Genomic DNA, 57,671 nt, shown 5'->3' with positions numbered 1-57,671 from the left:
CCGGCTTTGTTCACTTCCTTTTTTGCGTTCACTTTCACCCTGTCATTCGGCATGAAGAACACCAGTAAAAAGGCGGCCGCTGCTGGGGAAATCGCCCAAATGAACGTGTGAACAATCGAATTTGATAGCGCTTCGGTGATGTTATGTAAAACATCCGGCGGCAGTGATGCCCGTGCACTTGATAAAATCTGGTCGGCGTCATTCGTTGAGGCGAAATTTGAAGCGCCGCTGCTTTTAAACATATCTTCCAGCTGTTCTGAAAATTGGTTTTTTTGAATCATCCCGAACATACTGGCGCCGATCGTCATGCCGAGAGAGCGCATAAAGTTGCTCGTAGATGTCGCTGAGCCGCGCTGCTCCGGGCCGAAATGATGGATCGCTGCCATGCTTAATACAGAGAAAGAAAAACCGACTCCCAAGCCGACGACGATCATATACATGGTTAATAATAAACGCGGAGTGTCAATGTTAAGCGTGCTTAATAAAGAAAATCCGCTGACGAGAACCAATCCAGAGATGAGCATAATGTTCCGATAGCTCATTTTTGTTGTTAAGAATCCGCCAAGCTGTGCTGATACGACAGAGCCGAGCATCATCGGCAAAAGCACAAGTCCCGAGTTTGTCGCCGAATCTCCGTAAACACCCTGAACAAAGATTGGAATCTGGATGGTCGCTGAAATAAATGTCCCTCCATAAAATAAGGCGACAAGCGTACTGCCGGCAAACAGCCGGTTTTTAAACAGATGAAACGAAATGATCGGTTCACTGGCTTTGCGCTCGATCATGAGGAAGCAAACCAACAAGACGGCTGCACTTCCGAAAAGGGTAAGGATGACATTCGAATCCCAGGCGTATTTCCCGCCGCCGAGCTCCAACGCAAACATGAGGCATACGACCGCCCCTACGAGCGTAATCGCTCCGAGCCAATCAATACGATGCTTTTCATGCTGTTTCGTCTCTTTGTAAAATAGAAGAATGAAAATAAAAGAAACCATACCGAGCGGCAGATTCATATAAAAAATCCAGTGCCAGCTGATGTAGTCAGTGACATAGGCGCCGATGAGCGGTCCGAAAATGCTTGAAAGGCCAAAAACAGCACCGAAAAGTCCAGTGATCTTACCGCGCTTTTCCAGCGGAAAAATGTCAAAGATAATCGTAAAAGCAATCGGAATGAGCGCGCCTCCGCCAATTCCCTGGATCGCGCGGTATATGCTGAGCTGCTCAATGGTTGTAGCCGTTCCGCACAATGCTGATCCCGCCATGAAAACGATGCTGCCAAAAAGAAAAAAAACGTTTTCTGCCATACATATCCGACAGCTTGCCGAATATCGGCATACCGGCCATTTCAGCGACCATAAAGGCAGATACAACCCAGACAAAGCTGTCGAGTCCGCCAAGATCGCCGACAATTGTTCCCATTGCCGTAACAACGATGGTATTGTCCATCGAAGCCATCAGAATGGCAAGCAAAAGTCCTGCTACAACAAATCCTAATTTTTGATTTTGAGTTTGTGACAAATCAATCTATTCTCCTTTAAATAAATTCGTTCTAAAGCAGCGTTTGGCATCGACGCTTCATCCTGTTATGATGATTTATATCAGGAAATAAATATCTTAGCTGCTAAGACATAATGATTTTATAGAAGGGTGTTACAGATGTCAAGAACAAATCATATTGAAGGAAAAGGGCTGGTCAACGAGCTGATACAGCAGTTGAGGTTTCACAGCACAGCAACCGTTTTTCTGCACCAGGCGATCGGCGAGAAAATCGGACTGAACGGAACGGATCATAAATGCCTTGAGATCATCTCGCGGGAAGGTCAAGTAACAGCGGGGGAGCTCGCCGCAAAAAGCGGACTGACAACGGGAGCGATCACAGGAGTGATCGACCGTCTTGAGAAAGCGGGCTATGTCAGACGCATCAGGGATTCGTCCGACAGAAGGCGTCTTTTAGTCGAACTGATCCCGGAAAATCTGGAGACGATATCACATATATTTCATGACTTGGCGCAAGAGTCTGCCGAATTTCTAAGCCGATATTCAGAGGAAGAACTGCAAACCATTATCAAGTTTTTGAAAAACAGCACGGCGTTTGCCGCCGATTATGCCAAAACCTTAAAAAAGACGAAGTGATAAAAGACCGGTTTTGCTGCAACCGGTCTTTTTTGATGTTCATATTTTTTCAATTTGAACTCTTCCTGAAAAGAAAGTTGCACCACCGCCCATATCAGCTAAACGGTCGGGCGTCAGCGCATTGACGAGATAATGCTTCCCTTCTGCATCCGCCCACAATCCCTGGCTGACGGCCACGCCCGGAAGGACGTTTTCTCCGACGGCAGCGGGCAGGATGCATGAGCCGCGGTCATTCCAAACTTTCACCAAATCTCCATTTTCGATGCCCTTTTCTTCGGCATCTTTTATATTTAAGTGAAGTTTCGGCTCCTTTTCTAATTTGATATGTTTTTCATTGTTTGAAAAGGTCGAATTTAAAAAATTGTGATTCGGGCCGGGCACAAATAAAAATGGATACTTGTCCGTTTCAATGAGCGGTGTATGAGTCGGCAGGCCCGGATAGCCGTGCTGCTCCATCATTTTTGAATACAATTCAATTTTTCCGCTAGGCGTCGGCAGTTTATCAGGAAAAACCGTTTTTCGATTTGCTTTGACAAAATGCTTTTCAGTCAGGCTGTCATAGTCAATGCCATCGAGCCACGGATTATCAGGGTAGTCAAGCGCCTGTCTGATCATCTCTTCGTCGGAATCTTTCAGCGGCTCATCATCAAAGCCCATCGCCTCAGCCAAAAGCCTGAATACTTCTGTATTTGACTTGCTCTCGCCGTATTTCTCAATCACAGGCTTCTGAATCTGCGCATAATGGTGCCAATATGATGTATAGAAATCCGTATTTTCGAAAGCGGAAGAAGCCGGCAGGACGATATCGGCGTACCGTGCCGTTTCCGTCAGAAATAGATCGTGAACAACCGTGAATAAATCTTCGCGCTCAAGTCCTTTTCTGACTTTGTTCGCCTCAGGCGCGACAACGGCCGGATTGCTGCTGTACACAAACAGCGAACGGATCGGTGGTTCGGTTTCTAAGAGAGCTTTGCCGAGCTGATTCATGTTGATGACTCTCGGCGTTCTGCCTTTTAATAAATCGGGGCGCTGCAATGCTTTTGTATTATAGGCCAAAAATGCCGTGTTGCCTTTGATCGCTCCGCCTCCTTTTTTCGTCCATTGGCCCGTGATCGCGGGCAGGCACGAGATGGTGCGAACGATCATTCCTCCATTATCATGATGCTGAAGACCGTTGCCGATCCGAATCAATGAAGGGGAGGTGCGGCCGTACAGGCGGGCAAGCTCGATAATATCATTCCGGGATACGCCGGTGACCGCCTCTACTGCGGCGGGGTCGTATTGCCGCACGTGGCGGCGCAGCTCTTCGTGGCCGACTGTAAATTCTTTCAAAAATGATTCATCAGCCAAATGTTCCTTGAATAAAACATGCATGATGCCAAGCGCAAGCGCGCTGTCTGTGCCGGGGCGAATCGGAATAAACCAGTCGGCCATCCGGCCGGTCTGATTTTTATGAACATCGATTACGACGATTTTTGCGCCGTTTTTCCGGGCTTTTTGAGCAATGGTGATTTGATGCATGTTGGTTGAGACCGCGTTGATTCCCCAAAAAATAAACAGTTTTGTCTCCGTTGTATCTTCAGGATCGGTGCCGATGCTTCCGCCCATCGTGTATTTATAGCCGACAGAACCGGCAGGGGTGCAAATCGCCCGGTCAAGCTGGCTGGAACCGAGGCGGTGGAAAAAGCGCCTGTCCATTCCTTCAGCCGTCAAGTTTCCCATATTTCCGTAAAAGCTGTAGGGCAGAATGCTTTCGGGGCCTTCCTGTTCAATGAGCGACTGCCAGCGGGTGCGAATCGTTTCAATCGCTTCATCCCAGCTGATCGGTTCAAACATCCCGGCTCCTTTTGGACCCGTCCGTTTCAGCGGGGTTTTCAGCCGTTTGGGGTCATAAATACGCTCCGTCATATTGCGGACTTTATTGCAAATATTGCCCTGTGTGACCGGATGGTCCGGGTCGCCCTGTATTTTAACGATTTTTCCGTCTTTTTTATGAACGAGCAGCCCGCATTGATCCGGGCAGTCGAGCGAACATACGGATTTGAAAATCCCGTCTTTTTGATCAACATATGACTCCATGGAATCCGTTCCTTTCCGATAAAATGAATATGATTCTAGCATTATATCACAAAATGTCGTCAATTCTGAAAATAAGAGCGGAAGAATCCCGGCAGAAAAAATGATAAAAAAGGATGCCCCGAGGAAGGACATCCTTTAAGTTTTTGGTTATTCTTTATCAAAATCAGGCGCGACCGCTTTTTTAATAAATAAAGCGGTAAAGAAAGCGATACAGCTTAAAGCGAGCGCAAACCAGTAGGCATGGTGAACACCATGAGTCATCGCTTCATGCACGATTTGTTTGCTGGCTGCTTCTTGGCCGGCAAGATAGCTTTTCTGTCCCTGGCTCATGATGCTGACGAACACCGAAACACCGAGTGCGCCTGCAACAGGCTGAAGAGTATTGGAAATTGCCGTTCCATGAGGATATAAATGCTTCGGCAATTCGTTTAATGCATTCGTCTGTGCGGGCATCATGATGGCCGAGATGGACAGCATCAAGATGATGTATACAATAATGAACGCCCAAATCGGCACCGAAGGATTGATCCTGCTGAAGAAAAACATCACGCCGACGAGAACGATCGTACCTGGAATGATGAGTTTTCTCGGGCCGAACTTATCGAACAAAGCGCCCATAGCCGGCGACATGAGACCGTTTAGCAAGGCTCCGGGCAAAAGCAAAAGACCTGCTGCTTTTGCTGAAAAACCGAGCGGCCCTTGCAAATACATCGGCATCACAATTTCGGAAGCGAACATCGCCATAATGACAATCACAAAAAGGCAGACCCCGCGCGTGTAATTTTTATAGGCGAACACACGCACATCAAGCAACGGTTGTTCAAGTTTCAACTGCCGAAGCACGAACAACACGATGCTGATCAGGCTGATGATGATCACACCGATGATCAGAGGGGACTGAAACCCTTCCTGAGCCTCTCCGGCACTGCTGAATCCGTATACGATTCCGCCGATCCCGATGGTTGAGAGTATGATCGATAAAAAATCAGCCCGCGGGCGCGTCGGTTCTCCGACATTTTGCAAATACTTTACCGCAAACAGAATTGAAAATACTGCAAAAGGAATAACGATGATAAACAGCCAGCGCCAGCCGAGGATGTCAACAATAACGCCCGAAAAAGTGGGTCCGATCGCCGGAGCAAACATGATGACCAGTCCGAACGTCCCCATGATTTTCCCGCGGACTTCAGGCCGGTAAATCAGCAAGAGGGCGTTCATAATAATGGGGATCAAGAGTCCCGTACCGACTGCCTGAATCATGCGCCCCGTCAAGAGCATCGGGAAATTCACTGCACAAGCGGCAATGACGGTTCCTGCTAAAAAAATCGACATAACGCCGATAAACATCTGTCTTGTCGTGAACCATTGAATCAATAAAGCGGATATAGGCATTAACACACCCATGACAAGCATAAATCCGGTTGCCAGCCATTGAACGGTCGGGGCATCAACGTGAAAGACTTCCATCAGCTCTGTTAATGCTATGTTCAACAGCGTTTCGTTTAATATTGCAAAAAATGCACCAATCATGAAGGTGACTAATATTGCTTTGGAATTTAAATTTTTCTCCATATCAAACCTCCTGTAATACAATTTACCCAAAAACATGACAACAAATGATATGTAGGACTCCGAATCTCCGGGGTCCTAATTTGCTTTTTTCGTTTTTCATCTTATATAATAACGTGTCTCCACCGCCGTTCATCGTTTTTCTTCATGATTGGCAACTATATGAGTATACTCGGTTTCACCCATATTTACAATAAAATTGTCAGGTTCATCTTTTGAAGTTAACGTATGGATGATTATGAAATGGCAGGGAAGCGCCATGAGAAAAGGCGGGGGAGGAAGGGCATTGATGATCCTTTCGTCAAGCCATTCCGTTATTACAGGTATATTTCACCTGTTTCGCCGGCGGATGTTCTGACTGAAAAGAATCATGCCCGAATCCTTCCCCTGATGGATAAAAAGGTAAGAACTCTCCAAATCTGAAGAGTTCTTTTCATGCATTGCCGACTCCCGTTTTTTGGGCAGCAGCCAGCATTACAATAATTCGATATACCCTTCTGTGCCGTGCACGCGAATTCGCTGCCCATCTTTTATCAGTTGGGTAGCATTCTCCACTCCGACCACTGCCGGCAGGCCATATTCGCGTGCGATAACTGCTCCATGGGTCATCAGTCCGCCAACTTCAGTGACCAGGCCTTTTATGGATACAAATAATGGTGTCCAGCCAGGATCGGTAAAGGAGGTGACTAATATATCTCCGTCTTCCAGATCGGCATTTTCCATGTTTAAAATGACACGCGCTCTTCCTTCTATCACTCCGGAAGAAACAGGTAGACCTACAATCGCATTCGCCGGCAAACTTTCTCGTTTGTAATCACCTGTAATGATTTCACCATCAGACGTGATCACACGTGGCGGGGTTAGTTTTTCATATAATTTGTACTCGTCTTTTCGTATGCTGATGATCTTGTCATCTATTTTTTTTGTGCGAACGGCTTCGTGAAATTCTTCAAAAGTGAGGTAGTATATATCTTCCTTTTCATGAATAACGCCCGCTTGTACGAGTTGATCGGCTTCTTTCAGTAAAGCCTGCTTATAAATGAAGAAGCGGCTGACCATTCCGTATTTTGGATATTCCCGGTAGCCGATGAAATTCCGGATGAGGTCGATCATTCGTTTTGTTTCTTTGGCTTTTTGTTCACCATCCCGTAATGGCTTCAATCGCTCTATTAACTCTTGTTCTTTTTCCAAAGCAACACGCCGCCCTTGCTCAAACTTTCGATTGCCGGCATTAGGCTCAAAGTTCTTCATGTTATTCAGAATCATGGGAACAAGTGTCATTGGTTTTTCACTCCAACGAGCTCTTGTAATATCGATTTCTCCGGCACAGCGCATTCCGTATTTGTCAAGATAAGCATAGATGGCGCCCCTAGCTTCCTGTCCGCCATCAACCTTCACCAGCTCATCCAAAAAGTTATCATCTTTTGCATGCTGCAAATAATCAATCACTTCTGGATAAGGGCGAATCACATCCGCGACATCCATTAGCGCCAGACCCATTTCCGAAGTAATATTACCCGGTACAGATAGAGAAAGAGTATCTGCTGCGTTTTTTTCGCCTAACCACTCGTTCATGTTTTCATTGATCCATGATGTAGCATTTATAGCAGCCATAAACACTGCCGTACTTTGCGGGTCAAATAATATCTTCTTTAATTGCCGGATATCTTCCAGAATAAAATCAAACAAATCCGATCCCGATTTCGCTTGGATATTTTGTTTTAACTCTTCTATCGATGTTTCACTGCGCTTAATCAAATCAGAAACGATTGTCGGATCGTTCTCGAATTGCGCCAGCATATCCGTATTCCCTCTGTCAGGAATCGGTGCTGTTTGATCATTTGGTGACAATTTTATATAATCTCGCTCTATTACGGTCATGAGTGCGCCTTTTATGAGCGGATCGGATCCTACGGTATTTAATAAAGTTTCCCGGCCGATACGTGTAGTAAGCCTAGGCGCAACATCAACAAACAACCTCCCGCCGGCCTTGCGCATAGGTGCTGGAGTAATGAACAGGTAAAAAGACAATCCCAGTGGTTTTATGGGATCCGTCATCATTTGCTGATGACCGACAGATAGATAGACGTGATTTTCTTGATCATTCGCTTCAGGGATCGGGTATAAAGTAGTGATCGGCCGGCTCTGGACAATATAAAATGTATCGCGGTCCAAACACCATTCGATATCTTGCGGCTGGCCGAAATGTGCTTCGATCTGTCTTCCGATGTGTGCCAGTTGTAAAATTTGCCCGTCAGTAAGGGCTTGCGTCTTTTGCTGATCAGGCGTAATCCGCTTTGTCTCTGTTCCGCCTTGTTTTCGCCCATAAATCGCCAATTTCTTGGCTGCTATTCTCTTATCGACGATTTGCCCGTTTTGCACTTTATAACAATCGGCAGAGACCAAGCCGGAGACCAGTGCTTCCCCAAGACCAAAACCGGCATCGATGGATAGCAGTTTTCGGTTTGAAGTAATGGGATCAGCGGTAAATAATATCCCTGAAGCCTGCGGGAAAACCATTCTTTGAATGATAACGGATGAATAAACTTGACGATGGTCAAATCCATTTTGCATGCGGTAGATGACCGCTCGATCCGTAAATAGAGAAGCCCAACATTTGCTGATATGCTGCAAGATCGCATCTTTTCCGATGATATTTAAATAAGTGTCTTGTTGACCGGCAAAAGAGGCGTGCGGCAAATCTTCAGCTGTCGCGCTGGAACGCACAGCATAAGCATGTTCATCGCCAAGCAGGGAGAGATAGCGAGCCACTTCTTTCACAACATTGGAAGGAATTTCGATTTCCATAATGGTATGTCGAATCTTCCTGCTGATTTCACCGATTTGATCTCGATCCTCAACTTTAAGCATTGTCAGTTGATCCAACAAGGCTTGGAACGATTTGTTTTGTTTGATGGCTTTTTGAAATCCTGCTGTTGTGACACAAAATCCGTCTGGCACTTGTATCCCTTGAATTTTTGATAATTCCCCTAAATGCAATCCTTTTCCCCCAACGAGTGGAAGCTGTGTTTTTTCCATTTCGTGAAAACCGAGAACCAAATGACTCATTCTGCATCTCTCCTCCGAAAAAAATTTGACAAGAGCTTTTTAATATGGTAGACTTAAAATGTAAGATGGGATATTTATGTCGTTTAATTGAAAACATGCGTGATTTGATTATATCATCGCGTCTGTTTTTGTGCAATACCAAAAGAACCTGGATGTTATTACCAGGTTCTTTTTTCTTTTCCTCGTGCGAGCAGAAAAAACCTCGATGTCGGCCGGAAAAGTTTGCTATTCGACATAACTTAGGGGCAATTGAATTCATGCGTCCTGCGGATTAGTGCCAGCTGCACCGGCCATTCATTCTTCGCAAGTCGTAATATTTGCAAAAGCGTATTTTATTTTCCTATAATTTAAAACGTGCTATACATAATAGAAAGGAAGTTTTTCATATGCAATCCTTACAAAACAAAACCGCTCTGATTACAGGAGGGGGAAGAGGAATCGGCCGCGCCACAGCGATTGCCCTCGCAAAAGAAGGCGTACATATCGGCCTTATCGGCCGTACAGCTGCGAATCTTGAAAAAGCGGCAGAGGAATTGAAGGCGTTCGGTGTAAAAGTATCTGTAGCCGCAGCTGACGTAAAGGATTTAACAGCTGTAGAACGTGCAGTCCAATCCGTCAAAGAAGAGCTTGGACAAATCGATATTCTCATTAACAATGCCGGGATCGGCGGGTTTGCAGGATTTCTTGAGCAATCTCCCGAAGAATGGGAAAATATTATCCAGGTTAATCTGATGGGGGTTTACAATGTAACACGCGCCGTTCTGCCTGAAATGATTGAAAGAAAAGCCGGCGATATCATTAATATTTCTTCTACAGCCGGCCAAAGGGGAGCAGCCGGCACAAGCGCCTACAGTGCGTCTAAGTTCGCTGTGCTCGGGCTGACCGAATCGCTGATGCAGGAAGTCAGAAAGCACAATATCCGCGTGAGCGCCCTTACACCAAGCACGGTTGCGACGGATTTGGCAATCGACTCAAAATTGACAGACGGCAATCCGGAACGCGTCATGCAGCCTGAAGATCTGGCGGAATACATGGTTGCCCAGCTCAAACTGCATCCGCGCATTTTCATTAAATCAGCCGGCATGTGGTCTACAAATCCTTAAACAGCAGGGAAAGGACAGGTTTGTAACAGCCTGTCCTTTTTTTTCGCGCTATTTTTGTGAAAGTTGTACGGGGAGATGGCGGACGCCGAAAACAAACGGACTTTGAATCGCTTCAAGCTCCTTAGAGCTGTCCCTTTCCATGTATGCGCGCCGCAGCAAGTAATCGAGCGCGACTTTCGCTTCAAGCCGGGCGAGGGGAGCGCCGAGGCAAAAATGGATGCCGAAGCCGAAGCTCATATGAGGGTTTGATTTGCGATCAAGCTTGAAGCTGTCAGGATCGTCAAACTTAAGTTCGTCACGATTCGCTGAAGCGACCCAGCTGATCACTGTAGAACCCTTTGCAATCCTCACGCCTCCGATATCAACGTCTTCTGCCGCCGTGCGGCCGATCGCTTGCACGGGCGGATAATAACGCAGCATTTCTTCAACAAAGACAGGGACGAGGGACGGATCTTGTCTTACGGCTTCCTGTGTGATTTTATCTTCTGTGAGATAGCGGACGCTGTTTGCGATCAAGTTGGTTGTCGTCTCATTGCCTGCGACCAAAAGAATGATGCAAAAATGAAGCAGTTCTTCTTCTGTCAGCGATTTGCCGTCAACTTCCGCCCGCAGTAAAAGCGAAATCAGGTCGTCTTTTGGCTCTTTTTTGCGCTGCTTGATAATGTTTTTAAAATAATCCGCCAAAAACCGATTGCCTTCTTCACGTCGTTTGTACATCCGTTCGGCGGCTTCAGCCGAGCGGTCTTCCGCACCTGCGACAAGGATGTCTGAATAATGTTTAAACATGAGGCGGTCTTCAGCCGGAACGCCTAAAAGTTCAGCGATGATAATGACGGGAAGAGGAGCAGCCAAGTCATCCACCACATCAAACAATTCTTTCTGTTTCGCTTCGTTAAATAAAAAAGCCGTCACTTCTTCGATATGCGGTTCAAGCTCTTTCACCGCTTTCGGCGTAAAAGCTTTATTAACGATGGCTCTCATTTTTGTGTGTCTCGGCGGGTCCATTGTTAATATACTTTTTCCTTCCATATTACCGCCGCGTTTTGAAGAGAAGAGCTTCGGGTTTTTTAACACGAATTGAACGTCTTCATAAGAAAAGATATCAAAGCATTTTCGCTCATCATCGTAACGCACAGGAGACGTCTTTCTGATCCGGTTATAAATCGGAAACGGAAACAGCCGGTCATTACTCGAGCTGATTTCTTTCATCGGAATCCAATTGGCATAATGCTTGCTTGATTGAAGTGAATTTGAATTTGCCACAGTCAACTCTCTCCTTTAAATGAAACGTTTATACTTTATGAGCCGGTTCAATCTTAACGTTATCACTATTTTTATAACGGTTTCAACGGACATACAATGAAAAAATTGTCAATTGGCCGAAAGTATCGGATCTAAAAAAGGAAAAAAGGCGAGGTATGCTTAAAAAAGCGGGAATATCAGCTAAAGAGATGGATGAAAAAAGAGGCCGCACCTGATCAGGTGCGGCCTCAATGTTAGCTGACGGCTTCTTCCCGGGAGAACTGGCTGTTATACAAATCGGCATAAAATCCGTTCTTGCGGAGCAGCTCTTCGTGGCTGCCTTTTTCAATAATATCTCCGTTTTTCATCACAAGAATCATGTCGGCATCTTTAATGGTAGAAAGACGGTGGGCGATAACAAAGCTCGTACGGTTGGCCATCAGTTTGTTCATCGCTTTTTGAATATTCATTTCCGTCCGGGTGTCGACACTGCTTGTCGCTTCATCTAATATTAAAATCTTCGGATCAGCTAAAATGGCTCTCGCGATCGTTAAGAGCTGCCGTTGCCCTTGCGAGATGTTTTGGGCATCTTCGCCAAGTACCGTATCATAGCCGTCCGGCAAGGTGCGGATAAAATCGTCGGCATAGGCGCCTTTTGCCGCTCTGATGATGTCTTCTTCGGTCGCGCCTTCACGCCCGTAAGCGATGTTTTCCCGGATGGTGCCGTTGAACAGCCATGTGTCCTGTAACACCATCGCAAACATGCTTCTCGCCTGTTCGCGCGACAGCTCGCTGATATCTGTGCCGCCGACCTTGATGCTGCCTTTGTTTAGTTCATAAAAACGCATCAGCAAATTGATGATCGTCGTTTTTCCAGCGCCGGTCGGTCCGACGATCGCAATCGTCTGGCCTTCTTTGGCGTGAAGGCTTAAGTCGCGGATGACCGGAACGTTTTTATCATAACCGAAGGCGACATGTTCAAACGATACATCGCCTTTTAATTTGCCGGTATCGATGGAAGCCGGCGTCTCCCCGGTTTCTTCTTCTTCGTCCAAAAGACTGAACACCCTTTCGGCGGATGCGATTGCCGATTGGATTGTATTCGCGATTCCGGCAGCTTGAACGAGCGGCTGGGAAAATTGCTGCGTATATTGGATAAAAGCCTGCACGCCTCCGATCAAAAGGGTGCCGTTAAGAACGAAAATACCGCCGGTTATGCTGACAAACACATAGCCGAGGTTGCCGATGAATGTCATCATCGGCATCATCAGACCGGAAATAAACTGCGCTTTCCAGCCTGACTGGTAAAGACGCTCATTTACTTCATCGAATTGCTGAATCGCTTTTTCTTCATGCCCGAATGCCTTTACTTCCTGATGCCCCGTAAACATTTCTTCAACGTGTCCGTTGATGTCGCCGAGTTCTTTTTGCTGCGCGGCGAAGTGTTTCTGCGAAAATGAGGCAATGAATCGGACGGCCAGCATGCTGAGCGGGACCGTGATGAAGACGACGAGCGTCAGCACAGGGCTGATCAAAAGCATCATGACGATGATTCCGACTATTGTAATGACAGACGTAATCATTTGCGTCAGCGCCTGCTGCAATGACGTATTGATATTGTCGATATCATTGACGGCGCGGCTGAGCGTGTCGCCGTGCGAATGCTTGTCATAGTACTTTAAAGGGAGCCGCGTCAGCTTTTCATTCACTTCCTGGCGCATTTCGTATATCGTTTTCTGGGCTACCCCGGCCATCAGGTAATGCTGCAAGAACGTAAACAAAGCAGAAAGCAGATACAATCCTGCCAGGATCAGCGTGATCCGGCCGAGAAAGCCGAATTGAACACCGGTGCCTTCTTTAAAGCTTGCGAAAAGGGAAGAGGTCGCGTCCCCGAGAAGTTTTGGACTGATGACATTAAATAATGTCGCCAATATTGCAGCGAAGACAACGAGCACCAGCTGGAAGGTCCGCGGTTTTAAATAGCGGGCCAATCTCAAAAGGGTCTTTTTAAATTCTTTCGGTTTTGTCTTGTGCATTCCTTTGGGTATAGAGCCGTGATGCTTTGGTTGTTGGCTCATGCGCTTTCCTCCTCAGCCTGCTGTGATGCGACGATTTCCTGGTAAATGCCGTTTTCAGCAAGCAATTGTTGATGAGTGCCGATGCCGGCTATTTTTCCTTCATTTAAAACGATGATTTGATCCGCATCCGTAATCGTGCTTACCCTTTGGGCAACGATGATGACGGCGGCATCAGCGGTTGTTTTCTTCAGCGCTTTTCTCAGCTTTTGATCCGTTTTGTAATCAAGCGCCGAAAAGCTGTCGTCAAATAAATAAATTTCCGGTTTTCTGACTAATGCCCTGGCGATGGAAAGCCGCTGTTTCTGGCCGCCTGAAAGATTGGCTCCGGCCTGCTCGATTTCAGATTCAATTCCGTTTTCCTTGCCTTCTACAAACTCGGCAGCCTGTGCCGTTTCAAGTGCTTCCAGAATTTCTTCATCTGTTGCATCTTCTTTGCCAAAGCGGATATTGTCTTTAATCGTCCCGCTGAATATTGAAGCTTTTTGCGGGACATAGCCGATTTTCGCGCGAAGCTCCTTTTGCGCCATCTTTCTGACATCTGTTCCGTTGACTAGCACAGTTCCTTTTTCAATATCGAAAAATCTCGGGATCAATTGAAGAATCGTCGTTTTTCCCGCTCCTGTGCTGCCGATGATCGCAGTCGTCTCACCCGGCTTTGCCTTGAACGAGATATCTTCGAGAACGGGCTTTTCGGCCCCGGCATAACGAAAAGTCACATTCTGAAACTCAACATAACCGCGCAAGCCGCTGTCTTTCTGCGGCTCTTTCGGATCGGTAATCGAAGGCTCTGTTAACAGCACTTCATTAATGCGGCCGGCAGATGCCTGAGCCCTTGGGATCATCACGAATGTCATCGCAAGCATGATCAGCGCAATTAGAATCATCGATGCATATTGAAGGAAAGCCATTAAGTTCCCGACCTGCATGCTGCCTTGATCGATGCGGATGCCTCCGAACCAGATAATCGCGATGTTCGTGAAATTCATCATAATCATCATGACAGGGAATAGAAAAGCCATGATTCTGTTGACGGCGATGCCTGTATCGCGAAATTCTTCGTTCGCTTTTTGAAACCGGACTTTTTCTTGATCAACGCGGTTAAACGCGCGAATGACACGAACGCCCGTCAAACCTTCCCTGAGAACAAGGTTGAGACGATCCGTCTTTTTTTGCAGGACGCCGAATAAGGGGACAGCTTTTCTTGTAATGAGAAAAATCAGCCCTGCAAGTATCGGGAGAGCGGCCAGAAATATAATCGACAGCTTGGCATCTCTGGAAACCGCAAGCACAATACCGCCGACCAGCATTAACGGCGCTCTCGTCATCAATGAAAGCATCATGTTGAGCACATCTTGGACCTGCTTGACATCATTGGTGGTACGGGTAATGAGAGAAGCAGAACTGATTTTTCCGAATTCATCCATTGAATGGTGTTCAACTTTGACAAACAGTTTGCGCCTGATATCTCTTCCAAAGCCGAGGGCTGTTTTCGAAGCGAAAAACGCTTTTCCGACAGTCATCATGATGGCCAGAAGGGAGCAGGCGATCATCCAGCCGCCGGTTTTCAAAATAAATGGCATATCACTGTTTACGATTCCGACATCAACGACATCAGCCATCAACGTCGGCAAATAAAGCTCAAGCACACTGCTCAGCAAAGTAAAAACAGCGACGAGAATCACTTGCAGCTTATAGGGCTTTAAATATTTTAAGAGTGAGATCATTTTTCAACCTTCTTTTCACTTGTTTTTTCTCCTTGTTCGATAAACTCGGACAGCTTATGAATCAGATCGGCGAAGTGCCTGCTTTCAGCCTCGCCCAGAAACCGCGAGAGCTGCAAGAACCATCGGTTCAGGCCTTTAAGCGCATCGTCAGCCGCTTTTTTTCCTTCATCGGTTAGAAAAATCCGGACGATCCGCCTGTCATCCTCATCTATGCGCCGTAAAACGAGTCCTTTTTTTTCCATTCTGTTCAACAGCTGCGTGACGAAGGGGGAGGTGACATGCAAAGCGCGGCTGATTTCGGATGCCATTTTTCCTTCACCGTTTGCTTCATTTAAAAACATCAGCGCTTTCGCCTCAGTCTTTTTCCATTCAACTGAAGGAAATGACTGTTTCATTTCCGCATAACGCAGCCTGTTGAAAGCTTCGATCAACTGCTCAACGGTCTCGCGGCCGACTTTATCTTGTTTCATAAAAGCACCTGCTTCTCCATTTTAATTAATTAAGTAAATAAACTAAAACACGGTATTATCATACATAGAACAACAAAAGAATGTCAAAGAAGAAACCTAGAAAAAAAGAAAAAACCCGATCATTGATGACATGACCGGGTCATTGTACGAGCTTCATTAAAAAATCCTTCAGTTCAAGGTGGCGAAGGTGAGCCGGAACTTCTTCGGAACCGACGATGATCATCGGAGCCAAGCTATCCGTTTTATAAAGTGAGCCATGGCCGCCTCCGCCAAAATGGAGGGGAGACTTTTCTCCGGCAAATTGGAATCCGGGTTTCGCATCGGCAATTACAAACCGTCCGCGATGCGAATGCATGGCGCTGTACAGGCGGGCAAGAGCATCCGGGTAATCGCCATACATGATCGATGCACCGTCCGTTTTAATGTCCAATAAGGAAAAATCTCCGCTGATCGTCCATGACTGCCCGTAAGGATCTTGATAACCGCCTTGCGGACGAAACCGCAGCGGTTTTAAGGAACGCTTCGAATCGACGTATATCCAGCCGTCTTTTTTCCACGCTGTGAAAGCGATCCGTCCGTCTTTTTTCAATTCATTGACGGCATCTTGCAGCGGCGTGTTTTGATCCGTTACATAAATGTATGCCATTCTGTCGTTTACCGCAAAAAGAAGCTGGTCTTTTCGATCTGGGCCTTCGTTTATTTTAGCGATCCGATATCCTTTAAAAAGCGAATGGAGCCGGATGGCTGCCTTATCTTTATCGCGTCCGATCGATGTCTGTCCGCCGTCTCCCATGACGACCCACACCGCTTTTTCGGCCGCATCGCGCCAAGAATCATATGCATTCAATATACGCTGCAGCTGACGGTCCATTTTTTCGAGGCCTTCCATATCCTTCGGGCCTTTTTTGTGTGCATCGTGGTCGAAATCGGGCAAGTAGGCGACAGTCAGCGCAGGAAGCTTCCTCTTTTTAATCAAATAAGCCATTTCCTGCGCCGTGAACTTGTCGTTAACGCCATAACCCTGCCAAATATGGTGGTAGGAGTTGTCGGGATCAAGCTGGGCAAAGCGGCCGTACGAAAAAAGAGCCGGCCCGTTTACCGTCATATGTTCAGGCATCAGTCTAAGCTTCTTGAGCGGGGGCGGTATGTTTAATTCGCGGCGGTCAGGTCCCCTGTATATGAGCCCGTTGATGGATGCCGACTGTTTTCCTTGCTTTTGCAAATCTTCATGTACCGTTGTCACCTTTCGGTTTAAATGGCGGTGATTGAGAGAATATATCCCGTCTTCGATCGTTTGTTTGAGGCCGAGCGCGGCGATTTCTTTTTTATCGCTCCCGTAATTCACAATTCTCTGTCCAGCCTGATTATACCAGACAAGCCCGGGAACGCGGTGGATATTCGGATAAGTTCCGGTGAGCAGCGTGCTGTCAATCGCGACCGACATGGTCGGATACGCGCTCGCCACTTCAGGTTCATAATGACCGTTTTCAAGAAAGAATTTTAATGCCGGAGCGCGGCCTTCTTGAATCGCTTTTTTCAAAGGCTGATCCATCAAAGAGTCGATGATCAGGACAATGACCGGTTTTTTAGAGGGTTTGACGGCCTCTGCTTCTTCATCTGAGAGCCCCAATTTTTCATCCCCGGCATTCAGCCATATGATGAATGAAACCAGCGCACATATGAAAATGACAAGTACAATGCTTAGCTTTTTCAAAATGGCCTCATTCCTTTAATCCCATTGTATGCATATTCTGGCATGGGGCGCCGGAAGTTATAGCTGGTAATAGGTTCTAAATGAATTACGCCAGCTCTTGGGAAGCCTATTCAATTAGAAAGGAGGGAAAATGATGAATAAACATAAGTGGTTAGCCGCAATTGCTATCATCGCAATTTTAGCCGTTATTGGCTATTTCACGGTCAGACACCTTGAACCGGAATATGCCTATATGCCTCCTAAAGAAAAAGTCATCTCAAAAGAAAAACGATTGCACGGATACGATTTATGGGGGGCATTTACACCGGATAAGCCCGCGTCCGCAGGGGAGGGAGCTGTAAAGGTTGATGACCGCCTTCTTGACTTGGGACGTGAGACATTTTATAAGGAAACATTCGGAAACGAGGTGTTTTTGACGGATATCGTCGGACTGCTTGACGGTCCCATTACAGCTGCCAACATGACGAAAGCCATTGCTGGATTGAAAGGGAAAGGGACGACAAACTTGCGCATCGAATTGGCGGAAACGGTTAAGGTCGGCGGGAAAACCTTTAAAAAAGGCGAGAAGATCGACACCGGCATTGATGTTGCAAAAGGGGCATACGCGCCCCTTGGCATGCCTTTTAAATACGCTGACGGAAAAATCAAAGCCGGCATCAGCTGTGCGGCCTGCCACGCCACAGTTGATTCGAAAACGATGAAGGTGATGGAAGGCGTGACAAACTCAGATTTAAATACAGGGCTGATGCTGGCGCTGGCGACGAACTCAGCTGCATATTTTACACATGCCGAAATTCATAATATTAAACAATTTATGAATGATAAAAGCCCTGTGATCACCGCAAGAAACGGCAAAAAAGAACGCCTCCCCGATCCGGACCGCCTCGAAGATGCAGTCGATCGTATTTTCCTGAAGTGGCCGAGAGGTTTTTTCGATTCAACGATCGATATGAAAAGCAATCCCACGCAGATTCCAGATGCCTATACATTGGGCGACCATCCGTACAGCTGGAGCGGTGTGGCAATGGCCGGGCCGTTTAAAGGCTTGACTGTGTTCAGCAATAATGTTCATGCGCAAAATTCGGACAGCCTCTCACAATCTCCGGCAAGCCGGGCGCTTTTCGGAATGAGCGAAGATGTTTATATCGGGACGATCCTGCAAAGGGCTCCCGCCTCAACATTCAGGTATCAGCCGAAAAAAGGGGAAAGTCCGACCGCGTTTTTCAAAAAAGCAGACCCCACTCCCGGAGTACCGGGCGTCAACCAAATGGTCAAGCCGCCGAGCTTTCCTAAAATCACTCTGGCGGCGCCCGACGGCGTGCATGTGAGCTCGCCCGGACGAAATGTAAATGAAGAAAACAACGCTGTGTCTGCCTGGCAAAATACACTTAGACCGCCTGAACCGCGGCAAAAAACCGACGGCCAAACCATCAGGCGCGGCAGGCGCGTTTTTGAACAAGCAGGCTGCATATCCTGTCATGCCGGCCGGTATTTGACGAACAACAAGGTCATCTCGGCTGAAACGATCGGGACCGAGCCGACAAGGGCGCAGTCTTTTAAGAAAGCAGAAAGCATATTCGGGAAAAGCCTTGTCCATTCGCCTGACACACCGGTGCCTCTGCCGCGCAAGCCGGAGGTTCTGAAAGTCCCGACAGCCGGATTTGACCCCGAACAGATCAAGCTTTCGTGGGCGCAGGGTGATTCCAAAGGCGGGTATAAAGTGCCGAGTCTGATTGGCGTTTACTGGCGCGCTCCTTATTTGCACGACGGAGGGGTTGCAGTTGGGAGCTCATTGAAAGAAACAGGCATACCAAAGACGATTATCAAAGGTAAGCCGGCGAACCCTTATAACAGTTTATTGGCGATGATCGACAGAGACTTAAGACAGAAGGTCATCAAAAGCAATTCGGAATCGCCCGACTTAAAAGCAGTCAGAGTAACCGGCAAAGGGCATGAATTTTGGATCGACGCCAAAAGCGGCTTTTCCAAACAGGAGCAAAAAGCGTTGATCCATTATTTAATCCATGCCGATATGCCTGAAAAGCAAGAAATAAAATGAAAAGAAAAGCCGCCTGACTGGCGGCTTTTTTAAAACCTCGTCACCGCGGCGGCGCTTAAACCCGGAAGATGATCGCCTTTTCTGTCCTTGTAACGGAGCAGCGCGGATGCAACCCGCCTTTTGCTTCAGCTGTTTTGACAAGCCCAAGGCCGGCAACGGCTGCGGCCGGTGCGGCATGTCCGTTCCAAGAGAGGAGACCTTCATGAGCTGCGTTAAGCGCAATGTAAAGAAGGGCAAACCATTTGATAAAACAGGGATGAACATACATCTGTAAGACGCGCTCATTATAATAGAAGAGACACGGCCGCAAACAATAAAGGGCAGAAAATTCAGACATTTATCTTTATTTATGATAAAATAAAATCAGCCAAGCTTTTGCGCCCGGCTGATTTCGTTGCAAGACTGTTATTGATATTGCTGAAGGCGAGAAAAAAACTTCTTTACGAACTGATAAAAGACTTTTGCAGAAGGGGAAAGCTCCCTGTTTTTAGGGGTGATGATCCCGACCGTGCGCTTTACCTGCGGATAATCAATCGGAATCTTCTTTGTAAAACGGGGTGCCGTTTCATTAAAGGCGCTTTCCGGCAAAAGCGTCACCCCCATATCAGCAGAAACAAGCCCTTTGATCGCATCCAAATCTTCGCCCTCCGAGGAAATTTTAGGCGTATATCCGACTTGCTTGCATGCGTCAACAGCCATTTTTCGGAGAATGTACCCGTCAGGAAACAGCACATACTGATCATTTCTGAGATCGCCGAGATGAAGACTTTTCTGGCCTGACAACGGATGATTGACCGGCACGAGCGCCAGAAGGCTCTCCGAAAACAAAATGTCTCCTTTAATCTCGGCAATGTTTGACGGGACGGGACCGAGAAAAGCCAAATCGATATCCCTGTTTTTCACCGCTTCGATTAAAAATTTATAAGATCCCTGTCTTAAAAGAAAAGCGACATTAGGATGCTCCTCTTTAAAAGCGGAAATGACGGTCGGGAGGAACTGGCCCGCAAGGCTTGTCGGGAAACCGATTTTAACGGTCCCGCGATTCGGGTCCAAATACTCGTCGATTTGTTCCTTCGCAAAATCGATCGCTTTCATCGCCGTTTTAATATGGTCTAAAAACTGCCTCCCAATCGGAGTCAGCTTCACATTCCGGCCTTCGCGCTCAAACAAATCAACGCCGAGCTCTTCCTCTAGATTGGCGATCTGCCTGCTGATCGCCGACTGAGCGACATGAAGGTGCATGGCCGCTTCCGATACATGCTCTCTTTCCGCAACTTCCATAAAGTAATGCAATTGGCGTAATTCCATCGTTGTTTCACCTGCTAATCTCAAAATGAGATAGTTTTAATCTAAATTATATATTGTTTGTATAGATTTGAAAACCTACAATAGGATTAGAGTTTGTAAGATTTTATGACCGGGGACAAACGGGAAAAATGAACGGGGGAGAGGAACAATGACTTATAATCAACTACCAAAGGCACAAGGTCTCTACCGTCCTGAATTTGAACATGATGCATGCGGAATCGGCCTTTATGCTCATTTGAAGGGCCTTCCTACTCATGATATTGTCAAAAAAGGATTGCAAATGCTTTGCCAATTGGACCACCGGGGCGGTCAGGGCAGTGACCCGCATACCGGAGACGGGGCAGGCATCATGATGCAGATTCCGGATGCTTTTTTTAAAAAAGTCTGCGCCGATTTCAACTTGCCTGAAAAAGGACGCTACGGCGTCGGGATGATCTTCTTTTCGAAAGACGACAGCGGGCGCGAAAAATCCGAAGCGCGCATTAACGAGCTGATCGAACAGGAAGGGCAGACGGTACTCGGCTGGCGAACTGCACCTGTAAATGTCGGAAAAATCGGAACAGTCGCACAAGAAAGCGCGCCAGTCGTCCGCCAGGTATTTATCGGAGCAAATGAAGCGCTGAAAGACAATTTGGCATTTGAACGCAAGTTGTACATCATTCGCAAACAGGCCGAAAATTGGGCAAAAGAACACGAGAAAACGTTCTATTTCGTCAGCCTCTCGAGCAATACCATCGTATATAAAGGTCTTTTAACGCCCGAGCAGGTTGATGCCTTCTATGAAGATTTGCAAGACGAGGACTTCGTCTCGGCTTTTTCTTTGGTTCACTCCCGTTTCAGCACAAACACGTTTCCGAGCTGGGAAAGGGCGCACCCGAACCGTTATTTGATCCACAACGGGGAAATCAATACGCTGCGCGGCAATATGAACTGGATGAAAGCGAGGGAGCAGCAGTTTGTTTCTGAAGCGTTCGGTGAAGACTTGCCGAAGGTTTTGCCGATTCTCGATGAAAATGGAAGCGACTCCTCGATACTGGATAACGCTTTTGAATTCTTTGTACTGGCTGGAAGAAAGCCGGCCCATGCTGCAATGATGCTGATTCCGGAGCCGTGGAACGAGAACCCGTACATGTCAAAAGAAAAGAAGGCATTTTACGAATATCACAGCTCTTTAATGGAGCCTTGGGACGGCCCGACTGCGATTTCTTTTACAAACGGAAAACAGATCGGAGCCATTTTAGACCGGAACGGACTCAGACCCGCTCGCTATTATGTCACTAAAGACGACTACCTTATTTTTTCTTCCGAAGTCGGCGTAATTGATGTCGAACAGGAAAACATTTTATATAAAGACCGGCTGGATCCCGGAAAAATGCTGCTTGTTGATCTTGAAGAAGGACGTATTATCTCCGATGAAGAAGTCAAATCCGAAATCGCCGGAGAGTTTCCGTACCAGGAATGGCTCAGTAAAGAACTGGTTCATGTCTCAAACGACATTGAGGAAACCGAAGAAAAATCTGTGCCTGATCTGCTGACCCGCCAGAAAGCATTCGGTTTTACGTACGAAGATATTCACAAGTATTTAATTCCTGTCATTACAGAAGGCAAAGACCCGCTCGGTTCAATGGGTCACGATGTCCCGCTGGCGGTGTTGTCAGACCGTCCGCAATCGCTGTTCAACTATTTTAAACAGCTGTTTGCACAGGTTACCAATCCGCCGATTGATGCAATCCGCGAGCAGATCGTCACATCGACATTGACATGGCTCGGAGCGGAAGGCGATATTCTCCATCCGAACGAAAGCAGCTGCCGCCGGATTAAATTGTATACACCGGTCTTGACGAACGCGCAGTTCAATTCTTTAAAGGGGCTTGTACACAAAGATTTCAAAAGCAAGACGATTCACACGCTCTTTACAGACGACTTGAAGAGCGGACTCGAAGATATGTTTAAAGAAGCGGACAGAGCGATCGCCGAAGGCGTGACACTCCTTATCTTATCCGACCGCAAAATGGACGGTCAAAAAGCGCCGATTCCTGCGCTGCTAGCCGTCAGTGCCTTGCATCAATATTTGGTCCGTGCAGGAAAGCGCACAAAAGTCAGCATTATCGCCCAATCGGGTGAAGCGCGCGAAGTTCATCATTTTGCCGCCTTGATCGGCTACGGAGCGGATGCCATTCATCCGTACCTCACATATGCGACATACAAGCAGGCGATTGAAGACGGAGCGCTCTCCATCAGTTATGAAGAAGCTGTAACAAAATACAGCAAAAGCGTGACAGAAGGCGTCGTAAAAGTGATGTCAAAAATGGGTATTTCCACAGTCCAAAGCTACAGGGGCGCACAGATTTTTGAAGCGGTCGGAATCAGCAAGGACGTCATAGACAGCTATTTCACAGGAACGGCTTCACAGCTCGGCGGAATCGGTTTGGACACGATTGCCGAAGAAGCGAAGCGCCGCCACAGGGAAGCTTATGAAGATACATTCAGTGAAACGCTTGATTCTGGTAGCGATTTTCAATGGAGAAAAGGCGGGGAACACCACGCTTTTAATCCGAAAACGATTCACACGCTGCAATGGGCCTGCCGCAAAGGTGATTACAGCCTGTTTAAACAATATTCGAAAGCGGCTGATGAAGAAAGAATCGGTTTTCTCCGCAACCTCTTCTCGTTTGATGAAAACCGGAAGCCGCTGCCGCTTGAAGAAGTCGAATCCGCTGAATCAATTGTACGCCGCTTTAAAACAGGGGCGATGTCATTCGGCTCTTTAAGCAAGGAAGCCCATGAAGCGCTGGCGATTGCAATGAACCGTCTCGGAGGAAAAAGCAACAGCGGGGAAGGCGGAGAAGATCCGGCGCGCTTTACGCCTGACGCCAATGGTGATAACCGCCGCAGCGCGATCAAGCAAATCGCTTCAGGCCGTTTCGGTGTGAAAAGCCACTATCTCGTCAATGCCGACGAGCTGCAAATTAAGATGGCGCAGGGTGCAAAACCGGGGGAAGGCGGACAGCTCCCTGGCAACAAAGTGTATCCATGGGTTGCCAATGTACGCGGATCTACGCCTGGGGTCGGCTTGATTTCACCGCCGCCGCACCACGATATCTACTCGATTGAAGATTTGGCGCAGCTGATTCATGATTTGAAAAACGCCAACCGCGATGCACGGATCAGCGTAAAGCTTGTCGCTAAAGCCGGAGTAGGCACGATTGCAGCCGGAGTCGCCAAAGCGACGGCCGATGTCATCGTCATCAGCGGCTATGACGGGGGCACTGGAGCATCACCGAAAACAAGTATTAAGCATACCGGCCTCCCATGGGAGCTTGGACTCGCAGAAGCTCATCAAACACTGATGATGAACGGTTTGCGCGAACGCGTCGTATTGGAAACAGACGGAAAATTAATGACGGGCAGAGACGTTGTCATGGCTGCGCTTTTAGGAGCCGAAGAATTCGGTTTTGCAACGGCACCGCTCGTTGTTCTCGGCTGCGTCATGATGAGAGCCTGCCATTTGGATACGTGCCCTGTCGGGGTAGCGACGCAAAACCCTGAGCTTCGCAAAAAGTTCATGGGCGATCCAGATCACATCGTGAATTACATGCTCTTTGTCGCAGAAGAAGTTCGCGAATTGATGGCCCAGCTCGGTTTCAGAACGGTTGATGAAATGGTGGGCCGCACGGATGTCCTGCGTGTCAGCGAACGGGCCAAAGCGCATTGGAAAGCGGGTCAGCTCGATTTATCAAGCCTGCTTTACCAGCCGGAAGGCACACGTACATTCCGTACGCCGCAAAACCATAAAATCGATGAATCGCTCGATGTTACGCAAATCTTACCGGCCGTGCAGTCAGCTGTTGAAAACGGTACGCCTGTAGAAGCGTCTTTTGAAATCCGCAACATCAACCGTGTAACAGGAGCCATAACCGGAAGCGAAATTTCTAAGCGCTACGGCGAAGAAGGTCTCCCTGAAGATACGATTACGCTCCGATTCACAGGTTCAGCGGGGCAAAGCTTTGGAGCGTTCGTACCAAAAGGAATGACGATGTATTTGACAGGAGATGCCAATGATTACATCGGCAAAGGTCTTTCAGGCGGAAAAATCGCCGTCAAAGCGCCTGACGAATTCAACCCTGCATTCCGTGAAAATGTTATTGTCGGAAACGTCGCGTTTTACGGCGCTACAAGCGGAGAAGCTTATATTAACGGACTCGCGGGCGAACGGTTTGCCGTCAGAAACAGCGGAGTCAGCGTTGTCGTTGAAGGCATCGGCGACCATGGATGCGAATACATGACCGGCGGGCGCGTCGCCATTCTCGGAGACGTCGGCAAAAACTTTGCCGCAGGCATGTCAGGCGGAATCGCCTACGTATACGCCGAAGACAAAAAAGCCTTTAAACGGAAATGCAATCCTGAAATGATCGAGTTTGAAACACTTGAAGCACCTGAGGAAATCGCTGAACTGAAAACGATGATCGAAAACCATTACAAATATACCGAAAGCTCAAAAGCAGCTTCGATACTGGATCATTGGGAAGAGGCCGTCGGTCGGTTTGTGAAAGTGATTCCGAAAGACTTCAAGCAAATGATAGAGCGGATTAAAGAGCAGAAAGAAGCCGGCTTGTCTGATGAAGAAGCGTTGATGTACGCGTTTGAAGCCGGTACGAAACAAAAGATTGAACCATCTGCGGCTGCTTCATCAAAAGAAGCGGTGGCACAGTAAGAAAGGGGAGGGGAAAATGGGCAAAGCAACAGGATTTATGGAATTCAAGCGGGAAAAGCCTGCTGAACGCGATCCTCTCACACGGATAAACGACTGGAACGAATATTCGTCTCCATTTTCTGAGGAAGCATCAAAAAGACAGGGAGCGCGCTGCATGGACTGCGGCACCCCCTTTTGCCAAATCGGCATGGATATAGGCGGTTATACGTCAGGATGTCCGATTCACAATTTAATCCCTGAATGGAACGACCTCGTTTACAAGGGAAGGTGGAAAGAAGCGCTTGACCGCCTTCTAAAGACAAACAATTTCCCTGAATTCACTGGGCGGGTCTGTCCGGCGCCTTGTGAGGGCTCTTGTACGGTGGCGATTTCCGATCCGGCCGTATCCATCAAAGGGATCGAACGGACGATTATTGACAAAGGATTTGAAAACGGATGGATTCAGCCGCGAATTCCGAAAAAACGGAGCGGCAAGAAAATCGCGATAGTCGGCTCAGGGCCTGCCGGTCTTGCAAGCGCCGATCAATTGAACCAGGCGGGGCATTCGGTCACTGTTTATGAGCGCAGCGACCGCCCGGGAGGCCTGTTAATGTACGGCATCCCGAGCATGAAGCTCGAAAAAAGCGTTGTCGAACGCCGCATCAAACTGTTGACACAGGAAGGCGTCGACTTTGTCACCAATACGGAAATCGGCAAAGATATTACAGCCGACGAACTAAAAGAACAGTACGATGCGATTATCCTTTGCACAGGGGCCCAAAAACAGCGCGATCTCTTGATTGAAGGCCGTGAAGCAAAAGGTGTCCACTTTGCCATGGACTATTTAACAGGCACCATTAAAAGCATGCTCGATTCGAATTTTAAAGATAAGCAGTTTATCAATACGAAAAATAAAGACGTCATCGTCATCGGCGGCGGTGACACGGGGGCAGACTGCGTTGCAACGGCCCTGCGCCAAAAAGCGCGAAGCGTCGTCCAATTCGGCAAGCATCCGAAGCTGCCCGATACAAGGACCGCCGAAAATATGTGGCCGGAACAGCCGCATGTCCATACGCTGGACTATGCCTATGAAGAGGCGCAAGCAGTATTCGGAAACGATCCGAGACAATATTCGATCCAAACAAAAAAGCTTGTCGCAGATAAAAACGGCCATTTGAAAGAACTGCATACGATTCAAATGAAAAAAGTAAAGAATGATCAAGGGAAATTTGAGTTCCACGAAATTCCGGGAACGGAAAAAGTATGGCCTGCTCAATACGTCTTTATCGCCATCGGCTTTGAAGGAACGGAACAGCCGCTGCTTGAGCAGTTCGGGGTAAATACGGTGAGAAATAAAGTTGACGCAGCATACGGGGAATTTAAAACAAATGTCGATGGAGTCTTCGCAGCAGGGGATGCGAGAAGAGGACAAAGCCTGATCGTTTGGGCGATTCACGAGGGACGCGAAGTCGCCCGTGAAGTTGACAAATATTTAATGGGGAGCTCTGTACTGCCTTAAAAACAAAGGGGTATTCACATCATATAAATGAAAGCCTGTCCCGCGACCTTATTTTTAGGTTGACGGGGCAGGCTGTTTTGTTTTTTTGATTCAGTGCTTTCGCCTTCTGGCTGATCTTCGGACTGCCGCCCAAAGTTATCTGTGAAAAATTGTGTACTTACTCCATTTTATGGGATATAGCATAACCTAAAGTATGAAAAGCAACTAAAGGAGGCTATAACAGTGGAAGAAACTTATCAAAATCAAGATAACTGGGCGGATCCGGATAGACAGCAGCCTTTTACTTATGGGGGCTACCCTTATCCGCGGCCAAGACCGCGCCCTAGACCGAGGCCGCCGTTTTATCCGTATCCATTCTTCTATCCGTTCTTTTATCCTTTTTATCCTTTCTACCCTTACCCTTGGTAATTTGTAAAACGAAGCTGTCTGGTGAAGCAGGCAGCTTTTTTCATTTTGATGAATTTTTCAAAACGCTTCCACGAATAATAACAGCGATATGATAAAAGCTCTCTATATTTCCAAAAGAGAACAAAATGGATGTGGTATTCGTGTCGTTATTCGTCAAAAAGTTGAGCAGAGAAAAGCGATATTTGATTTTCGCATTCAGTGTCATTCTTCTCTATGTCCTTCCGCTTTACATATTAAATGAAGACGCTCATATCCGTGTGCATGACAACCTGGATTCCAATATCGCCTGGTATAAGGTGCTGGCCGAAAGCGGGCAGCTGCTCGGCGGCGTTAAAGCCGTCATTCCGCAAATCATCAACGGGTTGCCGCGGGACGCTTACGGAACGGAATGGAGCGGCATTGTCTGGCTTCACGCCTTGTTTCCTTCGATGACCGCATATGCTTTAAGCCAGACGATCACGAGGGTGTTTGCCTTTGTCGGGATGTACCTGCTGCTGAAAAGCCATGTGATTCGCGATGAAAAGGCGTATTTCATCAGAATCGCCGTATCGCTGGCATTTGCCCTGACACCCTTTTGGCCTTCAGGAATGCTTAGTACGCTTGGTCACCCTTTGGCCTTATGGGCTTTTTTAAACATCAGGGCAGGGAACGACTCATGGAAAGAGTGGTCAACCCTTGCGCTTTTACCGCTTTACTCAAGCTTTGTGCTCGGTTTCTTCTTTTTCCTTGCCGCCGTTTCGCTGATTTGGCTTTATGATTTGGTCACAAAGCGCAGCTTTAACCTTCGCTTTCTCGGAAGTATCGCTCTTATGACAGGCATATTCCTGGCGATAGAATACCGGCTTGTTTATTCGGTTTTCGCTTCAGGCGAAACGATGCATCGCGTTGAATTTATTTCGTCCAGGCATGACATCCTTCATTCGTTTCGGTTGTCCTTTAAAAATTTCGTGCTCGGCCACAATCATGTCATGACCGTCCATACGGCAGTGATACTGCCTTTGATTGTGCTCACTTTCGGGCTCGTCGTTGCTAGACAACGCAAAAAGCGGCCAAGCGAAGAAAAGCTGTTCATCTTTTTATTCATTTTAAATTATGCGCTTTCTTTATGGTATGCCCTCTGGTTCAACAAGCTGTGGGCGCTTCCAAAGGAAAAGATCAGTCTGCTTTCGGCATTCAATTTCGCCCGTTTCCACTTTTTGCGCCCTCTTGTGATATACGCAAGCTTTGCCGTTGCATGCTACATATTGTGGAAAATGGGGAAGAGATGGCGGCGTTTTGTTCATGCCGCACTAATCGCCCAGCTGCTTGTGCTTATTCCGTTTCATGAAGAGCTGACTTACGGCGCATACCACCACGCCCCAAGCTTTCGGGAATTTTATGCATCAGATCAGTTTAAACAGATCAAACGATTCATCGGCCGTCCTACCGATTCCTACCGGGTGGCGAGCATCGGCCTGCATCCGGCGATTGCGCAGTATAACGGCTTCTACACACTTGATACGTATGCCAATATTTATCCGCTGAAATACAAGTATCAATTCCGGAAAATCATCGCCAAAGAGCTTGATAAAAATCCGGCCCTGAAGCGCTATTTCGATGAGTGGGGGAGCCGCTGCTACTTGTTTGTTGACGAGCTTGGAAAACATTACGCGTTCAAAAAGAGCACAAAGAAAAAAATCACGAACCTGGAGTTAAACACTGAAGCATTCAAAAAAATGGGGGGACAATATATTTTTTCTTCAGTTCCGATTATGAATGCAGAACAAAACAAGCTTGCGTTTTTAAAGCGGTTCAGCCACCCGCAGTCCGCTTGGAACATCTATGTATATGAAGCGAAATAAGCATCGATAAGGAGGAAGCAAATTGAATCTTCAACAGCCTTTGCTGACGATCGTCGTACCCTGTTATAACGAAGAGGACGTGTTTGCCGAAACCGCAAAACAGCTGACTGCGGTATTGGATGATCTCACAGCAGATAAACTGATTTCTTCAGAGAGCAAGCTTTTATTTGTCGATGATGGATCGACAGACCGCACATGGCCGCTGATTGCCATGGAAAGCACAAAAAACCGCTATGTGACAGGCTTGAAGCTGGCCCGTAATTCGGGACATCAAAAAGCTCTGTTAGCCGGACTCGATAAAGCAAAGCAAAAATCCGATTGCGTTATTTCAATCGATGCCGATCTTCAGGATGACATTTCGGCGATTCGCCGGTTTATCGAAAAATATCATGAAGGCTATGAAATCGTCTACGGTGTACGCCGAAGCCGCCAAACGGATACATGGTTTAAACGAACGACAGCCGGATGGTTCTACAAGATCATGAATAAGCTTGGCATCCAGCTGGTCGATAACCATGCCGACTTTCGGCTTTTAAATAAACGGGCGCTTGAGGAGCTCAGCCGCTATGCAGAAGCAAATGTTTTCCTGCGCGGTTTGGTGCCCCTGATCGGCCTTCGGTCGGCAAAAGTGTACTATGACCGAAAAGAGCGGATGGCTGGAGAAACGAAATATCCGCTGAAAAAAATGCTGTCTTTCGCTTTTCACGGGATTACGTCTTTCAGTGTCGCTCCGATCCGATTTTTTACCCTGATTGGCTTCTTCTTATTTTTCCTAAGCTGCATCGCGGGTATTTATGCAATGATTCAAAAACTGCTCGGGTATACGAATGCAGGCTGGGCTTCGCTGATCATTTCGATATGGTTTTTGGGCGGTCTGCAATTGATGGGGATCGGCATTATCGGCGAATATATCGGAACGATTTTCACCGAAGTGAAAAGAAGGCCGAGATATGCGGTGGATATCGATTTGTATACTGAACGGCTCGGCCGGCGCGAACCTGAAAAACGGCCGGAAACGAAGCTCAGCTGATGACGGATGCAACCCGAGCAGTTAACTCCAATTTTATAGTTCATTATGAATAAGGAAGGATGTACAAACTTATGGCAGAAAAACAAAACTCTGGCATGACGGTTGTTGCTATCGGGTCGATCCCGTTGATTATGACGTTGGGAAATTCGATGCTGATTCCGATTTTGCCGAAAATGAAATCCGAACTCAATTTATCGCAATTTCAAGTCAGCCTTGTCATTACAGTGTTTTCGATCACTGCAGCGCTCTTTATTCCGCTGCTCGGTTATTTGGCCGACCGCTTCTCACGGAAAGTGGTGATTATTCCGTGCCTGTTCCTTTATGGGGCAGGGGGGATTCTTGCAGGGTTTGCATCGACGACCTTTGCGAATGCCTTCCCATGGGTGCTGTTCGGGAGAGGACTGCAAGGGCTCGGGGCAGCCGGTACAGCGCCGATCGCAATGGCGCTGACAGGAGACCTTTTTAAAGGGGCCGACGAAAGCCGGGTGCTCGGTCTTGTTGAAGCCTCGAACGGCTTCGGAAAAGTGCTGTCTCCTATTTTAGGATCATTGATTGCATTAATCGCTTGGTTTTGGGTGTTCTTTGCATTTCCGGCTTTTTGTATTGCGCCGATCATTTTGACTTGGATTTTTATTAAAGAAAAAGACAAGAAAAAAGATCCGCCGCCTCTTGGAAAATATGTAAAAGGGCTGACAAGCGTTTTTAAACATGAGGGCAGATGGCTTTTCACCGCATATCTCGCAGGAGCCGTCTGTTTGTTTACTCTGTTTGGCATCCTCTTTTACTTATCCGATGTTTTGGAAAAAGAATATCATACAGACGGCGTAAAAAAAGGGCTGATTTTGGCGATCCCTCTGCTTGTGATGTGTACAACATCATATATTACGGGCAGCAAAATCGGACAAAATCAGCGGCTGATGAAAAAAATGATGGTCATCGGACTCGCTCTGATTACGGTTTCCTACGGCACACTGTCTTTTTTCTCCGCGCTCATTCCTTTTATTTCGATCCTTGTCATCAGCAGCATCGGCACAGGCTTTGTTCTGCCGTGTGTCAACAGCTTCATAACCGGGGCTGTCGGAAAAGAGAGGCGCGGCTTTGTGACATCTCTGTACGGTTCGGTCAGATTTTTAGGAGTCGCCATCGGACCGCCGATTTTCGGGAGACTGATGGAATGGTCGAAACTCGGCATGTTTATGTCCATAGCGGGCCTGACGTTGATTGTCGGTGTACTTGTGCTGACCATGATTCACGTCAAAAAGGAAGACACGACAAAAAAAGGGGACAAGGGGCTGCAGCCGGCTGACGCAAGATAGGAGGAAAGGAAAAAACATGCGCATAGAAAAGGTTGACACATTTCCGCTGTTCCACAAGCTTTCCTCCCCTTACGGCGATGCGAACGGATTGAAAAGCTACAGAACATGCTATCTGATTCGGATTACGACAGCTTCAGGTCTGACAGGATGGGGAGAATGCGCGGATTGGCTGCCTGCTTTGGATGCAGGCTTTAAAAAACGGATCATTCCTTATTTAATTGGAAAAGAAGCGAGCAATCGAACGGAGCTGGTCACTGTCATCAAAAAATGGCATCAGCGGGCCGCCTCTGCTGTAAGCATGGCTTTAACGGACATCACGGCGAAAAAAGCAGGCCTTTCGGTATGCGAATTATGGGGAGGAAAACTGCGGGAGCAGATCCCGGTATATGCGTCATTCCAATCGTATTCAGACAGGCCGGATTGGAGCCGCCATTCCCTCCGGCTTATCGAAAAGGCAGTTCGGGCCGGATTTAAGGCAGTCAAGCTGAAAGCGGGAGGCAAGATGTTTTCAGAAGACTTGGCACATATTCAGGCCTTCCAGGAGATGACAGGGCAAAGCACCGGACTGATCCTCGATGCAAACCAGAGTTATGATCAGGCCGCCGCGCGCAAGTGGGAAACGTGGTTTTCCGGCTGGCAAAACGTGCTTTGGTTTGAAGAGCCCATGCCGTTTGACGACCTAGCTGAATACCGGATGCTGCGCTCAGCGCTTTCTGTTCCGGTTGCCGGAGGAGAAAACGTAAAAGGCGCAAAGCCGTTTTTGCCGATTTTTCTGGAGAACGCAGTCGATATTGCCCAGCCCGATGTTATGCACTGTGAGGGCACGGACGAATTTCAAACCGTTCTGAAGCTCGCCAGGCATTTCGGAAAAAGGGTCTCTCCCCACAGCTATGACGGCGGACTTTCAAGAATATACGCCGCTTTCGGACAAGCCTGTTTACCGCATTGGACCAAAATGGACGGAGAAGATATCGAACCGCTTGAATGGGATGCGATGGAGAATCCGTTCGCACAAATCGTGCCCGTCAGCATAAAAGACGGCTGCATTCAAGTCCCCGACAAAATCGAAATTGATACAGAGCTCGTAGAAGCGTATGTGTGGGATGGCTCGTCTTACATCTGATCAGCGTCCACCCCGAAAAAATGTGATATTTTTCATTTCCCCTTACATATAGTAGGAAAGAGGACAAGTTACTTTAAAGGGGATTATATCCGTATGGGAAGAAAACTCAAAATCGTACATGCTATTGTGTTGGGCAGCGTGTTGCAGGGTCTCGGTATGGCGCTGTTTTTGTTTCCGAACCATATTCCTTCAGGGGGCGCAGCCGGCATCGCTGTTTTGCTCAATTTCTGGTTTCAGGTTCCGCACGGATTAACCGTCTGGGCTGTCAACTTCTCGCTCCTTTTGACGGCCGTTAAATGGCTTGAACCCGTGACAGTCTTCGGGACGATGGGGGCGATTACCATGACGTCCGTTTCGGTGCAGATCTTCGAATCCTGTATGCCGGTTATGACGACGAACAATATCTGGCTGGATTTATTTTACGGCTCCGTCCTTTTGGGAGCGGGGGTTGGACTGCTATATAAATATAATATTTCTAACGGCGGTTTTGGCGCCTTGGCTTTAATGATATCGATTTACCGCGGCGGAAAACCGGGAACTGCGCTGTTTATCATGAATGCATTCATTTTTCTTTTGACCGCGTCTGTCATCGCCTGGGGAATCGTTATCCAGGCCTTAATCTGCCAATGGATTTCTACGAGGATCATCGATGCGATTTATCAGATTCGCTTCCGGCCGTTATTGATGCCTATCGCCGGTTTCCGCAACAAAAAATAGGCCGCTATTTAAGCGAACCTAATCAAATAAATAAAATGTATCTGATCGAAGTCCCAGTCTCAGCGTTTCAAGCGGAATGGCATCTTGAAACGGAATATTAGCCAAATTGGCGTCAGGACCGATTTTTTCAATGAAACACGTCTGCAGCTGTTTTGTCGGCGCTTCAAAAATTAAATCCCCTGAAGCGATACCGGAATGAAGGATCTCCTCAATAAGCTGGGACCGCATTTCTCCATCGCTTTTGCACAGCCCGCTCGTGCCGCTTTCCCTCGTTTCCGTGATTACTTTCTCGGCTCCGGCTTCAAGATCTTCGAGGATATAATCGATCCATTCGGCTGACTCCAGCTCGCTGCTGAGGGTGCTGTCTTTGCTGCCGACTTCGCTGAACACGTGAAATTCTTTCGAAAAGTCGGAAATAAAGCTTGCTTTATCTTTATTAGAGAGACGGACCGTTCCGTTTGATATTTCGACATAACGGCATCCATATAATTTGCAGTAGCGGTAGTAATCTTCAATTTTATCCTGGCTTAAAAACTTCTCAAACAACGTTCCCCCAAAAAAGAATTGAACGTCATTCTGCCTAAGACTATCGATTTTTTCCTCCAAATATTTCGTAATCAAAGACGTTCCCCATCCAAATTTCACAAAATCTATATAATCTGCCGCTCCGTGAATCGTATCTTTAAAAAAGCTCAAGGGAACCCCGTTATCGATCAGGATGGTGATCCCTTTCTTTCTTGGTTTAAGCTGCCTGTCGGGCAGTATCAGTTCAGAAGAAATCATTGATTACCCCTCACAATCTACTGTATCTTTCTTGCTTTCAGGTAAATGTCTGTTGGCCATTATTCAGCTGTCACGATAAGAATTCACTTTCCCCGTTTATCGTTTTTCTCATTCATGTGTTGCCGTTCGGCAAGGAGTGATCTTCGCCCACCTCCCCATTAGGCAGCATGTTAGCCCCTTATCGCCTGACTTGCTTATCACTAGGTATCTATCCATTTTGTGAAGTCAAAGTAAGTATATTCGCCGTCCTTTCATATGGTTCCTCACTTGTTCTCCATGACAGATTGCGAAATACTTGCTTAACATCTGATAATATTTCGGTATATCAAATTGGGCTCTATTAATTTAGGTCCACAAGCAGAGAATATGATTGATTTCGATCTTGCGCATCTGGTCTTTCGGATATTCACAAAATTGCTGAAATAATAACATTTTCCAGATCACATTTAGTCTAAAAAGTGAATAATCTGCCTATATGTTCTTTTAGTTCATGTTTCGTATCAGAGGATAAGAAAACAAACCTTTAGGACGTATTGGGGGAAAATCGATGAACGATGTTTTAACGTATAGCACATGGGATGAAAAAGCTTCTGAAGAGGTGATGGATACTTTCAGCGGCGAGATGGACGTTTTGAAATGGGCGTACAGCACGTATCAAAAAATCGTTTACGCCTGCAGCTTCGGCGCGGAAGGAATCGTTTTGATCGACTTGATTTCAAAGGTTGTGAAAGAAGCGGACATCGTGTTTTTAGATACAGGACTGCATTTTCCGGAAACATATGAGCTGATCAATGAAGTGAAAGATCGCTATCCCGGTCTGTCGATCCACTTTTTAAAACCCGGCCTCTCACTTGAAGAGCAGGAAAAACGCTATGGCAGCGAACTTTGGAAGCGCCAGCCGGACCAGTGCTGCCGCCTTCGCAAAATCGAGCCGCTCAGGGAGCATCTGTCAGGCATGGAAGCCTGGATTACCGGGCTGAGGCGGGAGCAGTCGGAAACACGGAAACATGTCCGATATATCAACAAGGACGACAATTTTAAACTGATTAAAATCTGCCCCCTTATTCACTGGACATGGGAGGATGTCTGGACTTACATTAAGCTGAATCAGCTGACGTATCACAAGCTTCATGATCAAGATTATCCGAGCATCGGCTGTGAGGTGTGTACGCTTCCCGTGACAGACAGCGGCAATTTAAGAGCGGGAAGGTGGGCCCACCAGGAAAAAACAGAATGCGGGCTGCATCAATTCCGGTAGGAGCTGGGTAAAAAATGACGATTACAATTTTGGCATTCATTATCGCTTTGTTTTTTGCCATGAACATAGGAGCGAGCGGAGCAGCAGCGTCGATGGGAATAGCATATGGCGCAGGCGCCGTCAGGAAAAGGCAGGCGGCCTTGTGGATCAGCGGAATTGGCGTATTTCTGGGCGCCATGATAGGCGGAGGAGAGGTTGTGAAAACAATCGGTTCAGGCATCATTCCCGCGTCTATTCTCAATGTGCATATTGTCGTGATTATCCTTGGATCATCCGCGATTTCGCTGTTTATCGCGAACATCGCCGGGATTCCTCTTTCAACCAGCGAGGTGACGGTCGGCTCGATTGTCGGGGTCGGCGTCGCGTTTCAGGCGGTATTTACCGATAAGCTTTTGGTGATCGTCATGTATTGGCTGATCATTCCGATTGCCGCATTTTTTCTCGCTTTTTTAATTGGACAATTGCTGAAAAAGACTGAGGCGAAGCTGCGGTGGCTCAAACAGCAAAAATGGGCGCGGCTGCTTACTGCGCTGGTGATTTTAACCGGGTTTTTAGAAGCTTTTTCGGCGGGAATGAACAATGTCGCCAATTCCGTTGGACCTCTCGTTGGAGCAGGCCTCTTGTCAGTCGGCAGCGGAACGTTTCTTGGAGGGCTGTTCGTGGCTATCGGGGCCATTTGCCTTGGAAGCCGAGTCATTGAGACGAACGGAAAAAAAATCACCGAGTTTTCGCTTTTGCAAGGGTCCTGTGTTTCAGGGCTCGGTGCGTCCCTGGTCATCGGCGCTTCGCTATTCGGCATTCCCGTGCCGCAAACTCAGATTACGACTTGCAGCATCATCGGGATCGGCCTTTCTGAAAAGGGAAGGGCAATTTTTCGTAAAAGCGTCATTTTGAAGTTAATGAAAGTATGGGTTGTGTCACCGGTTTTTTCACTTGTCATTTCCTACAGTCTCGTGAAAATCTTTCTCGATTTTGATTTATATTCAGTGGCAGTTGTTTTATGTGTTTTTCTTGCCACTTTAGGATCTATAAGCCTTATGAAACATGCCAGGCAGAAACAATCAGATGTCCGAAGAAATAGGGATCATGTGAAATCAATCGTTGGAGGGAGGGGACGTAAAAGAGAACCTGCCGCATGGAGGGACTTTTAGTTAACCTGGCCGCCTGTTTTGGATGATATGGAGCTAAAGCGCTGCCGAACTGCCCGGAATCAAATACAAGTCTGTCAATGCAGTGCACCTTTTCAACAGTGCATCACATCGGGAAAAGGCGCCCGTGCAGCTGTATCTGTTTCATTGCCGGAAGTGATCGTGCAGAAGCCGAGAGCGGTTACGGCACTTAACAGCCGTTTGACCGAAGAAGAGCTCGGCTGACGCCGCTCTTTTTTGACGATTGTTTTGGCTGATCCCCGACGTTTCAGAGGATCATCAGTCGGTCCATTTCTCAGGAAAAGTATTCCTCTGGTTTAAACTGCATCCCGATTGTTAACAATGAGGAGAGAGATTCGGGAGGGAACCTTGATGGAATATGTACACTTGGTAGTCGAACTGACGATAGGGTTTGCAGCATTGTTTCTGATGACGAAAATTCTGGGAAAAACCCAATTTGCCCAAATTACGCCGTTTGATTTTATTTCGGCTTTAATATTGGGCGAGATGGTTGGAAACGCGATTTTCGATGAGGATGTCACCATCTGGAAAATCCTTTTCGCCATCCTCATTTGGGCCGTTCTAATCTATTCAATAGAAGTTTTATCGCAAAAAGTGCAAAACATCAGAGGTTTTCTCGAAGGCAGGCCGAGCATTGTCATCAATAAAGGAAAAATCGATTACAACGCCCTTAAAAAGAACAAATTGGACCTGAACCAGCTGCAGACATTGGCACGTGAAAAAGGCTGTTTTTCCTTACACGAGATCCAATACGCCATCTTGGAAACAGACGGTTCGATCAGCGTCCTCCCAAAACACAAATACGGGATGCCGACAAAAGATGACTTAAACATTCCTTACAAACCGGTTCAGCTCCCGGTGCCGGTAATCCTCGACGGCCAGCTCGAAAAGAACAATCTGCACGAAGCCGGATTTGATGAGCTTTGGCTGCAAAATCAATTATCAAGTCAGGGTATCACTCAGTATCAAGAGGTGCTGTATGCGGAATGGCGCGGTGATGAGGGGCAGCTTTACATCACAACATATTGATGTTGGCAGGCGCGGGTTCGACAAGCTTCGAACCCGCGCTTTTTCAATTGCATTCACAAGGCTCGAGGAACATACTTTTTTACCGGTCCGAAAGGCTGTTGATCTCCAAAAAATTCCGTTAAATCATTCAAACGGCCTTCAAATGGCCGGATGACAAACGACAAAAGGTGCACATGAAGATGAAGAATCTGCCTTCAGCCTCCTTTTCTTTTCCTTTTTTCTTCAAAAATCTCCATTTTTCACATGCTCTGCGCCGTCCAAGCAAAACACGCAAACTTGACATAATGATCTAAAGTGTTAATATACTAACCGTGTTCGAAAAATACGAACAGAAATGCGAACAAAGGGAGATGTTAAAGATCTTTAATCAAAAAAACGTAGCTTTTATAGGGGCGGGATCAATGGCAGAGGGAATGATCTCAGGCATCGTTCAATCCAAAAAACTGCCTGCTTCGCAAATCTATGTTACAAACCACACGAACCACCGGCGTTTAGAAGAACTCCAGCAGAAATATGGAATACAAGGCGTCAAAAAAGAACAACTTGACTATCAGAACATCGATTGCTTCATCCTGGCGATGAAGCCGAAAGATGCAGAGGGCGCTCTTAATTCCATGAAACCGCATATCAAACCCCATCAGCTTATCGTGTCAGTTTTAGCTGGCATATCAATATCATTTATTGAAAACACGCTGCACGACATGCAGCCGGTCATCAGAATCATGCCTAATACCTCAAGTGCAATCGGCGCATCTGCAACCGCCATGGCCGAAGGAAGCCATGTAACGGCCGATCTGTCAAAAACCGCGAAACAACTGCTTCAATGCATGGGAGAAGTCTATTCCATCGAAGAAAGCAAAATGGACATTTTCACTGGCATTGCCGGCAGCGGGCCTGCTTACTTTTATTATTTAATGGAGCACATCGAAAAAGCGGGAGCCGAGGCTGGATTAAGCCAAAAATTAACAAGGGAAATCGGCGCGCAGACATTGTTAGGCGCCGCCAAAATGCTGTTGGAAAGCCCTGAGGATACAGCTGTTCTCAAAGACAACATCACTTCCCCTAACGGTACGACTGCCGCCGGTTTAAAGGCCTTGGAAGAAAGCGGCGGAGGCGAAGCGATCGAACAGGCGGTCAAACAAGCCGCAAAACGATCCAAAACGATCAGTCTCGAACTGGAACAATTAGTCGCAGCAAAGTAAATGCCCGTAACGAAGAAAAATACTACAGGAGTGATAAAATGACCTCTAATCAACAGAGGGTAGTTGTCAAAGTGGGAAGCAGTTCTTTAACAAGTCTTCACGGCGAAATCAGCAGCAAAAAGCTCGAAAAGCTCGTTGAGCAGATTGTCCGCCTCAAAGATGAAGGACACGAAGTCCTCCTTGTTTCATCTGGCGCTGTAGCAGCCGGTTACCGGAAGCTCGGCTTTATCAACAGGCCGGATACATTGCCTGAAAAACAAGCATCCGCTTCTGTCGGCCAAGGCTTATTAATCGAAGCGTATTCCAAGCTTTTTTTATCCCACGGCTATATCGCTTCACAAATTTTAATCACAAAAAGCGATTTTTCAGATGAAAAACGGTACAACAATGTGAGAAATACGATGAACGTGCTGCTGAAACGCGGCATTATTCCGATCATCAACGAAAATGATACGGTTACCGTCAATCGGCTCAAATTCGGAGACAATGACACGCTTTCTGCTAAAGTGGCGGGTCTGATCGACGCCGACCTGCTGACCATCCTCTCTGATATAGACGGCCTTTATGACGCGAATCCGCGAAAAACGCCGGACGCCGCACTCGTCCAGGAAGTAACTGAAATCACGCCGGAAATAGAAGCTTCAGCAGGGGATGCAGGAAGCGAAGTCGGAACCGGCGGCATGAAGTCCAAACTGGACGCTTTTAAAATTACAATGGCTTCAGGCATCAAAGGGTTTTTAGGGCGCGCGGACACCCCCGGCATTTTGCACGAAGCGATCTGCGGGACTGCGAGGGGAACGTATTTTATACCGAATGCGGATTCACACGCCCTCAACCATAAAAAGCAATGGATAGCATTTAACTCTGGACCTGAAGGAGACATCGTCGTCCACAACGAAAGCAAAGAGTTTATTATCGACCGTAAAAAAAGCCTGTATCCTTCTAGTATTTACGACATCAACGGCCGTTTCAGCAACGGATCCGTCGTTCGAATCCTTGATCAGGAAGGAGAGGAAATCGGCCTCGGCGTCGTCAACTTTTCCTCATCCCAGCTTCGTAAATGGAAGAAGGATACGAATCAGGAAACAGCCGCTTCCTCACAGGCTGTCGTTGACAGAGAAGCGTTTGTCTGTCATTTAGAGCTATCCGTTCCGCTTTAAAAAACAAATCAAAGGAGGAATTGACATGACTGCGACGAGCGAGAGCATCAGTGCACAAATCGAAGAAAAAGCGATAAAGGCAAAAACGGCCGCAAAATCTTTGCGGCTGGCAACTGAAAAAGAAAAGAACGAGGCGCTTGCTGCATTGGCCGACCACCTGAAACAAAACATGAGCTATATTCTCACTGAAAATGCCAAAGATATCGAAGCGGGACGAAAAAAAGGCTATGATGCAGCCTACATCGACCGCCTGTCGCTCAATGAAGACAGGGTTCTGGATTTTGCCGATGGGCTGCTGGAAGTCGCGGAACTTGATGATCCGGTCGGAGAAACGCTATCAAGCTGGACGCTCGACAACGGGTTAAAAGCGGAAAAAGTCAGCGTTCCTCTCGGCGTCATCGGCATGATCTATGAAGCGCGTCCGAACGTAACTGTCGATGCGACCGGGCTTGCTCTAAAATCAGGCAATGCGATCGTTTTGAAAGGCGGCTCTTCCGCCATTCATTCGAATACAGCGATCGTATCGGTCATGCATCAAGCGCTTGATTCGACAAACATCCCCCGCGATGCCGTTCAATTCATCGAAAGCACAGACCGAAGCGCAACGAAGCAGCTCTTTAAGATGAAAGAACATATCGATGTACTCATCCCCCGGGGAGGCGGGGCCCTCATTCAGGAAGTCGTTGAGAACGCAACCGTTCCGGTCCTTGAAACGGGAGTCGGCAACTGCCACATCTATATTGACCGGGAAGCGGACCCTGAAAAAGCGATCGATGTCATGATCAATGCGAAAACAGACCGCCCCGCCGTCTGCAATGCACTTGAAACGCTGATCGTCCACGAAAAATGGCTTGAGGAAAACAGCGCCGCGCTTATCAATGCTTTAAACGAACACGGGATTCAAGTTCACGGGGACGAAAAGGCTGTTCAAATGATTCCAGGCGCAAGACCAGCAGGGGAAGCCGATTGGCAGAACGAATATTTAAGCCTTGATCTCGCGGTTAAAGTCGCAGGAAGTCTTGAAGAAGCCTGCGATCATATCGAAACATACGGAACAAAGCATTCAGAAGCGATTATCACCGAAAATCCGGAAACAGCCAAAGCTTTTCTGAATACCGTTGATGCTGCAGCATTGTACCACAATGCCTCAACCAGGTTCACCGACGGCGGCGCACTCGGATTCGGCGCTGAAATCGGAATTTCTACACAGAAGCTTCACGCCCGCGGACCTATGGGTCTGAAAGAATTGACCACATGCAAATATATCATGAGAGGCGACGGCCATATCAGAAGATAAATAAAGAGACCTGTACTGAAACTGCACCTGGTTTGTCAGACACCATCTGACAATCCGGAGGTGCAGTTTTTTTCGGCTGAATTTACATCCTCATAAAACATGCAGGCGCAGAATTTTTTTACCAGGCACCTTTCAAACTCCTCCCTTTACATCCTTTCAATCACATTACATAATGATCTATGATATAAGAGTCAGAAGGAGAGTGTGCGTTATGCAAATCCCATCCGGAAAAACCTGCGTTCCGACCGGTGTGGAACTTAAAGACACCGGCTTTGGCTATACGTTGTCATTGATAAGCGGCAAATATAAAATAGTCATTCTATATTGGCTGTCTGAACGCGAAGTGATGCGGCATAATGAATTGAAGCGAAGCATCGGCACCATTTCCTTCAAAACGCTAAGCATCATGTTAAAAGAGCTGGAAGCAGACGGCCTTATCATTCGCAGAGAATTTCCCCAAATCCCCCCAAAGGTTGAGTATTCATTATCTGAACGCGGACGCTCCATCGTGCCTTTGTTAAATATGATGTGTGAGTGGGGGGAGAAAAACAGGCTGGGCTGACAGCCTGTTTCAGCCCGAATGATTTTCAGCAAAACCCCTTGCTACATATGATCAATAAAATGCAAATAATCTCGTGCGCTTTTCTCCAATTCTCCTGCTCCCGGCTCATTTTCTTCTTCCTCGTTTCCGCCAGGCTCTTTTTCCTTGCCGTAAAATGCAAAAAATGAACGATAATCTGCGCGGCAATACCGGAATGTCGTTTCAAATGGAACTAATATTTGTTCAAGCGTATACCGGTACCTTCCGTTTTCACGATAATCTTCCTCTTTAATTCCGGCGGATACACCTAATGCCACTTTACGATTGTTTAATCGATCTCCTCCATTTGAACCATAAGCCCAGCCGTAAGCTAATACATCATCAAGCCATTTTTTAAGAAGAGGCGGACAGTTAAACCAATAGATAGGGAATTGCAAAACAAGATTGCCGTGCGATTCCACCAATTTTTGTTCTTTTTCCGCGTCTATGTTTCCATCCGGGTAAACGTCGGACAATTCGTGAACCGTATACTTTTCCGGATATTTTTTGAGTTCCTCTACCCAGCGCTTATGAACCACTGATGTTTCTAAATTTGGGTGTGCAACGATAACTAGCGTTTTCAAAGATTTGCCCTCCTTCAGCATGTTTTCATCTTGAGTATAAAGTTCACACTGCCAATTTGTAAGTATGCACTTTTAGTTCAGGTACTTACATAAAGGTAAGTACCTGTTGGCGATCAAACATGCAATTTACCTGTCCAAAATCCTCTGGCATGAAAAATGCACTTTTTTAATATAATGTTACAAAGCTCTGCTGCCTAAGGAATTTGACGATCCAAAAAGGGGGGCACTTTATGAATTTTGAACTAACCAGAGAACAGCAAATGATTCGTGAACTCGCAAGAGATTTTGCGAAACAGGAAATTGCACCGCACGCCGAACATGTTGACAGGACGGGAGAATTTCCGATTGAGACATTTAAAAAAATGGGGGAGCTCGGCCTCTTGGGGATTCCGTTTCCTGAAAGCTACGGCGGTTCAGGCGGAGATACGATTTCCTATGCACTTAGCGTCGAAGAAATCGGCAAAGCGTGCGGAAGCACCGGTCTTAGCTATGCTGCGGCTGTATCGCTCGGGGCTGCGCCGATTTATTATTTCGGCACTGAAGAACAAAAACAAGAATATCTCGTCCCGCTTGCGACGGGCCGGGCGCTCGGAGCATTTGGGCTGACCGAACCGAATGCAGGTTCCGATGCGGGCGGCACCCGGACAAAAGCCCGCTCGGAAGGGGACAGCTATGTGATCAGCGGTGAGAAATGCTGGATCACAAATGCAGGATTTGCCAGGACCGTCATCGTCACCGCCGTCACCGGAATAGATGACAACGGAAAAAACATCATTTCCGCCATCATCGTTCCGACAGATTCGGAGGGCTTCACCATTAAAAGCGAATATGACAAAATGGGTGTCCGCGGCTCCAATACATCACAGCTCATATTGGACAATGTCCGCGTACCAAAACAAAATCTATTGGGAAGCCCGGAAAAAGGGTTTAAACAATTTCTCAATACACTTGACGGCGGCAGAATTTCGATCGCAGCGCTGGCTGTCGGTATTGCCCAAGGCGCATTTGAGGCGGCGCTCACATACGCGCGCGAACGAAAACAATTCGGCCGACCGATCTCTTATTTCCAGGCGATTCAGTTCAAGCTTGCCGACATGGCCATGGAAATTGAGCTCGCCCGCAATATGGTGCTGAAGGCCGCCTGGCTGAAAGATCAAGGACGTCCGTTTACAAAAGAAGCGGCTTTTGCCAAGCTTTATGCCTCAGAAATGGCGTTCAGGACATGCAATCAGTCCATTCAAATACACGGAGGATACGGGTATATGAAAGAGTATGGAGTGGAGCGCATGCTGCGGGACGCAAAATTAATGGAAATCGGTGAAGGCACTTCAGAAATTCAACGGCTCGTCATCGCAAGGCAGCTCGGCATCGGCAAACAAGCGCTGAAATGAAAACGCTTTCTATCGGAAGGGAGGGACAACGTTGGCAGAGCTGCTCCATTTGACAATTGGAAAGTTATTGGAGAAAACCGCGGCAGACGCCCCTGATCACGAGGCTGTCGTCTATCCGGACCGCGGCCTGCGTTATACGTACCGGGAATTTGACCAGTTGTGCAGAAAAGTCGCAAAAGGACTGATGGCGCTCGGTATTGATAAAGGTGAACATGTCGCAATTTGGGCTTCCAATACTCCGGAATGGCTCACCGCCCAGTTTGCTTCGGCAAAAGCGGGTGCTGTACTAGTCACAGCCAACACGAACTATCAATTATCAGAGCTTGAATATGTGCTGAAACAGTCAGATGCCACAACACTCATTTTAATGGAATCATACCGGGGCACTTCCTACATTGATATCCTTTGCAAACTGATTCCTGAATTAAAGGAGGGCGAACCGGGCAGGCTTGCATCTGAAAGACTGCCTTTCTTAAAAAATATTATTTTGCTGGGGGATCAAAGGCATCCCGGCATGTACCTATGGGATGATTTATTAAAGCTCTCAGGGTCAGTAAGCGAAAAAGCGCTTGATCGCAGGATGGAACGGCTCAAAGAGCATGATGTCATTAATATGCAATATACATCAGGTACGACAGGCTTTCCGAAAGGCGTGATGCTCACCCATTCCAATTTGGCAAACAATGCGGCAAATATTGCGGAATGCATGAATTTATCGAAAAAAGACAGAATGTGCATCCCCGTTCCGTTTTTCCACTGCTTCGGCTGTGTACTGGGGACTCTCGCTTGCGTCACCGCCGGCGCGACGATGGTGCCGGTACAAGAATTCAGTCCGAAAGAAGTGCTTTCAGCCGTCGAAACGGAAAAATGCACGGCGCTTCACGGTGTACCGACCATGTTCATCGCCGAACTGAATGATCCAGATTTCGCATCATATGACCTGTCTTCTTTAAGAACGGGCATCATGGCCGGTTCAAACTGTCCGATCGAAGTCATGAAAAAAGTGATCGATAACATGGGGATGTCTGAAATAACGATTGCATACGGACAGACGGAAGCCTCACCGGTCATTACCCAGACTAGGGTCAACGATTCGCTCAAAAGAAGGGTCGAAACCGTAGGGCGCGCTTTGCCGAATGTAGAAGTCAAAATAACTGAACCGGGTACGAACCGGGAGGTTGAAAGAGGCGTTCAAGGCGAGCTGTGCACACGCGGCTACCATGTTATGAAAGGCTACTACAAAAATCCTGAGGCCACGGCAGCGGTCATCGATGAGGATGGATTTTTGCATACGGGAGATTTAGCCGTAATGGATGAAGAAGGCTACTGCCGGATTACCGGGAGATTAAAAGACATGATCATCAGAGGCGGTGAAAACATATATCCGCGGGAAATAGAAGAGTTTTTATACAAGCATCCCGACATTCTCGACGTCCAAATTGTCGGAGTGCCTGACGAAACATTCGGCGAAGAGGTATCGGCCTGGATCAAACTGAAAAGCGGAGCATCGATGACGGCTGACGAATTAAAAGAATACTGCAAAGGCAAAATCGCCCGCTATAAGATTCCGCGCTATATCGCATTTGTAGAAGAGTTCCCGATGACGGCATCAGGGAAAGTGCAAAAATTCAAGTTAAGGGAGCAGGCGCTTGAGCATTTTCAATTGTAATTTTCTCTTTCAAGCGCGACTAACATAAAAGGAGGGACCTTTTTGTTTAAGAAAGTACTGATTGCCAACCGGGGAGAAATCGCCCTCCGGATCATCCGAACTTGTCAACGGCTCGGTATTCAGACGGCTGCTGTCTACTCTGAAGCGGATGCGGAGTCCCTGCATGTCAAAGCTGCGGATGAAGCCTGGCTGATCGGCAAACCGCGGGTCAGTGAAAGCTATTTAAATATTGAAAAAATCATCGAAACCGCTAAAAAAGCGGGGGTCTGTGCCATTCATCCGGGATACGGCCTGCTTTCCGAGAACAGCCGTTTTGCCGAAAGGTGCCTCAAGGAGAATATTACGTTTATCGGTCCGCCGCCTGACGTTATCGCCAAAATGGGAAGCAAAATTGAAGCAAGACAAGCGATGGAACAAGCCGGGGTTCCCGTCGTTCCCGGCGTGACAAAAAGCTTGTCCGGTCTGAATGAAGCCCGGGCTCTTGCCGAATCCATCGGCTATCCCGTGATGCTCAAGGCTTCTTTTGGGGGCGGCGGCATCGGAATGCAGCTGATCCGCAATGAAAGCGAATTAGAAAAAGCATATGAAGGCAACCAAAAACGAGCCGCCGATTTTTTCGGAGACGGGGCTATGTACATCGAGAAATATATCGAACAGGCAAGACATATCGAGATTCAGATTTTAACAGACAAATACGAAAATGCCGTCTATCTTTGGGAGCGGGACTGTTCGATTCAGAGACGCCAGCAAAAAATCATCGAAGAAGCACCTGCTCCGTTATTCGATGAAACCATGCGCACAAAGCTCGGTGAAGCGGCCGTGAAAGCTGCGCTGTCGATCGGCTATGTCAACGCCGGGACAATCGAGTTTTTAGTAGACAAGGAGAATCATTTTTATTTTCTTGAGATGAATACCCGCCTGCAAGTCGAACACCCGGTGACAGAGGAAATTACAGGGCTTGACCTTGTCGAAGAACAGCTCAATATCGCAGCGGGAAAACCGCTTTCCCATAAGCAGAAAGACATTCGGCGGGACGGACATGCGATCGAAGTCAGAATCTGTGCCGAAGATCCGAAAACATTTTTCCCTTCGCCGGGGCGGATTACCGACCTTAAGCTGCCTGAGCAACCGAATGTCCGTCATGAATGCGCAGCAGCCCCGGGTATGACTATCACCCCGTATTACGACCCGATGATTGCCAAGATGATCGTCAAAGGAAGCAGCAGAGAAGAAGCCATCTGCACATTGGCCGAAGCGCTTTCACAATATCAAGTGAAAGGCATTAAAACGAACATTCCGCTCCTTGAAGACATTGTAAGTTCTGACGAATTCCGAAAAGGCGGGGTCCAAACCGATTTTATCAGTCGCTATCAGTCAAAATGAAATCAAGGAGGCGTACTATGAATACTGTTGTCACCAATATGGCAGGAAACGTGTGGAAAATATTAGTGAAAGCGGGGGACAAAATCGAAAAGGGGCAGGAAGTCGCCATTTTAGAATCGATGAAGATGGAGATTCCGATTGTCGCCGAAACGGCCGGAACAGTCAAAACCGTCAGAAAGAACGAAGGTGATTTTGCCGATGAAGGGGATGTCTTATTGGAGCTTCAATAAGGTCTGGAGGATGGCAAATGGACGTACCGAAGAACATTTTCATTAAAGAAGTCGGGCCGCGCGACGGTCTGCAAAATGAACAAACCGCACTTTCGACAGCTGATAAAATTACCTGGATCGACATGCTTTCTGCCACAGGGCTTTCGTATATCGAAATCACTTCATTCGTCCATCCTAAGTGGATTCCTGCACTGTCTGATGCCCTTGATGTCGCCAAAGGGATCAACCGGAAGCCGGGCGTCACCTACGCAGCCCTGATTCCGAACCGAAAAGGGCTGGAACGGGCTCTCGAAGGAGGGATCGATGAAGCTTCTGTTTTCATGTCGGCAAGCGAGACACACAACCGGAAAAATATTAACAAATCGATCGGGGAAACGCTTCCCGTCCTGAAGGAAGTCATCGGAGCGGCAAAACAAGCGGGCCTCACCGCCAGAGCATACCTGTCCACAGTATTTGGCTGTCCTTATGAACATCACGTGCCATTGGAACAAATTATACGGACATCTGAAACGCTGTTCGACATGGGGATCAACGAACTTTCCCTCGGAGATACGATCGGCGCAGCAAATCCCGTACAGGTTCAAAGGGTGCTTGAAGTCCTCTTAAAGCGCTTTCCAAAAGAGAATATCGCCCTTCATTTTCATGATACGAGAGGGATGGCGCTCGCCAACATGATCGCAGCGATGGACATGGGAATCACCGTATTTGACTCATCATGCGGCGGGCTGGGCGGCTGTCCTTACGCACCGGGAGCCACGGGGAATGCGGCAACTGATGATTTGATCTACATGTGCGCCCAGATGGGCATCGAAACCGGAGTTGATCTCAGCAAGCTGCTTTCAGCTGCTAAATGGATCGAAGACAAAACCGGAAGAGAGCTGCCAAGCCGAAATTTGCAGGCGGCTAAATCAAAGAACTGTTTTCATTGATGAAGAGGAGGAAGACCGAATGGAGCCCAATGTTCTTTATTCCATAAACGAGCAGTCGGTCGCCGTGTTGACGCTGAACAGGCCGCAGGCTGCAAATGCCCTCTCGCTTGGGCTTCTCGACGACTTTCAGCGCATCCTTCGAGATATTCGTTCAAACCCGGCCGTCCGCTGTGTCATCATAACGGGAAAAGGGGACAGGACGTTTTGTGCAGGCGCCGATTTAAAGGAAAGAGCCCGCATGAGCCAAACAGAAGCGAAGCAGGCTGTTTCCCTGATTCAACGCGTGGTCAGCGAAACGGAAAAACTGCCGCAGCCCGTCATCGCTTCATTAAACGGAAGCGCTTTAGGAGGGGGGCTGGAGCTTGCATTGGCGTGCGACATCAGGATCGCAGCCGAACATATTGAACTCGGCCTCCCCGAAACAACGCTCGCAATCATTCCAGGGGCAGGAGGGACACAGCGGCTGCCCCGCTTGATCGGCAGGGGAAAGGCGAAAGAAATGATCTTTACCGGCTGCCGCATCAGCGCCGAAGAAGCGCAAAAGATCAGCCTGGTTGAACATGTCGTTCCGCTTTCGAAGTTAAAGGAAGCGAGTGAAAGCATCGCGGCGAACATCGCGGCGAACGGACCGGTAGCCGTCAGACAAGCGAAGTTTGCCATCAATCAAGGCCTTGAGACAGCTATCGAAACAGGGCTTGCCATTGAACAAAAAGCCTATGAACTGACGATTCCGACGAAAGACAGGACAGAAGGGCTGAAAGCTTTTGCAGAAAAGCGGAAGCCGGATTATACGGGAGAATAAAACGAACGGAGGGACAGCCGATGCCGGCCGAAAAGGAATTGTATGAACGCATCCGCCGGATTCAGGAGGGCGGCGCGGAGAAATACCATGAAGCTAATAAGAAAAAAGGGAAATTATTTGTCAGAGACCGATTAAAGCTGCTGCTTGACGAAGGACTCGACCTAGAGGACGCGTTTTTTGCCAATTGCATGGCTGACGGGCTACCGGCAGATGGAGTCGTCACTGGAATCGGAAAAATCGGCGGGCGAACCGTTTGCGTCATGGCCAATGATTCAACTGTCAAAGCAGGATCATGGGGAGCGAGAACCGTTGAAAAAATCATCCGCATCCAGGAAACAGCCGAAAAACTGAATTGCCCGCTTCTTTATTTGGTCGATTCGGCAGGCGCAAGGATTACGGATCAAGTTGACATGTTTCCGGGGCGAAGAGGAGCGGGGCGGATTTTTTATCAGCAAGTCAAATTATCCGGGCGCATCCCGCAAATCTGTCTCTTGTTCGGGCCTTCAGCGGCAGGAGGCGCCTACATACCGGCTTTTTGCGACATCGTCATTATGGTCGAAGGTAACGCCTCGATGTATTTAGGCTCGCCGCGCATGGCGGAAATGGTGATCGGCGAAAAAGTATCGCTTGAAGAAATGGGCGGCGCGAGAATGCACTGTTCTGTTTCAGGCTGCGGAGACATTCTTGCCGACACGGAAGAAGATGCGATCAAGTCGGCGCGCCGGTATCTTTCCTACTTTCCGTCGAACTACACCGAAAAAGCGCCTGTCATTGAAGCAAAATCCGCCCGTCCGTTTGACCGGTCATTGGAGGACATCATTCCGAAAAACCAAAACGCTCCGTTTCAGATGATGGATTTAATCGATCGGATCATTGATGAAGCGTCTTTTTATGAGATCAAAAAATTGTTCGCGCCAGAGCTGATTACCGGTTTGGCAAGGATTCACGGGCAGCCTGTCGGCATCATTGCCAATCAGCCGCGGGTCAAAGGCGGTGTTTTGTTCCACGATTCGGCAGACAAGGCCGCAAAGTTTATCAATTTGTGTGATGCCTATCATATCCCGCTGCTGTTTCTGGCTGACATCCCCGGTTTTATGATCGGAACGAAAGTCGAGAGGGCGGGTATCATCAGACACGGTGCGAAAATGATTTCAGCGATGGCCGAAGCAACCGTACCGAAAATATCCGTCATCGTCAGGAAAGCTTATGGTGCAGGCTTGTATGCGATGGCCGGTCCGGCCTTTGAACCTGACTGCTGTCTGGCGCTGCCGACGGCGCAAATTGCCGTCATGGGCCCGGAAGCAGCGGTAAATGCCGTTTACGCTAAAAAAATCGCAGAATTGCCTGAAGAAGAACGGTCCGCATTCATCGCCGAAAAACGGAAAGAGTACCAAAAAGACATAGACATTTACCGGCTTGCTTCAGAAATGATTGTCGACGGGATCATTCCGGCCGACTCGCTGCGAACGGAACTCATCAAACGGCTGAATGCATATATGACCAAATACATGACATTTACGGAACGGAAGCATCCTGTTTATCCCGTCTAAAGGCCAATGAAACGAAAAGGAGGAAACGGCATGGGCGAAAAAGCGGTTTGGCAGCCTGATCCGGAATTTGTAAAAACAACCCGGCTGTTTCAATGGATGACAGCCCTCGGTTTTTCCGACTATGATGATTTTTTGAAAGCAAGTACAAACGATATCGCCTGGTTCTGGGAAGAGGCCGAAAAAGCGCTCGGGATCAGCTGGTACAAGCGGTACAGCCAAACATTGAATCTCGACAAAGGCATAAAATGGCCGCAATGGTTTACCGGCGGCCGCTTAAATGCCGTTTACAACGCCGTGGAAAAATGGGCCCGCCGGCCTGATACGGCCGGCAGGACGGCACTCATCTGGGAAAGTGAAGACGGAAAAACAGAACAGATCACCTATTCTTCTTTACACCAACAAGTCGCCCGTGCGGCGGCAGGCTTTAAAAAGCAAGGCATCTCAAAAGGGGATGTCATTGCGATTTACATGCCGATGATCCCCGAAACGGTCATCGCCATGCTGGCCGCCGCTAAAATCGGAGCGGTATTCTCACCGGTTTTTTCAGGCTACGGCGCCCATGCAGCAGCGGCGAGACTTACCGCTGCCGGAGCGAAAATCCTTGTCACAGCAGATGCCTTTTTGCGAAGGGGAAAGAAGGTCTGCATGAAGAAAGAAGCTGACAAAGCCGCGGACCGTTCCCCCACTGTTCAAAAAGTCGTCGTCTGCAAGCTTCACGGCGGCGATCAAGATTGGAATTATAAGAGAGATATCGACTGGAATGAATTGATGAAAAACGAGCCCATGCAAAACACCGAAGAAATGGACAGTTCAGATCCGCTCATGCTGCTATACACATCAGGGACGACAGGACAGTCGAAGGGAGCGGTTCATACCCATGCCGGTTTTCCGCTGAAAGCTGCATTTGATGCGGGATTCGGGATGGATGTCAAACAAGGGGACACATTTTTCTGGTTTACAGACATGGGCTGGATGATGGGGCCGTTTTTAATATTCGGGGGCCTCATAAACGGAGCGGCTGTTTTGCTGTTTGACGGAGCACCGGACTACCCGGCCCCGGATCGGCTGTGGGAGCTTGTCAGCAGACACCGGGTGACGCATCTCGGCGTCTCTCCGACGCTCATTCGCTCGCTGATGCAGCACGGCGAAGATTTTCTCTATCAATACAATCTGAACAGTCTGAAGGCAATCGGCTCAACGGGCGAACCATGGAATTATGAGCCGTGGATGTGGCTGTTCCGCCATGTTGGAAAAGAACGGATTCCTATATTTAATTATTCAGGAGGAACAGAGATCTCAGGCGGAATTTTAGGCAATGTGCTCCTGCGGCCGATCACGCCGATGACGTTTAATTCGCCTCTTCCCGGCATGGCGGCCAATGTCTTCAATGAAAAAGGAGAGGAAGTCGTCAATGAAGTCGGAGAGCTTGTCCTGACAAAGCCCTGGGTCGGCATGACGAACGGTTTTTGGAAGGAGCCGTCAAGATACGAAGAAGCATATTGGAGCCGCTGGACCGACGTCTGGGTGCACGGCGATTGGGCAAAACGGGATGAAAACGGCTACTGGACGATCAGCGGACGCTCTGATGATGTGATCAATGCTGCCGGGAAAAGGATCGGCCCCGCCGAAATAGAGTCCGTTCTGGTCGGCCATCCAGCGGTGGCGGAAGCAGGCGTCATCGGCGTTCCGGATAAGCTCAAAGGCCAGGCTGCCGTCTGCTTCGTCGTCCTCAGACAGTCGGAAAAGCCGTCGGAAGAATTAAAAGATGATTTGCTGAACCTTGCATCTGATGCGATCGGTAAAGCGGTCAAGCCCAAAGCGGTTTATTTTGTCAGCGGTTTGCCGAAGACGAGAAATGCAAAAGTGATGAGACGGCTGATCAGAGCTGCCTATATGAACGAGCCCGCAGGCGATTTGTCAACTTTGGAAAACCGCGAAACATATGATGAAATTGCCGGTCTTTCAGTGCGAAAAAATCTGTAGTATACTGGATAAGGCTTACAAACAAAGAAGAAGGACACGTCCTTCCTCTTTTTATTTTGATGAAGCTCGATCGACCAACACTCACATCCTGACGATAACCGAACCGCCGCCGGCCGTGCAGACGCGATTCTGCTGCTCTTCAATCGAACGCAGCAGCTGATTGTTGCTTTCCATGAGCTTGATGAGCAATTCCATTTGATCTTCGAGATTTTTCAGCCTTTGGTTCATCTGCTGCGAAGATTGACCGGTATGCATTTGCGGGGCTGAAGGCGGATAAGACGTTTCAGAATTCCATTTTGAATACATAGAATAGGCCTCCATCATCTAAACTGATATACCTTATCGTATGATCCTACAATCGCAATGTTCGCCTAAATCAAAACGAGAGGAAACAAAACATGTACTTGACGATAAAGGAAACCGCAGAATATTTAACGCTTTCAGAAGCATATGTTGAACAGCTTGTCAGAGAAAAGAAAATCCGCACCGTCTTTGACGGACAGCAGCATTTAATCAACAAAGAGCAATTCAATACGCACATGGAACAGATGGAAAAGTATAAAGAGTGGGCGGAATCCGTTCTGAACGAGCCCATCCCCGAAGATCCGGACGTCAAAGATGAAGATTAACCCGGGATAACAATAACTTTATTATGTAAACTGACAGATACGATTCTATGAAAGTTTCGCACGTTTTCCGTCTCTATTATCCCGTGTGAATGGGGCGTTTCGTAAAAAAAGACACAATATAGGAAATGAAAGGGATGAAAGAAGCCCTATATATAAAGTTTTCTATGATTTTATTTCATTTCCGAAACAATCACGTTCATTTTTTGTTCAAAAAGTGTTATCATTTAGTAGTAAAAAATACAGCGTGTTTTGAGATTGCGGGTTTTCGGGAGTTCCAGACCGAAAACAGCAAAACAAACACAAAAGGGGAGAGCCTTTTTGCGGACTTGTTTGTGCATAAATTCACAAACTATAAAAAGGGGCTTCCTTCAAAAAACAGCACATCGCTTATTGAAAAGGAGAATTGGTTATGCCGGAAACAATCGATCAAACAGCTGATCAAACAAACGAATCTGTAAGCCAAAGCCAACGCGATCTTATCGATCAACTGCTAAAACCTGAAGTACAGGAGTCTTTGACTGTTTTAGTCGACCAGCTTCCAAAGCTGACAGAACTGGTCAACATTTTGACAAAGTCTTACGACTTCGCACAATCCGTTGCAACTGATGAAGTATTAAAAAATGATACGGTCGGTGCCATTACAGAAATTCTTGAGCCTGTCAAAGATACGGCAAAAGAAATCGCGGCTACCGCCATTGAAGCAAAAGACCGCGCTGACGAAAGCAATGAAGTCATCGGACTTTTCGGTTTGCTGAAAATGCTTAAAGATCCGCAGGCCCAAAAGCTGTTCCGATTTGTTCAAAGCTACCTGCAAATCATGTCAGAACGCGAAAAACAAAAATAATCACTATACATTCAGAATAAGGACGGAGGATTCACGATGTCAAAACATATCGTCATTTTAGGCGCTGGTTACGGCGGATTACTGTCTGCTCTAACAGTTCGCAAACACTACACAAAAGAAGAAGCAAAAGTCACAGTGGTTAACCAATATCCGACACATCAAATCATCACGGAATTGCACCGCCTTGCTGCGGGCAACGTGTCAGAACAGGCAGTTGCGATGCCGCTTGCAAAGCTTTTCAAAGGAAAAGACATCGATCTTAAAATCGCCAAAGTCAACTCTTTCTCAGTTGACAAAAAAGAAGTCGCTCTTTCTGACGGCTCTACCCTGACATATGACGCACTTGTCGTCGGTCTTGGTTCTGTCACTGCTTACTTCGGCATTCCGGGACTTGAAGAAAACAGCATGGTGCTCAAATCTGCAAACGATGCAAACAAAATCTTCAAGCATGTTGAAGAGCGCGTGCGCGAATACGCGAAAACGAAAAACGAAGCTGATGCTACGATCTTAATCGGCGGCGGCGGACTAACAGGCGTCGAGCTTGTCGGTGAACTCGCCGATATCATGCCGAGCCTTGCGAGAAGCTACGGTGTCGATCCGACAGAAATCAAGCTGAAGCTTGTTGAAGCCGGTCCGAAAATCCTGCCGGTTCTTCCGGATGAGCTGATCGAACGTGCGACAAAGAGCCTTGAAAAACGCGGCGTTGAATTCTTGACAGGACTGCCTGTCACAAATGTAGAAGGAAACGTTGTTGATTTGAAAGACGGACAAAAAATTGTTACAAATACATTTGTCTGGACCGGCGGTGTTCAAGGCAATCCGCTGATCGGCGAATCAGGTCTTGAAGTCAACCGCGGACGCGCAACTGTAAACGACTTCCTTCAATCTACATCACATGAAGACGTGTTTGTTGCAGGGGACAGCGCCGTTGTCTTCGGTCCGGATGGCCGTCCGTACCCTCCGACAGCTCAAATCGCATGGCAAATGGGCGAGCTGATCGGCTACAACCTGTATGCATACTTAGAAAACAAATCAATGGCGACGTTCAGCCCTGTCAACTCAGGTACGCTTGCAAGCCTGGGCCGCAAAGACGCAGTTGCCGTTATCGGCGCGAACAGCACATCTCTTAAAGGCCTGCCTGCTTCATTGATGAAAGAAGCGAGCAACGTCCGCTACCTGAGCCACATAAAAGGTCTGTTCAGCCTGGCTTATTAATGGAAATGAAGCGCTACTTATAGTTTAAACTATAAGTGGTGCTTTTTTTTGCTTTAAATTTGACGGGCAAATGAAAATATTGTGGTAAATTTGAACCAAAATATACTGACAAGAACGGAATCGCAGCTCGCTTTTTACGGACTGGCGCCTTTTCTGCTCATCATCGTGACTGCAGCAGGCGTTCCTTTGTCAGCGGAATTGACGGAATTCAATATCACCCCATACCGTCATTTGATCATGAGCCTTGCCATGCTTTTCATCCCCCTGATTCTCGGTGTCATGTCGGGGTTTATCCTGCTTGATGAGCGCGACGAAAATATGATTCAGTATTTTGCCGTGACGCCCTTGTCGAAGCGCGGATATGTCATGATCCGGCTCATCCTGCCGATGGCGATGACATTATGCTACAGCATTTTGCTGTTTGCCTCCGGCGGTCTAATGGCGCCTGGCGCTGTGAACCTATTGTTCGTCCTGATCATGGTCACGCTTGAAGCCCCGATTTACACGCTGCTTTTAGCCGCCTATGTCGCAAACAAAGTGGAAGGACTCGCTTTAATGAAAGGATTCAGCCTGCTCACTCTCATGCCGGCCGCGGTTTATTTTATTCCTGTGCCGTGGCAGCTTTTCGGTGTTTTCACCTTATTGGACAGCGAAAACGTACTTGGCGGGAATATCCCACGAAGGGCTTTTTCTCGTTTTCGGGATCACCGGAATTGCGCTGCACATTATGATACTGCTGTTTTTATACCGGAGGTTTTTGGTGAAAACCGACCAATAGGAGTATATCCCGCCCCGTTTTGCAATAAAGTATTAAAACATAAGCGGGAGGCGGGATATCCGATGAAGAAACATATGAAGCTTTGTCTGTGTATGATGATGATCTTTGTATTGACTTTGGCCGGCAGCATGGACGGCTTGGGCGCTGAGGAAAAAGGCGGGCTCAAAGAGCAAATCGATCAGCTGTTAAAGACCGAACCTGATTTAAAAGGAGCGCTCGCAGGCATCAGCGTCAGGTCTGCGGAAAGCGGGAAAATGATATACGGACATATGGGCGATACACGGATGAGACCTGCGTCCAATCTGAAGCTTTTAACGGCAGCAGCTGCCTATTCCGTCCTGGGCGAGGACTATACCTTTCCCACAGAGGTAATGGCTGATGGGGCGCGAGCCGCGGGCACACTCAAAGGCAGCCTTTATATAAAAGGAAAAGGCGATCCGACGCTTTTGACAGCGGACTTTCAGCAAATGGCCAAAGCACTCCGAAAACAAGGGATCACAGTTATCCGGGGAGACTTGGTCGGCGATGATTCCTGGTACGATGAAATCCGCTATTCTCAAGACCTTTCCTGGACCGATGAAGACGCATACTATGGAGCGCAGATTTCAGCTTTAACTGTTTCGCCAAATGAAGACTATGATGCCGGAACGGTCATAATCGACGTGAACCCTGCCGGAAAAACCGGAAAAAAACCTGCTGTATTGCTCACCCCGCAAACAAACCATGTCAAAATCAAAAACGATGCCAAGACTGTTGCTGCCGACGGAAAAAAAGATATCACGATTAAAAGGAAACACGGAGGAAATACCATCCAAATCAAAGGGACGATTCCACAAGGCGCTTCAAGGGTCAGACAATGGGTTGCGGTTTGGGAGCCGTCAGAATATGCACTCGATTTATTTAAACAGGCTTTACATCAACAAGGCATTCGAATCCTGGGAAAGACTAAAATCGGCAAAGCGCCAAAAACAGCGCACCGCATCACCACACATCAATCCATGCCGCTGTCAGAGCTGATGATTCCCTTTATGAAGCTCAGCAACAACGGCCATGGCGAAACGCTGATCAAGGAAATGGGAAGGGCCGCGAGACGTGAAGGAAGCTGGGATCAAGGGCTAGAGGTGTTAAATACGGAACTGCAGAGATTTGGACTGGACACGGAAAAAATCGTTCTCAGAGACGGCTCAGGCATCTCGCATATCAATTTGATTTCTGCACATCAGATCACAAAGCTATTGTATTCCGTTCAAGACGAGAAATGGTTTCCGTCGTTTGCCCGTTCACTCCCAGTTGCAGGTGAAAGCGACAGAATGGTCGGCGGCACATTAAGAAACCGGCTGAAAGACCCGGCTCTAAAAGGAAAAGTCAGGGCGAAAACTGGCTCTCTTTCAACCGTCAGTTCCTTGTCGGGCTATGTCGATACTGCAAGCGGAAAGACATTGATTTTCTCCATTCTCCTCAATCAGCTCGTGGATGATGAGAAAGGAAAGGATATTGAAGACAAAATCGTTCAAATATTAGCTTCTTCATGACTTCTCCCATTGCAGCAGGCAATGGGTTTTCTTTAATTCATGTTTTGCTGCCGGCGGATTTAAAGGCTCTTGAGCTCTCCGAGCGGAAATGCTTCCTCGCTCAGATCAGTGAAAAAACGTCATGCAATAGCGGTCTCGTCAAAAGACTGCTATGTTTGCCACCAGCTCCCAAAGCACCATCGAATCATTCGGCAATCAGACTGTATCGATAGGCTGATGATCAATATTTCTCTGTGCAAGCCGGCCATTTTGCCGGCTTTTTTATATAACAGTTTTCGTTACCTTTGACTTTATTATAATACAGATTTAAATAATAAAAATTGCTTCAAACAACAGTCTATATTGAAAAAAACGCGATGTTCAAAGAACTTTCTCAAATTTGTTAACTATTTCACAAAATATGTGATGTTTATCACATTCAAACCTGTTATATTCAACATAAGATATAAATGCAACAACTGTTATATCATTTCAACTTG

43 protein-coding genes and 1 pseudogene (1 of these 44 only partly in view) are annotated in these 57,671 nt (G+C 47.6%); 30 read left to right on the top strand and 14 right to left on the bottom strand.

The genetic code is table 11. The features are described 5' to 3' along the window. Positions 1 to 1,455: pseudogene (locus tag MKY62_RS10745) on the bottom strand (MDR family MFS transporter) (it extends 4 nt beyond the left edge of the window). Positions 1,456 to 1,656: 201 nt separating this feature from the next. Between MKY62_RS10745 and MKY62_RS10740 the strand changes: the two are divergent. After that, positions 1,657 to 2,133, top strand: coding sequence for a MarR family transcriptional regulator (locus MKY62_RS10740; RefSeq protein WP_003182504.1), 477 nt, complete (start codon positions 1,657 to 1,659; stop codon positions 2,131 to 2,133). Positions 2,134 to 2,172: 39 nt separating this feature from the next. On the opposite strand, the gene MKY62_RS10735 is transcribed toward MKY62_RS10740, so the two are convergent. The 3 genes from MKY62_RS10735 to ppsA all read right to left on the bottom strand — a co-directional run bounded on the left by MKY62_RS10735 (position 2,173) and on the right by ppsA (position 8,850). Then, positions 2,173 to 4,212 (bottom strand): molybdopterin oxidoreductase family protein, encoded by a 2,040-nt coding sequence (locus MKY62_RS10735; RefSeq protein WP_003182502.1) that lies wholly within the window; start codon positions 4,210 to 4,212, stop codon positions 2,173 to 2,175. Between the two features lie 147 nt (positions 4,213 to 4,359). Continuing rightward, complete coding sequence (locus MKY62_RS10730; protein ID WP_003182500.1) at positions 4,360 to 5,784, bottom strand: MDR family MFS transporter; 1,425 nt, start codon at positions 5,782 to 5,784, stop codon at positions 4,360 to 4,362. A gap of 471 nt (positions 5,785 to 6,255) precedes the next feature. Further along, positions 6,256 to 8,850: a phosphoenolpyruvate synthase gene (gene ppsA, locus MKY62_RS10725; RefSeq protein WP_003182498.1), complete on the bottom strand. Its 2,595-nt coding sequence runs from the start codon at positions 8,848 to 8,850 to the stop codon at positions 6,256 to 6,258. 386 nt (positions 8,851 to 9,236) lie between these two features. Between ppsA and MKY62_RS10720 the strand changes: the two genes are divergently transcribed. Further along, positions 9,237 to 9,953, top strand: coding sequence for a 3-ketoacyl-ACP reductase (locus MKY62_RS10720; protein ID WP_003182496.1), 717 nt, complete (start codon positions 9,237 to 9,239; stop codon positions 9,951 to 9,953). A 48-nt stretch (positions 9,954 to 10,001) separates the two neighbouring features. Here the strand turns inward: MKY62_RS10720 and MKY62_RS10715 are convergent, their stop codons facing one another. From MKY62_RS10715 to MKY62_RS10695, 5 genes are all read right to left on the bottom strand, one after another. After that, complete coding sequence (locus MKY62_RS10715; RefSeq protein WP_003182494.1) at positions 10,002 to 11,216, bottom strand: cytochrome P450; 1,215 nt, start codon at positions 11,214 to 11,216, stop codon at positions 10,002 to 10,004. A 233-nt stretch (positions 11,217 to 11,449) separates the two neighbouring features. Further along, entirely contained in the window at positions 11,450 to 13,273 is a 1,824-nt protein-coding gene (locus tag MKY62_RS10710; protein WP_003182492.1) for an ABC transporter ATP-binding protein, read from the bottom strand. Beyond that, positions 13,270 to 14,997 carry an ABC transporter ATP-binding protein gene (locus tag MKY62_RS10705; RefSeq protein ID WP_003182490.1) on the bottom strand — a complete coding sequence of 576 codons (1,728 nt, stop codon included), beginning with the start codon at positions 14,995 to 14,997 and terminating at the stop codon, positions 13,270 to 13,272. The genes MKY62_RS10710 and MKY62_RS10705 overlap by 4 nt, the downstream gene beginning before the upstream one ends. Next, positions 14,994 to 15,467 (bottom strand): MarR family transcriptional regulator, encoded by a 474-nt coding sequence (locus MKY62_RS10700; protein WP_009328118.1) that lies wholly within the window; start codon positions 15,465 to 15,467, stop codon positions 14,994 to 14,996. Before MKY62_RS10700 ends, MKY62_RS10705 begins: the two co-directional genes overlap by 4 nt. A 139-nt stretch (positions 15,468 to 15,606) precedes the next feature. Next, a complete protein-coding gene (locus MKY62_RS10695) occupies positions 15,607 to 17,181 on the bottom strand; it encodes an alkaline phosphatase family protein (RefSeq protein ID WP_003182488.1) in 1,575 nt (524 codons plus the stop codon). A gap of 130 nt (positions 17,182 to 17,311) precedes the next feature. On the opposite strand from MKY62_RS10695, the gene MKY62_RS10690 reads away from it, so the two are divergent. Then, positions 17,312 to 19,240, top strand: a complete 1,929-nt coding sequence (locus MKY62_RS10690; RefSeq protein ID WP_339614124.1) for an electron transport protein — start codon at positions 17,312 to 17,314, stop codon at positions 19,238 to 19,240. Between the two features lie 55 nt (positions 19,241 to 19,295). Here MKY62_RS10690 and MKY62_RS10685 read toward each other — a convergent pair whose 3' ends face one another. After that, positions 19,296 to 19,508: a hypothetical protein gene (locus MKY62_RS10685; RefSeq protein ID WP_016885413.1), complete on the bottom strand. Its 213-nt coding sequence runs from the start codon at positions 19,506 to 19,508 to the stop codon at positions 19,296 to 19,298. 137 nt (positions 19,509 to 19,645) lie between these two features. Continuing rightward, positions 19,646 to 20,548 carry a LysR family transcriptional regulator gene (locus tag MKY62_RS10680; protein WP_009328121.1) on the bottom strand — a complete coding sequence of 301 codons (903 nt, stop codon included), beginning with the start codon at positions 20,546 to 20,548 and terminating at the stop codon, positions 19,646 to 19,648. Positions 20,549 to 20,696: 148 nt separating this feature from the next. Here MKY62_RS10680 and gltB point away from each other — a divergent pair, with 148 nt between their 5' ends. From gltB to MKY62_RS10645, 7 genes are all read left to right on the top strand, one after another. After that, positions 20,697 to 25,262: a glutamate synthase large subunit gene (gltB, locus tag MKY62_RS10675; RefSeq protein WP_011198030.1), complete on the top strand. Its 4,566-nt coding sequence runs from the start codon at positions 20,697 to 20,699 to the stop codon at positions 25,260 to 25,262. A 16-nt stretch (positions 25,263 to 25,278) separates the two neighbouring features. Further along, the gene (gene gltD / locus MKY62_RS10670; RefSeq protein WP_003182487.1) at positions 25,279 to 26,760 is read left to right on the top strand and encodes a glutamate synthase small subunit; all 1,482 of its coding nucleotides are present in this window, start codon (positions 25,279 to 25,281) and stop codon (positions 26,758 to 26,760) included. A 533-nt stretch (positions 26,761 to 27,293) separates the two neighbouring features. After that, positions 27,294 to 29,009, top strand: coding sequence for a DUF6044 family protein (locus tag MKY62_RS10665; protein ID WP_003182485.1), 1,716 nt, complete (start codon positions 27,294 to 27,296; stop codon positions 29,007 to 29,009). A gap of 22 nt (positions 29,010 to 29,031) precedes the next feature. Continuing rightward, positions 29,032 to 30,039 (top strand): glycosyltransferase family 2 protein, encoded by a 1,008-nt coding sequence (locus MKY62_RS10660; RefSeq protein WP_003182484.1) that lies wholly within the window; start codon positions 29,032 to 29,034, stop codon positions 30,037 to 30,039. A gap of 59 nt (positions 30,040 to 30,098) precedes the next feature. Beyond that, complete coding sequence (locus MKY62_RS10655; protein ID WP_170865380.1) at positions 30,099 to 31,355, top strand: MFS transporter; 1,257 nt, start codon at positions 30,099 to 30,101, stop codon at positions 31,353 to 31,355. 16 nt (positions 31,356 to 31,371) lie between these two features. Further along, positions 31,372 to 32,478: a mandelate racemase/muconate lactonizing enzyme family protein gene (locus MKY62_RS10650; RefSeq protein WP_003182481.1), complete on the top strand. Its 1,107-nt coding sequence runs from the start codon at positions 31,372 to 31,374 to the stop codon at positions 32,476 to 32,478. A gap of 93 nt (positions 32,479 to 32,571) precedes the next feature. Continuing rightward, on the top strand, positions 32,572 to 33,195 hold the full coding sequence (locus MKY62_RS10645; protein WP_003182478.1) for a YitT family protein: 624 nt from the start codon (positions 32,572 to 32,574) through the stop codon (positions 33,193 to 33,195). An 18-nt stretch (positions 33,196 to 33,213) separates the two neighbouring features. Here MKY62_RS10645 and MKY62_RS10640 read toward each other — a convergent pair whose 3' ends face one another. After that, positions 33,214 to 33,978, bottom strand: coding sequence for a phosphosulfolactate synthase (locus tag MKY62_RS10640; protein WP_003182476.1), 765 nt, complete (start codon positions 33,976 to 33,978; stop codon positions 33,214 to 33,216). Between the two features lie 547 nt (positions 33,979 to 34,525). Here MKY62_RS10640 and MKY62_RS10635 point away from each other — a divergent pair. The 8 genes from MKY62_RS10635 (at position 34,526) to MKY62_RS10600 (ending at position 41,655) form a co-directional block, all read left to right on the top strand. Beyond that, on the top strand, positions 34,526 to 35,236 hold the full coding sequence (locus tag MKY62_RS10635) for a phosphoadenylyl-sulfate reductase (protein WP_003182474.1): 711 nt from the start codon (positions 34,526 to 34,528) through the stop codon (positions 35,234 to 35,236). Positions 35,237 to 35,250: 14 nt separating this feature from the next. Beyond that, positions 35,251 to 36,387: an inorganic phosphate transporter gene (locus MKY62_RS10630; RefSeq protein ID WP_003182473.1), complete on the top strand. Its 1,137-nt coding sequence runs from the start codon at positions 35,251 to 35,253 to the stop codon at positions 36,385 to 36,387. A gap of 27 nt (positions 36,388 to 36,414) precedes the next feature. Continuing rightward, positions 36,415 to 36,609: a hypothetical protein gene (locus MKY62_RS10625; RefSeq protein ID WP_223307097.1), complete on the top strand. Its 195-nt coding sequence runs from the start codon at positions 36,415 to 36,417 to the stop codon at positions 36,607 to 36,609. A gap of 147 nt (positions 36,610 to 36,756) precedes the next feature. Beyond that, entirely contained in the window at positions 36,757 to 37,434 is a 678-nt protein-coding gene (locus MKY62_RS10620; protein WP_003182471.1) for a DUF421 domain-containing protein, read from the top strand. 350 nt (positions 37,435 to 37,784) lie between these two features. Beyond that, positions 37,785 to 38,636, top strand: coding sequence for a pyrroline-5-carboxylate reductase (proC, locus tag MKY62_RS10615; RefSeq protein WP_011201664.1), 852 nt, complete (start codon positions 37,785 to 37,787; stop codon positions 38,634 to 38,636). A 38-nt stretch (positions 38,637 to 38,674) separates the two neighbouring features. Then, a complete protein-coding gene (gene proB, locus MKY62_RS10610) occupies positions 38,675 to 39,796 on the top strand; it encodes a glutamate 5-kinase (protein WP_003182466.1) in 1,122 nt (373 codons plus the stop codon). 25 nt (positions 39,797 to 39,821) lie between these two features. Continuing rightward, positions 39,822 to 41,093, top strand: a complete 1,272-nt coding sequence (locus tag MKY62_RS10605) for a glutamate-5-semialdehyde dehydrogenase (protein WP_003182464.1) — start codon at positions 39,822 to 39,824, stop codon at positions 41,091 to 41,093. 211 nt (positions 41,094 to 41,304) lie between these two features. After that, a complete protein-coding gene (locus MKY62_RS10600) occupies positions 41,305 to 41,655 on the top strand; it encodes a helix-turn-helix domain-containing protein (RefSeq protein ID WP_003182462.1) in 351 nt (116 codons plus the stop codon). 41 nt (positions 41,656 to 41,696) lie between these two features. On the opposite strand, the gene MKY62_RS10595 is transcribed toward MKY62_RS10600, so the two are convergent. Next, positions 41,697 to 42,257 carry an NAD(P)H-dependent oxidoreductase gene (locus tag MKY62_RS10595; RefSeq protein ID WP_003182460.1) on the bottom strand — a complete coding sequence of 187 codons (561 nt, stop codon included), beginning with the start codon at positions 42,255 to 42,257 and terminating at the stop codon, positions 41,697 to 41,699. Between the two features lie 230 nt (positions 42,258 to 42,487). On the opposite strand from MKY62_RS10595, the gene MKY62_RS10590 reads away from it, so the two are divergent. From MKY62_RS10590 to MKY62_RS10555, 8 genes are read left to right on the top strand one after another with little or no spacing between them, the layout of a single operon-like run. Next, positions 42,488 to 43,648: an acyl-CoA dehydrogenase family protein gene (locus tag MKY62_RS10590; protein WP_009328128.1), complete on the top strand. Its 1,161-nt coding sequence runs from the start codon at positions 42,488 to 42,490 to the stop codon at positions 43,646 to 43,648. A 31-nt stretch (positions 43,649 to 43,679) separates the two neighbouring features. Then, positions 43,680 to 45,317, top strand: a complete 1,638-nt coding sequence (locus MKY62_RS10585; protein WP_003182456.1) for an AMP-binding protein — start codon at positions 43,680 to 43,682, stop codon at positions 45,315 to 45,317. Positions 45,318 to 45,359: 42 nt separating this feature from the next. Further along, positions 45,360 to 46,700 carry an acetyl-CoA carboxylase biotin carboxylase subunit gene (locus MKY62_RS10580; protein WP_003182454.1) on the top strand — a complete coding sequence of 447 codons (1,341 nt, stop codon included), beginning with the start codon at positions 45,360 to 45,362 and terminating at the stop codon, positions 46,698 to 46,700. 17 nt (positions 46,701 to 46,717) lie between these two features. Then, on the top strand, positions 46,718 to 46,930 hold the full coding sequence (locus MKY62_RS10575) for an acetyl-CoA carboxylase biotin carboxyl carrier protein subunit (protein ID WP_003182452.1): 213 nt from the start codon (positions 46,718 to 46,720) through the stop codon (positions 46,928 to 46,930). A 17-nt stretch (positions 46,931 to 46,947) separates the two neighbouring features. Continuing rightward, entirely contained in the window at positions 46,948 to 47,859 is a 912-nt protein-coding gene (locus MKY62_RS10570) for a hydroxymethylglutaryl-CoA lyase (protein ID WP_003182451.1), read from the top strand. A gap of 19 nt (positions 47,860 to 47,878) precedes the next feature. Then, positions 47,879 to 48,661, top strand: a complete 783-nt coding sequence (locus tag MKY62_RS10565) for an enoyl-CoA hydratase (protein ID WP_003182449.1) — start codon at positions 47,879 to 47,881, stop codon at positions 48,659 to 48,661. A 20-nt stretch (positions 48,662 to 48,681) separates the two neighbouring features. After that, complete coding sequence (locus MKY62_RS10560; RefSeq protein ID WP_003182447.1) at positions 48,682 to 50,211, top strand: acyl-CoA carboxylase subunit beta; 1,530 nt, start codon at positions 48,682 to 48,684, stop codon at positions 50,209 to 50,211. A gap of 30 nt (positions 50,212 to 50,241) precedes the next feature. Next, positions 50,242 to 52,194 carry an AMP-binding protein gene (locus MKY62_RS10555; RefSeq protein ID WP_003182446.1) on the top strand — a complete coding sequence of 651 codons (1,953 nt, stop codon included), beginning with the start codon at positions 50,242 to 50,244 and terminating at the stop codon, positions 52,192 to 52,194. Positions 52,195 to 52,275: 81 nt separating this feature from the next. Here the strand turns inward: MKY62_RS10555 and MKY62_RS10550 are convergent, their stop codons facing one another. Further along, entirely contained in the window at positions 52,276 to 52,500 is a 225-nt protein-coding gene (locus tag MKY62_RS10550; protein WP_003182444.1) for a hypothetical protein, read from the bottom strand. 92 nt (positions 52,501 to 52,592) lie between these two features. Here MKY62_RS10550 and MKY62_RS10545 point away from each other — a divergent pair, with 92 nt between their 5' ends. The 4 genes from MKY62_RS10545 to dacB all read left to right on the top strand — a co-directional run bounded on the left by MKY62_RS10545 (position 52,593) and on the right by dacB (position 57,192). Next, on the top strand, positions 52,593 to 52,823 hold the full coding sequence (locus MKY62_RS10545) for an excisionase family DNA-binding protein (RefSeq protein WP_003182442.1): 231 nt from the start codon (positions 52,593 to 52,595) through the stop codon (positions 52,821 to 52,823). Between the two features lie 409 nt (positions 52,824 to 53,232). Continuing rightward, positions 53,233 to 53,667: a DUF1641 domain-containing protein gene (locus MKY62_RS10540; protein WP_003182438.1), complete on the top strand. Its 435-nt coding sequence runs from the start codon at positions 53,233 to 53,235 to the stop codon at positions 53,665 to 53,667. 36 nt (positions 53,668 to 53,703) lie between these two features. Continuing rightward, entirely contained in the window at positions 53,704 to 54,882 is a 1,179-nt protein-coding gene (locus MKY62_RS10535) for an NAD(P)/FAD-dependent oxidoreductase (RefSeq protein ID WP_003182436.1), read from the top strand. 840 nt (positions 54,883 to 55,722) lie between these two features. Then, positions 55,723 to 57,192: a D-alanyl-D-alanine carboxypeptidase/D-alanyl-D-alanine-endopeptidase gene (gene dacB / locus MKY62_RS10530; RefSeq protein WP_011198028.1), complete on the top strand. Its 1,470-nt coding sequence runs from the start codon at positions 55,723 to 55,725 to the stop codon at positions 57,190 to 57,192. Positions 57,193 to 57,671 lie beyond the last annotated feature (479 nt).

The sequence above is a fragment of the Bacillus sp. FSL R7-0646 genome (assembly GCF_037969865.1).
GTDB lineage: Bacteria > Bacillota > Bacilli > Bacillales > Bacillaceae > Bacillus > Bacillus licheniformis.
Note: the sequence above shows the minus strand (reverse complement) of the source record. Positions and strands in the feature narration are given on the sequence as shown.

Coding starts and splice junctions, on each gene's coding strand:
- MKY62_RS10740 (WP_003182504.1), top strand. CDS start 1,657: ATGTCAAGAACAAATCATATTGAAGGAAAAGGGCTGGTCAACGAGCTG.
- MKY62_RS10735 (WP_003182502.1), bottom strand. CDS start 4,212: ATGGAGTCATATGTTGATCAAAAAGACGGGATTTTCAAATCCGTATGT.
- MKY62_RS10730 (WP_003182500.1), bottom strand. CDS start 5,784: ATGGAGAAAAATTTAAATTCCAAAGCAATATTAGTCACCTTCATGATT.
- ppsA (WP_003182498.1), bottom strand. CDS start 8,850: ATGAGTCATTTGGTTCTCGGTTTTCACGAAATGGAAAAAACACAGCTT.
- MKY62_RS10720 (WP_003182496.1), top strand. CDS start 9,237: ATGCAATCCTTACAAAACAAAACCGCTCTGATTACAGGAGGGGGAAGA.
- MKY62_RS10710 (WP_003182492.1), bottom strand. CDS start 13,273: ATGAGCCAACAACCAAAGCATCACGGCTCTATACCCAAAGGAATGCAC.
- MKY62_RS10705 (WP_003182490.1), bottom strand. CDS start 14,997: ATGATCTCACTCTTAAAATATTTAAAGCCCTATAAGCTGCAAGTGATT.
- MKY62_RS10700 (WP_009328118.1), bottom strand. CDS start 15,467: ATGAAACAAGATAAAGTCGGCCGCGAGACCGTTGAGCAGTTGATCGAA.
- MKY62_RS10690 (WP_339614124.1), top strand. CDS start 17,312: ATGATGAATAAACATAAGTGGTTAGCCGCAATTGCTATCATCGCAATT.
- MKY62_RS10685 (WP_016885413.1), bottom strand. CDS start 19,508: ATGTATGTTCATCCCTGTTTTATCAAATGGTTTGCCCTTCTTTACATT.
- MKY62_RS10680 (WP_009328121.1), bottom strand. CDS start 20,548: ATGGAATTACGCCAATTGCATTACTTTATGGAAGTTGCGGAAAGAGAG.
- gltB (WP_011198030.1), top strand. CDS start 20,697: ATGACTTATAATCAACTACCAAAGGCACAAGGTCTCTACCGTCCTGAA.
- gltD (WP_003182487.1), top strand. CDS start 25,279: ATGGGCAAAGCAACAGGATTTATGGAATTCAAGCGGGAAAAGCCTGCT.
- MKY62_RS10665 (WP_003182485.1), top strand. CDS start 27,294: ATGGATGTGGTATTCGTGTCGTTATTCGTCAAAAAGTTGAGCAGAGAA.
- MKY62_RS10655 (WP_170865380.1), top strand. CDS start 30,099: ATGTACAAACTTATGGCAGAAAAACAAAACTCTGGCATGACGGTTGTT.
- MKY62_RS10650 (WP_003182481.1), top strand. CDS start 31,372: ATGCGCATAGAAAAGGTTGACACATTTCCGCTGTTCCACAAGCTTTCC.
- MKY62_RS10645 (WP_003182478.1), top strand. CDS start 32,572: ATGGGAAGAAAACTCAAAATCGTACATGCTATTGTGTTGGGCAGCGTG.
- MKY62_RS10640 (WP_003182476.1), bottom strand. CDS start 33,978: ATGATTTCTTCTGAACTGATACTGCCCGACAGGCAGCTTAAACCAAGA.
- MKY62_RS10635 (WP_003182474.1), top strand. CDS start 34,526: ATGAACGATGTTTTAACGTATAGCACATGGGATGAAAAAGCTTCTGAA.
- MKY62_RS10630 (WP_003182473.1), top strand. CDS start 35,251: ATGACGATTACAATTTTGGCATTCATTATCGCTTTGTTTTTTGCCATG.
- MKY62_RS10625 (WP_223307097.1), top strand. CDS start 36,415: ATGGAGCTAAAGCGCTGCCGAACTGCCCGGAATCAAATACAAGTCTGT.
- MKY62_RS10620 (WP_003182471.1), top strand. CDS start 36,757: ATGGAATATGTACACTTGGTAGTCGAACTGACGATAGGGTTTGCAGCA.
- proC (WP_011201664.1), top strand. CDS start 37,785: ATGTTAAAGATCTTTAATCAAAAAAACGTAGCTTTTATAGGGGCGGGA.
- proB (WP_003182466.1), top strand. CDS start 38,675: ATGACCTCTAATCAACAGAGGGTAGTTGTCAAAGTGGGAAGCAGTTCT.
- MKY62_RS10605 (WP_003182464.1), top strand. CDS start 39,822: ATGACTGCGACGAGCGAGAGCATCAGTGCACAAATCGAAGAAAAAGCG.
- MKY62_RS10600 (WP_003182462.1), top strand. CDS start 41,305: ATGCAAATCCCATCCGGAAAAACCTGCGTTCCGACCGGTGTGGAACTT.
- MKY62_RS10590 (WP_009328128.1), top strand. CDS start 42,488: ATGAATTTTGAACTAACCAGAGAACAGCAAATGATTCGTGAACTCGCA.
- MKY62_RS10575 (WP_003182452.1), top strand. CDS start 46,718: ATGAATACTGTTGTCACCAATATGGCAGGAAACGTGTGGAAAATATTA.
- MKY62_RS10570 (WP_003182451.1), top strand. CDS start 46,948: ATGGACGTACCGAAGAACATTTTCATTAAAGAAGTCGGGCCGCGCGAC.
- MKY62_RS10565 (WP_003182449.1), top strand. CDS start 47,879: ATGGAGCCCAATGTTCTTTATTCCATAAACGAGCAGTCGGTCGCCGTG.
- MKY62_RS10560 (WP_003182447.1), top strand. CDS start 48,682: ATGCCGGCCGAAAAGGAATTGTATGAACGCATCCGCCGGATTCAGGAG.
- MKY62_RS10555 (WP_003182446.1), top strand. CDS start 50,242: ATGGGCGAAAAAGCGGTTTGGCAGCCTGATCCGGAATTTGTAAAAACA.
- MKY62_RS10550 (WP_003182444.1), bottom strand. CDS start 52,500: ATGTATTCAAAATGGAATTCTGAAACGTCTTATCCGCCTTCAGCCCCG.
- MKY62_RS10545 (WP_003182442.1), top strand. CDS start 52,593: ATGTACTTGACGATAAAGGAAACCGCAGAATATTTAACGCTTTCAGAA.
- MKY62_RS10540 (WP_003182438.1), top strand. CDS start 53,233: ATGCCGGAAACAATCGATCAAACAGCTGATCAAACAAACGAATCTGTA.
- MKY62_RS10535 (WP_003182436.1), top strand. CDS start 53,704: ATGTCAAAACATATCGTCATTTTAGGCGCTGGTTACGGCGGATTACTG.
- dacB (WP_011198028.1), top strand. CDS start 55,723: ATGAAGAAACATATGAAGCTTTGTCTGTGTATGATGATGATCTTTGTA.